This is a genomic window from Rhodospirillaceae bacterium, assembly GCA_028819475.1.
In the GTDB taxonomy this organism is placed as follows: Bacteria; Pseudomonadota; Alphaproteobacteria; order Bin65; family Bin65; genus Bin65.
This window is the reverse complement of sequence record JAPPLJ010000036.1, coordinates 56,971-114,641: the sequence shown is the minus strand read 5'-3', so window position 1 is coordinate 114,641 and position 57,671 is coordinate 56,971. Positions and strand designations below refer to the sequence as shown.

The following is a 57,671-nucleotide window of genomic DNA, read 5'->3' as shown; positions in this document are numbered from 1 at the left end:
CGGCGAACGGCAGCCCGGCCAGCGGCCCGGACGGGCCCGTGGCCCGAGGCGACGCGATCCTGTCGGTCCAGGGCCTGCGCGCCGGTTACGGCGACATCCCCGTGCTGCGCGGGGTCTCGATGGACCTCACCGAGAACGAGGTGCTCGGCCTGCTCGGCCACAACGGCATGGGCAAATCCACCCTGCTCAAGACCCTGATGGGCCTGCTGCCGGCGACCGGCGGCCAGATCACCTTCGAGGGGACGCCGATCACACGGCTGCCGACCTGGCGGCGCAGCCGGCTCGGCTTCGGCTACGTGCCCCAGGGCCGCGGCATCTTTCCCAATCTCACGGTGCGCGAGAACCTGCACTTCGCCTGGAGCGAGGAGACCGGCGATGCCAGCGCGGAGGCCGGCATCGACCGGATCGTCGCCGACTTTCCGCGCCTTGCCCCGCTGCTCGACCGCCAGGGCGGCGTGCTGAGCGGCGGCGAGCAGCAGATTCTCGCGGTCGCGCGCTGCCTGATCGCCGATCCGGTGCTGTTCCTGCTCGACGAGCCGACCGAGGGCATCCAGCCGTCGATCATCGAGGAGATGGCGGAGACCCTGGTGTCGATCCGGCAAAGCCGCGGCCTCACCCTCCTGCTGGTCGAACAGAATCTGGAATTCCTGACCCAACTGTCCGACCGGATCCTCGTGCTCGAACGCGGCGCGGTGAAGGCGGAGATCGCCCGCGACAGCTTCGGCGCCACCGGCCTGATCGAGGAATTCGCCGGCCTGGGCGGCGGGAGCGCCCGGACCGCCGCCGCGCCGGCCCCGGCGCCTGCCGCCATCCCCGCCGGCGTGGCTGCCGCCCCGCTTGCCCGGCCGCAACCGCAGGTGCACCTCCGGACCCCGGCTCCAAAACCGCCGCCACGCCCACCCGAAACGCCGCCTCCACCGCCGGCCCAGCCGATCGGAAATGCCATGACCGTCAGACGCCCCACCTTGGACCAGATGCGCGACATCGTCCGCTCCTTCGGCATGAGCATGAGCGACGGCGAAATCGAGTCATTCCTCGACCTGATGGAGCCGACGCTGGCGGCCTACGACCGTGTCGACGCGCTGCGCGATGCGCCGCCCACGGTCAAGTATCCGCGCACCCCTGGCACCCGGCCCGGCGACAGCGAAAACCCAATGAACGCCTGGTACATCAAATGCGAGATCCGCGGCGCGCCGGGCGGCAGGCTGGACGGCAAGACGGTGGCGCTGAAAGACAATGTCTGCCTCGCCGGCGTGCCGATGATGAACGGCGCCTCGACGCTGGAAGGCTATACGCCGGACCTCGACGCCACCATCGTCACGCGGATGCTCGACGAAGGCGCCACCATCGCCGGCAAGGCCCATTGCGAATATTTTTGCCTGTCCGGCGGCAGCCACACCAACGCCTCTGCGCCGGTGCACAATCCCTGGAAGATCGGCCACACGGCCGGCGGCTCGTCGTCTGGCTCCGGCGCGCTGGTCGGCGCCGGCGAGGTTGACATGGCGATCGGCGGCGACCAGGGCGGCTCGATCCGGATTCCGGCGTCGTTCAGCGGCTGCTACGGCATGAAGCCGACCCACGGCCTCGTGCCCTACACCGGCGTCATGCCGATCGAGCCGACCATCGACCATACCGGCCCGATGACCGGCAATGTTGCGGACAACGCCCTGCTGCTCGAAGTGATCGCCGGCGCGGACGGGCTGGACCCGCGCCAGTACAAGCCGCGGGTGGATGACTATACGAAAGCAATCGGCCGGGGCGCCGGCGGCATGCGCATCGGCGTCGTCCAGGAAGGCTTCGGCCTGGACAACAGCGAGCCCGGCGTCGACGCCAAGGTGCGCGCGGCGGCCGAGCGGTTCCGCGCCATGGGCGCGACCGTCGAGGACGTCTCGATCTCGATGCACAGCGACGGCCTGGCGATCTGGACGCCGGTCGCGCTGGAGGGCGCGACCAATACGATGATGAAGGGCAACGGCTTCGGCACGAGCTGGAAGGGCCTCTACGTCACCAGCCTGCTCGACGCCCACGCCAACTGGCGCGCGCGGGCCGACGAGCTGTCCCACAGCCTCAAGATCACCATGATGATCGGCGAATACATGCTGAAGCATCATCGCGGGCATTATTTCGCCAAGTCGCAGAACCTGGCGCGTCAGCTGACCGCCGCCTACGACGACGTGCTCGGCCGCTACGACCTGCTGTTGATGCCGACCCTGCCGATGGTCGCGCCGCCGATTCCCGGCCCCGATGCGCCGCTCTCGCTGTATATTCAGCGGGCGTTCGAGATGATTCCGAACACCGCGCCGTTCGACATTACCGGGCATCCGTCGATGAGCATACCCTGCGGCCTGAGCGACGGCCTTCCCGTCGGCCTGATGCTGACCGGGAAGCATTACGACGAATCGGCGATCTACCGGGCGGCGCACGCCTTCGAACAGGACGAAGACTGGCGGACCCTGTAGGCCGGAGCCTGGAACCCGGACACCAAGATCATGAGCACCGACTGGACCGTAGATCTCGCCAAGCCGATTACGTCGCTGGACAAGGCCTCCGAAGCCGGCGGAGCGGACGCCCCGCACGACCAGGGGCCGCGCGATGGCCTCTCCCACGTTATCGGCGCGAAGGCGCCCGCGCTGCTGGAAAAAACCATCGGCGCGCTGCTCGCCGATACGGCGGCCGCTTATCCCGAGGCCCTGGCCGCGGTGTTCTGCGACAGCGGCCTGCGCTGGACCTGGCGCGAACTGAAGGAAGAGGCGCGCCGCTTCGCCGCCGGCCTGGTGGCGCTCGGCTTCGGCAAGGGCGACCGGATCGGCATCTGGGCGCCGAACCGGCCGGAATGGGTGCTGACCCAGTTTGCGACCGCAGAGATCGGCGCGGTGATGGTCAACATCAATCCGGCCTACCGGCTGGCGGAGCTGGAATACGCCCTCAACAAGGTCGGCTGCAAAGGGGTGATCCTGGCCGAGTCCTTCAAGACCAGCCGTTACCTGGAAATGCTGCAATCGCTGGGGCCGGAGTTGGCGGACGCCGAGCCCGGCAGGCTGCAATCGGCAAAGCTGCCCCAGCTGCGCACCGTCATCCGCATGGGCGACGCCAAATCCCCCGGCATGGTCAATTTCGGCGACGTTGCCGGCATGGCCGGGCCGGCGGCCCTGAAGATGGTCGACGATATCGGCGCGACGCTGGAGCCCGGCGACCCGATCAACATCCAGTTCACCAGCGGCACCACCGGCGCACCCAAGGGCGCCACGCTGACCCACCGCAACATCGTCAACAACGCCCGCTTCACCACCGACGCGATGCGCTTCACCGCGGCCGACCGGCTGTGCATCCCGGTGCCACTCTACCACTGCTTCGGCATGGTCATGGGCACGCTGGGCTGCGTCACCAAGGGCGCCGCCATGACCTTCCCCGGCGAAGGCTTCGAGCCCGGCGACACGCTGAAGGCGCTGAACGACGAGAAATGCACGGCCCTCTACGGCGTGCCGACCATGTTCATCGCCATGTTGTCCCATCCCGATTTCGCGAAAGCGGACCTCTCGGCCCTGCGCACCGGCATCATGGCGGGCGCGCCCTGCCCGATCGAGACCATGAAGCAGGTGATCGGCGACATGAACATGTCGGACGTGACCATCGCCTACGGCATGACCGAAACCAGCCCGGTCTCGTTCCAGAGCGCGACCGACGACCCGATCGAGAAGCGCGTCTCGACGGTCGGCCGCATCCAGCCGCACGCCGAATGCAAGATCGTCGATCCCGATGACGGACGGACGCTGCCGGTCGGCGAACGGGGCGAACTGTGCACCCGCGGCTACCTGGTGATGCGCGGCTACTGGGGCGACCTGGAGCGCACGCGCGAGGCGGTCGACGCCGAAGGCTGGATGCACACCGGCGACCTGGCGACCATCGACGCCGAGGGCTATTGCGAGATCGTCGGCCGGGTCAAGGACATGCTGATCCGCGGCGGCGAGAACGTCTATCCGCGCGAGGTCGAGGAATTCCTGCTGCGCCATGACAACGTTCAGGACGTCCAGGTCTTCGGCGTACCGGACGAGCGCTATGGCGAGGAGGTCTGCGCCTGGATCGTACTGCAGCCGGGCGCGGCGGAGACCGAGGAGTCGATCCGCGACTTCTGCCGCGGCCAGATCGCTCACTACAAGATTCCGCGCTACGTCCGCTTCGTCGACGAATTGCCGATGACCGTGACCGGCAAGCCGCAAAAATTTGTCATGCGCGACAAGATGATCGAGATGCTCGCGGCCGGCGCCCGGTCCGCTTAGGGCGCCGTCGATGCGCTGTGTCAGTGTCGCCGGGCCAGTACCGTCGGGCGGCCCTAGCCGGCCCTGAATTCGTTGAAAATGTCGATCCAGGCTTTCGTCTTCTGCCGGACCGGGAGGTCGCGGGCGACGCTGCGGTCGATCAACGCCTCCACGCGCATCCGGCCGCGGTTTTCCGGATCAGGGTCGTAGCCCATGAGCCGGTTCTGCTCGGCAGTCCAATGGTCTGCGACCTTGAGGTTCGGGCCGCGGGCCTTGAACGCCTTGGCGAAACAGAGCTTCGCCTGGACATGGGCCTGACTGACATACCTGATCCACTCGAGAGCGAGATCCTTGTTCCGGCTTTGCTTGCACACGGTGGCCACTTCCTGCCAGCGGATGCCGCCCTGTTTCGGAATTGTCGCCTCGAAGTTGGGGTAACCGGCGAGCTTGAGATCGATATCGAGGTCTCCGACCATGGCGGCAACGATGTCGCCTTCGATCATGGCCTGCGCGATGGGCCGGCTGCTGGCGCCCAGCATGCCGACCTGTGGCCTCAGTCTGAGCAGCCACGCCCTGACCGCGCCTAGCTGCTCGTCGCTCAGGTCGTAGGGGTTTTCCTTGCCGGGATGAACCGCGAGGCTCGCAATGCCCATGTTCGGCAGATACCAGTCCAGAACGCCGATCCGGCCGGCAAGCCCGGGCAGAAACAGCGAATTCCAGTCCCCGCTCGCTGCCCGGCTCATGCGGTCGGCGTTGTAGGAGATGGCGTAGAAACCGAAGCGCGTGGCCGTGCCCCATATCCGGCCGCCGCCCGCCCTGACCTGGCGCATGGTCCTGAACCGGGGATGGTAGTTGGCGAGTTCCGGTATCTCTCCCGGACTGTAGGGTTCGATCGCGTCCATGGCGGCGAGCTTGCGAACGTACTCGGCGTCGACCAGCACAGTGTCGTAGGTCCCGCGCGGTGCCCGGTTGAACGACCGGAGCATCTGCTCGCCGCCGATATAGACCTTGAAATCCAGCTTGATGCCGTGCGTGTCCTCGAACTCCTCCGCGACCGCCTTTTCTTCGTAGCCCGGCCATGTCAGCACCCGCAGCCGGTCCGCGGCGCGGGCGCCGCGCGAAAAGACGGCGAGCGGGCCTGCCGCAACCGCGCCGGCCGCCGCGGCGCCGGCTTTCAGCACGGTCCGCCGGCCGACCTCGGAGCCGGTCCGGCCGGTCCGGCTCCGCTTACCGGTGTCGCTCATCGGCGCCTCCTTCTCATCGTCGATGCACGGCGCTATTGTAGACGGCCCCAAGCCGGGAGTCCCCGATGGACAGCTTTTCCGCCCACCGGCACAGCGACGACAGCATGACCCTGTCGCCGCCGCATACCGCGGTCCTCGTCGTGGACATGATGAACGATTTCTGCGCCGAGGGCGGCGCGATGGTCCTGCCCGGCTCGGAGCGGCTGGTGCCGCCGCAGAACGCGGTGATCGCGGCCGTTCGCGACACCGACGGGACCGTCGCCTTCATCAAGGATACCCACCGGCCGCAGGCAAGGCGCGAGCGCGAATTCCTCAAGCGGACGCCCCACTGCATCGAGGGCAGCTGGGGCGCCGGGGTGATCGACGCGCTTGACCGGCAGCCCGGCGACATCGAGATCGTCAAGCGGCGCTATTCCGGCTTCTTCAACACTGACCTCGACCTCAGCCTGAAGGACATGGAGGCCGATACGCTGATCGTCGTCGGCGTCGTCACCAACATCTGCGTGCGCTCGACGGTCCATGACGCCTTCTTCCACGGCTACCGGGTGATCGTGCCCGAGGACTGCGTTGCCGCGACCGGCCCGCGCGAACAGGAGTCGAGCCTCTACGATATCGGCACCCATTTCGGCCTGGTCTCGACCTCGGAGGCCGTGGTTCGCGCCCTGCGCGAGGGCGCGGCGGTGGAGAACCGGGTCGTAGCTTGAGCTCGCACCACGGGCATCGTTTTCCTCCCCCTCTTCAGAGGAGGAAGCCAGGTGGGGGTGCCGTCGCGCTTGTAGCGTTTGATTCAGATCAACGCTTCGGGCGGGGTGCCGGGATAGTCTGATTTCGCACCGGTTTTCTTTGCAGGAGGCGGTCATGGCGTTCCATCGGGTGGCGGTGAATGTGGACGGCGACAGGGCCTGTGCGAAACGGGTGGCCTTCGCGACAGCGATCGCCCGGCGGTACGGCGGCGAACTGGTCGGCGTCTTCGCCCGGCTGCCCAACCCCGCGGTCTCCGCATCGGTCTGGCCGGCCCTGCCGAACAACGAGGTGATGGACCGGCTCCGCGAGGTGCACGGCACGGAGATCGACGCCCATATCGGCAGGCTGCGCCCGGAGTTCGAGGCCGCGGCCGGCGAGGTGCCGACGGACTGGCTGGAAGCCGAAGGGGACCGCGCGGCGGCGATGATCCGGGCCGCGCAATCGTCGGCCTTGCTGGTGATCGCCCAGCCGGATGAGGGAGACCCGCTCAACTATCTGACCCGCGAGAGCGTGTCGGACATCGTGATGCGCAGCGGCCGGCCGGTCCTGTTCCATCCCTATATCGGCGCGGACCCGGAATTCCGGCGCATCCTGGTGGCGTGGGACGGCAGCCGCGAGGCCGTGCGCGCCTTCAACGACGCCGCGCCCTTCATGGACGGCGCCGATGTGCTGTTCCTGACGGTCGCGCCGGACAGCGAGCAGAAGGCATCGGCCGGCGACGCCGACCGCCTGACCGGCTTTGCCGGGCGCATGGGCGCGGCAGCGTCCGTCGCCGAGCACATCGCCCACGACATCCGGGTCGGCGACGTCGTGATGTCGCGCGCGGCGGACCACAGCGCCGACCTGGTCGTGATGGGCGGCTACAGCCATTCGCGCTTCCGCGAACTGGCCCTGGGCGGCGCGACCCGGGACATCCTCGACCAGATGCCGGTTCCGGTGCTGATGAGCCACTGAAGGCGGTGGGGCGATCGCCCTTCGATACGCCCCGGCCGGAGCCCGGGGCTACTCAGGATGAGGGAAAATTGGGGTAGCCAAAAACAACCCTCATCCGAGTAGGCGCGCCTGCGCGCCGTATCGAGGGACGCCCTGAGCCAAGTCGAAGGGGACGCCGGCGGCATCGGCAGTTCCGATAGAAGCGGACGAGGCCCCGGTCCGCCGGAAGCCGGGACCGCCGCTCAGCCGGGGTGCGCCGTTGCCGGCTTCAGGGCCCCGTCGCCCCCGGCCCGCTCGCGCAGTTCGTCGGCATCCAGCACGTCGACGGTCTGCTTTCCGACCGTCCGGATCGTGCCGTCGCGGCGCAGCCGGGTGATCGTGCGGCTCACCGTCTCCACGGTCAGCCCGAGATAGTCGGCAATTTCGCGCCGAGACATCGACAGTTCGAGCCGCGTGGCATCCGGGCTGCGCCGGCGCATCCGGTGCATCTGGAACCACAGGAAGGTTGCGATCTTCTCCATCGCGGTCTTGCGGCCGAGCAGGAACATCTGGTCGTGGGCCGAAGCCAGTTCGTCGGAGCAATGGCGCAACAGCCAGTGTTCCATGTCGGGAAATTCCCGGAACAGCCCGTTCATGGCCGCGATCGGATACTGGCAGACGATCGCCTCGCCGAGCGCCTCGGCGGAATAGGCATAGCGCTGGTGGTGATTGAGCCCCAGCATGTCGCCGGGATAGAGGAATCCGGTGATCTGCCGCCGCCCGTCATGGGCCTCTTTGAACACCATCATGGCGCCGTCGGTGACGATGAAATAATGCGCGGCCGGATCGCCCTCGTCGAACAGGCGGCGCCCGGCGTCGATCTGGCGGCGGACGACGATATCCTTCAGGCAGGCGATACGCTCGCCCTTCAGAACGCTGCAGACGGCGGACGACCGGGCCTGGCAGACCAGGCACGGCAGGTCTCCCGGAATGATTCTGCCGCCTGTGACGGAGATATCGGCGTCGCTCATGACCGCACTCTAGCGTCCGGACAGGGCCGCCGCCGGCCTGTCTCTCCGCCGCAGTCTCCAATCGGCGGCGGTTCAGGTCAATCGGCTTTCGGTTTCGGGACCGGTTCGGGACGCCGCCGCGCGGACTTTCACCGTATCAGCCAGATCAGGCCAAGGCCGACCGCCGCCGCGCCCAGCCCGGTCAGGCGGATCGCCGCTTCCGAAGCTTCAAGGAACACCTGCATCAGCCGGCGCATCCCGTTGGGGAAGAGCGCATAGATCATGCCTTCCAGCGCGATCGCCAGACAGAGCGCCAGCAGCAGTTCTTTCACCCGACGTTCATCCGTGTTCCCGGCACCATGTTCCGGCGACCGGAGCGCCTGCCTGTTCCGGGACGGCCCCCGGAACCGCCAAGCCGGCGGCTATTTCTTCTCGCCTCCGGCCTTCTTGCCGTCCATGTCGCCGAAAAACTTGAAGAACTCCCCTGCGGCCGGGCCGATATAGCGCGTGTTTTCCGCGCCGAGCGAATCGCGCAGCGCGTTCATGGAGATCCAGAACTCGAAGAACCCGCCGTCCCGGCCATAGGCCTTGTTGTAGATCTCCTGCGCCCTGCCCTCGCCCTCGCCGCGCAGTTCCTGGGACCGGCGCTCGGCCTTGGCGACGGTGATCCGCGAATCGCGGTCGGCATCCGCCCTGATGCGGGCCGATTCGCGCTCGCCGTTGGCCCGGATGCCGGTCGCTTCCTGGCGCCGCTGGGATTCCATCCGCTGCAGGATCCGTTCGCTGTTCTGCGGCGGCAGGTCGAGCCGTTTGACCCGGACGTCGATCAGGTCGACGCCATAGCGGTCTTCCACGGCGGCGCTCACGCGGTCGGCGATGTCGCGCATGATGTCGGCGCGCTTTGCCGTCAGCAGTTCCGCCAGCGGGACACGGGCAAACACCGCCCGCGTCGTCGAGCTCACGATGTCGCCGAGCTGCTGCTCGAAAACCTCCACGGCCCTCGCCGCCTGGAAGAATTTCAGCGGATTCTTGATCCGGTAGCGGGCGATGGTGTCGACAACCGTCTGTTTCTGGTCGGTGGTCGGCATTTCCGCCGGCGCCACGTCGAGGTCGAGAACGCGCCGGTCGAAATAGCGGATGTTCTGGATGAACGGCAGCTTGAAGTGCAGACCGGGATCGCTGTCCTGGCGCACGACCTTGCCGAACTGCAGCACGAGCACCTGGTCGCGCTCGTGAACCGTGTACACGGCCGAATAGCCGAGCACGCCGATGATGACCAGAAACGCGATCAGGGCGATACGGGTGCGGGTCATGCTACTGGCTCCTGCTGGCGTCGGCTTCCGGCTGGCGGAGCGTCGGGCCCGTTCCGGGTGCCACGTCGCCGTCCTCGTTGCTGGGCGTGCCGCGCTGCTTGATCAGTTCGTCGAGCGGCAGGTAGGGCACGACGCCCTGGCTGCCGGACTGGTCCACGATGATCTTCTCCATGCTCTTCAGGATATTCTGCATCGTGGAGATGTAGATGCGCTTGCGGGTGATGTCCTTCGCCGCCTCGTATTCGCGCAACAGCGCCAGGAAGCGGCTGGTCTCGCCCTGGGCGATCTGGATGCGCTCCTGTTTGAAGGCTTCCGCCGCCCGGGTGATCTGGTCGGCCCGGCCGTTCGCCCGTTCCAGGATCCGCTTCTGATAGGCGGTCGCCTCGTTGATCATCTTGTCCCGGTCGGCACGGGCGGCCTGCACGTCGCGGAAGGCGTCGAGCACCTTGTCCGGCGGATCGGCGCCGAGGAGCTGGACGCGGACCACCTCGATGCCGGCGCCGTAATCGCTGAGAATGCGCTGGATCAGCAGCTTGGCGTCGCCCTGGATTTTCTGCCGGCCTTTGGTCCGGATTTCCTCGAACGGCGTCTTGCCGACGATCTCGCGGATCGCGCTCTCGGTCGCGTCCTTGATGGTCTTTTCCGGGTTGCGGATGTTGAACAGGTAGTTGCGGATGCCGGGCTGGCTCGTAATCTCGGCGCCGTCGACTGTGCGGGTCACGGGCCGGGCGTCGATGCGCCAGTGCACCACGACCTTGATGTCGACGATATTCTCGTCGCCGGTCAGCATCAGGCTTTCCTGCTCTTCCGTGCGGCGCGAATCGCCGAGCTGGATGAAGCCGACGTTGGTCTTGGAGATCTCGGTGATCTTCGGCTTCTCGGTCTCGCCGATCGGCGACGGCCAGTTCCAGTGCAGGCCCTGGGCCGAGACATGGACCACCTCGCCGAACACCAGTTCGACGCCGGCTTCCTTCGGGTCGACGCGGTAGAACCCGGTCGCCATCCAGATCGCGACGACCAGCAGGGCGATCAGCGCGAGGCCCTTGGGCGAGCCGACGCCGCCCGGCATCACCCGGCGCACGCCATCCTGGCCGCGCCGGATCATGTCTTCGAAATTGGGTGGCTGGCCGCCCCGCCCGCCGCCGAAGCCGCCGGGCCGTCGACCGCCCCCGTTGCCGCCGCCGGCGCCCCACGGGCCCCTGCCGCCGCCATTGCCGCCCCACGGCCCACCGCCGCCCGAGCCGCCGCTCTGGTTTTTCCAAGGCATCTCTTCGCCGTCCCTGAATTGGCCCCTTATCGGGTCTATCGCACGCTGCGATGGTGCATTCCGTCCCGCTTCCCGCTGCGCATTCCTCGCGCATCGCAGGCGATTTACGGTATTCTGCCGGTCGCCGCTACATAGCGACGCCGATGTCCGGCGGCAATGCGCGCCGGCCTCCCGCGCCCGGACTGCTGCGAAGGGGCGCAGCCCGGCACGCCGCGCTGGATCGTCTCCGGCGTCGGGTCTAGTTGTGCGCCGGTCCCCGATGCCGTCGACCCGCATTTCGGGATATCGGGCGCAACGCGGAGAATTCAAGCATGGCGAAGATAACCGAAGAACAGGTTCTCGAGGCGCTGGCGCGGGTGCGCGATCCCGAACAGGGCAAGGACCTGGTATCCCTCGGCATGATCGGCGGGCTGACGATCAAGGACGGCAACGTCGGCTTCTCCATCGAGGTGGCGGCCGAGCGCGGCGCTTCTGCCGAGCCGTTGCGCAAGGCGGCCGAGCAGGCGGTCTTCGCGCTCGACGGCGTCACCTCGGTCACCGCGGTGCTGACCGCCCACAGTTCCGCACCTCGGGCAGGCGGGCCGGCCGACGGCGCGGGAGCCGGCCCCGCCGCAGGCGCCCCCGCCGGTGCAAACGCCCCGGCGCCCAAGGGCGGCGGCGCGGATCGGGTCGGCTCGATCATCGCCGTCGCGTCGGGCAAGGGCGGCGTCGGCAAGTCGACGACGGCCGCCAACCTGGCGCTCGCCCTGATGGCCGAAGGCGCCCGGACCGGCCTGCTCGACGCCGACATCTACGGCCCCTCGATGCCGCGCATGATGGGCGTCCGCGGCAAGCCGACCACCGCCGACGGCAAGGTGCTGGACCCGATGGTCGGCCACGGCGTCAAGCTGATGAGCATGGGATTCCTGGTCGATGAGGAAACGCCCATGATCTGGCGCGGCCCCATGGTCATGAGCGCGCTGCAGCAACTCCTGCAGGACGTCGACTGGGGGGCGCTCGACGTCATGGTCGTCGATATGCCGCCCGGCACCGGCGATGCGCAGCTCACGCTGGCCCAGACCGCACGGCTCGCCGGCGCCGTCATCGTCTCGACGCCCCAGGACATCGCCCTGCTCGATGCGCGCAAGGGGCTGAACATGTTCCGCAAGGTCGATGTCCCGGTGCTCGGCATCGTCGAGAATATGAGTTATTTCCAGTGCCCGCATTGCGGCGAGCGCAGCGATGTCTTCTCGCACGGCGGCGCACGGCGGGAGGCGGAGCGTCTCGGCGTCCCCTTCCTGGGCGAGATTCCCCTCGACATCGCGATCCGCGAAACGTCGGACGGCGGCCGGCCGATCGTGGCCGCGGAACCGGACGGCCCGCACGCAACGGCCTATCGCGAAATCGCCGTGCAGATCCTCGACCGGCTGGACGCCGGTGCGAACGACGCGAAACCGGCGCCGAAAATCGTCATCCGATGAGACCCGGCCGCCGGGACCGCCAGTCCGCCGCCCGGCGCGGGCATGCGGCCGCCATAGCGGTCTTCGCGTTTGCAACCGCGGTTTCGCTGAGTTTTGCGGCGCGTGTCCCGGCCGCCGCCGAGCCTGTGCCGGCGGCCGACAGGCAGGCGCCGGCCCGAAGCAAACTCGTATGGGCGAAACCGCGGCTGCGCAACGCAGCGCTGCGCCGGCAAGCGGCGCGCGGACAAGCGGGGCGGCCGGGACGCGACCGGCTGGAATGCAAGGCCTGGAAATATCACGGCGCCGACCGGATTCCGCGGCCCTACGACCCGGACCGCTTTGTCTATACCGAGGAATACAAGCGCGCTCCCGACCGTCCGGGCCGGGAGGAAGCGGCGCGGCGCGCCGATGCGGCCTTTCCGCAACTGATCGACGCCAAGGTCCTGCGCATGTTGCGCCTGATCAACCGGGTGCGCGAGCGCCGCGGCCACACCGCCATGAAGCTGGAACCCCGCCTGATGGTGGCGGCGAAGCGGCACAATCTCGATATCGCCCGCCACGCGCTGATGCAGCATACCGGCACGGACTGTTCCCAGCTCGTCGACCGGGTCTGGGACGAGGGCTACACCTGGAGGAGAATCGCCGAGAACCTGGCCGGCGGCCGCGCGACGGCGGAAGCCACGATGCAGCAGTGGACGGGCAGCGCCGTCCATCTGATGCAGATGACGCTGACCGGGATGACCGAGGTCGGGATCGCCTACGACCACAATCCGAACCCGCCGCGCCACGGCGTACCGATCAAGCATTTCTGGACCGTGATCATGGCTGAGCCCGACCCGTGGCGCGACCGGCACTGGCCGAAGAAGCCGGCGCCGTGCATCGGCAAGGACTGCCCGAAAACGCCCGCAGAGCCTGCCGAGCCCGCGGAATCCGTCGAAAAGACCGGGAAAAACGCCGGGCCGGACGGGCCCCGGAACCGCGAGACGGGCACGCAATGAAGCGTGCGAGGCGCGCCGCTGCGACGATGCGGCCTTGCGCAGACAGCCCGTCCCGCTAATTTAGGCGCGCCATGAAAAAACCGAATTCGCTTATCGCCTCTTTCCTCCTCTGCGCCCTGGCCCTCGGTGGATGCACCGGGACCAGAACGGCCGAATTCAACCGCAGCGATGCCCGGGTCGCCGATCCAGCGCCGGAACAGATGCGCCATGCCCAGATGGTCATCCGGATCGTCAACGAATTCCGCACGGCCAACGGCCTGCCGCCGGTCATACTCGAAGCGCATGTGATGAAGGCCGCCAACGACAAGGCGCTGGATTTCCGGAACAACTGGCGCTTCTACCACGCCGGCAGCGACGGCTCGTCGCCCAGCGGGCGGGTGGCGCGGACCGGCTACGACTGGGTCGAGGTCGGCGAGACCCTGTCGGCCGGGCAGATCACCGCCCGCGGCGCGGTCGCCAATCTGAAGGCGAGCCCCTGCCACCGTTACGCGCTGTTGCGGAAAGTCTATCTCCACGCCGGCGCCGCCTATCTCCACACGCCGGATTCGCCGCGCGGGCGCTACAAGCACTGGTGGGTCGTCAAGCTGGCGCAGCCGAGTTCCGCCATGACCTGGGAGCGGACCTACCCGACTGCGGGAGCGGAACTGACCGAACGCAGCAAGCGCACCAGGATGCGCCGGCCGCCCGGCTGCGTGATCCGCGAGGTGGTTTCCTGAGGCGGGGCGCGGGTCCCCATACAGGCCGGATGAAAAGGCGCAACGGAAAACCGGTCCGCAGACGGGGTCGGCAGACAGCCTCTCAGGCCGTTCGCCATATTCCGGTCCATCGTCCCGATCGCGCTGAAAGCGTGACGGAAATGCTCAACGCGGTTTACGGCGAAGACGAATCCGCTTCGGCGCTCGACCCAATCCTGGAGCGGGTTCAGTTATTGTCGCTGCGGACCGACGAAGAGTGGTGAGACGCTGAATCAGCCGAAAGCCGGCGTGCCGGCTTCGGCTTCCCTGATCGCCCGCCGGATCGCCGAGGGATCGGCCTGCTCCTTCATACCGATGCAGACGAGGCCGACGGGCGCTTCGGGCGGCGCTTCCGAGACCGTCCAGCGGCTGCCGACGACCTGGATGGCGGCCATTGCGCCGTCCGCCCGCCGGACGAAACCCTTGGCCCGCAACAGGCGGTGCGCCGGGTCGGCCAGCAGGCGGGCGAGCGCTTCCGGATCGGCGCCGGCCGGCGGATCGAGTTCGGCAGCGACATACCCGGCGGTGTGATCCCGGAACCGGCCGTCGGCACGGACTGCGGCATTGTCCGGCCGGGCTCCCAGCACGACGTCGATCGGCACATCGGCCCGCTCCGCCCGGACGATCCGGGCGACCGGCGCAGCTTCGCCCAGCCAGGCCTCGACGGCCTCGGGGTCGTCCGCCAGGTCGCACTTGTTGAGCAGGATCAGATCGGCTTGCGCAAGTTGTTGCCGGATCGTACTGCCGACATAGCGGTCCGCGGTGCGGCGGCGCACGGTTTCGGCGTCGGCCAGCACGACCGTGCCGTCCAGCGCGAAATCCGCAAGCAGCCCGACGGTCCCGGCGATCGCGCCCGGAAAGGCGACGCCGCTCGCCTCGAGCAGCACATGGTCCGGCCGGGGCTCGAGCGCCGCCAGCATGGCGAGCGAGGACACCATATCCTCGCCGTAGCTGCAGCAGACGCAGCCGCCGGTCAGGCTGACGATCCGGTCGTCCGCCGCCTCGACCAGGCTGCTGTCGATCGGCAGCGCACCGAACTCGTTGACCATGATGGCGAGCCGACGCCCGCCGGCCTGGCGCAGCATGGCGTTGACCAGGGTCGTCTTGCCGGCGCCGAGATAGCCGCCGATGACGGTCACGGGCAGCGGGCCGCCCCGTTTGCCGCCGGGCGCCATGGCTAGATGCCGGCCGCCGGAAAGATACGGCCGCCCTGCACCGTGCCCCAGACGCGCACGTCCTTCAGGGCCTCGCCGCCAACGGTCTCGGGATCGTCCTCAAGCACGGCGAAATCGGCGCGCTTGCCGGTTTCGATTGAGCCGATCTCGCCGTCGAGCTTGAAGGTGTAGGCCGCGCCCAGGGTGATCGTGCGCAGGGCGTCGGCGACGCCGATCCGCTCGTGCTCGCCAAGGGTCCGGCCGGTCGCCGTGCGCCGGTTGACCGCACACCAGGCGGTAAACAGCGGACCGAGCGGCGTGACCGGGGCGTCGGAATGGATGGCGAGCGGCACACCGGAGGCGAGCGCCGTCGCGCAGGCGTTCATCCGCTCGGCGCGCTCCGGCCCGACGGTGATGCCGTGATGCTGGTCGCCCCAGTAGAAATGGTGGTTCGGGAACAGGTTCACGCACATGCCGAGTTTCGCCATGCGGCGGAACTGGGCGGCGTCGGCAAGCTGGCAATGCTGCAGTGTGAAGCGATGGTCCGGCGACGGATGCCTGCGCAGCGCCGCCTCGACGCAATCGAGCGCCAGCGCCGTCGCTTCGTCGCCGTTGGTGTGGGTGTGGACCTGCACGCCCGCCGCCATGGCGCGCTCGTAGATTTCGAGCAGGTGTTCCGGCGGGATGTACCAAAGCCCTTCCGGCGCCCCGTTGTAGTAGCCCGGCCAGCGCAGCCGCGCCGAAAAGCCCTGGATCGAGCCGTCTGCCACCACCTTGATAATGCCGAGGCGCAGACTGTCCTGGCTGCGGTCGCGCAAGGCGAGCACCCGGTCGATCAACTCTTCTGGCGTCACGCCATAGAAGCGGCGCAGCGCGACGATGCGCGCCGGATAGTCCGGCTCGGCGGTCACCCGCAGCATCATGTCGACCGCATCGTCGGGCAGCGTGTTGGCGAGGTCGGCCGCCGTCGTCACGCCGGTGCGCACGCACAGCCTGGCGAAACGGCGCAGTCCGGGCTCGTCGCAAGCCAGCAAGTCGCGGTCGAACCCGGTATGGGGGCCGAGCGGCGCCATCGCGTCGGGGCCCTTCATCTCGCCGGTCGGCAGGCCGTCCTCGCCGAGCGGAATGCCGGGATGGTCGATTCCCGTCTTGAGCAGGCCGGCCAGCTCAAGCGCCATGCTGTTGACGTTGAGGATATGGCCCGAGGCGTTGAGCACGCCGATAGCGCGTTCGGTCGAGACCCGGTCCAGATCGTGCCGGCTGACGCGCCGGTCGCCGTAGTAGATCGCGTCGAGCGACCAGCCGGCGAGCGGCGCGGCCGGGTCCTCGAGCCGGGCGGCGGCTTCGCGCAGCCGCTCCACGACGGCGTCGATCGATTTGACGCCGGGCCAGACTGTGCCTTCCGGATCCATGCGGTCGAAGAAGCCGCAATAGACATAGGCCCAGAGGGTGCCTTCCATCGTATGGCTGTGGCCTTCCACCAGGCCGGGCATCAGCACCTTGTCGGCGAAGCGGTCGTCCAGCGTGTAAGCGCCCCACCCCGCCAGCTCGTCCAGCGTGCCGGCGCCGACGATGCGGCCGTCGCGCACCGCGACATGGCCGGCGTGCGGCCGGGCCGGGTTCATGGTGATGATCTTGCGCGCGGGGTAGATGGTGGTGGTCACGCCGCGAGGCCTTCGGAAATGTTGCGGATCGGGGCGCCGGTGCCGGCAGCGGCAAGCTTGTAGCGCGTGCGCCGCCGGCCGAACAGCCGGTTCAGGGGCCTTGTACCATGCCGGCCGGAAGCCGGAAGCCGGAAGCCGGAAGCCGGACAGGCCGTGGCGAAGAGACTTCGTGGTCGGCAACGCTTGAATCCGGAAATTGCGTTCTATAATGGGGGAGCCCGAAGTTCGAACGTCATTGGACTCCGCGATTTTCCGGTTGCAGCGGTCATGAAACCTTGCCTGCCAGTCCTCGTTGCCGCTCTGGTCGCGTACGCGGCTCCCGTCTCGGCCCAGGACATCCCGCGGCCCGTCAAGCTGATGACGGTCGAAGCCCCTTCGACGCGGGTCACGCGGCATTTTTTCGGCAAGGTGGCGGCAAAACAGACCGTCGACCTCGCTTTCCAGACAGCCGGCCAGATCGTGCGGTTTCCCGCGATCGAGGGTCGGATCGTTCCTGCCGGCGACATGATCGCCCAGCTCGATCTCGAACCGTTCGAGCTCGCCCTGCAGCAGGCGCGCCTGCAAAGAGACCGGGCACACAGGCGCGCGGCGCGTCTGAAAAAGCTGGAAGGAAAAACGGTCAGCCAGGTGAGCGTCGAGGACGCGGCGACCGAGGCCGGGCTGGCCGAAATCGCTCTGCGCAACGCGGAATATGCCCTGAAGCACGCCACCCTTGACGCACCGTTCGATGCCCTGGTGGCGCGCCGCAGCGTCGCCAGATTCACGACGGTCAATGCGGGGACGCCGGTCGTCCGCCTCCACGACATGTCGGAAATCCGGATCGAGATCGATGTTCCGGAGGTATTGTTCCAGCGTGCGGGCCGCGACCGGAATGTCACGATTGCCGCGCGCTTCCCTGCCAGCAAGACGCTGTTTCCGGTCGAGGTGCGCGAGTTCAACGCCGAAACGTCCCGGATCGGCCAGACCTTCCGGGTGACATTGGGTATGGCCCCGCCCGACGAACTCAACATTCTCCCCGGTTCCTCCGTCACGATCCTGGCAAGCCTGCATCTTCCCCGCTCGAGGATTGCCGTTCCGGCGTCGGCCGTGGCCGTCGCCGCCGATGGCGCCACCTCGGTGATGGTCTTCCGCAAGACCCAGGGCGACGAAGGCGTCGTCGCGGCGAGGCGGGTCACGCTCGCGGTCGGCAGGAACGGCGAATTCCAGGTGATCGAAGGCCTGAAAATCGGCGAAGAAATCGTTGCCGCCGGAATCAACGCCCTGAAAGACGGCGCCAGGGTGCGCCGGTTCCGGGGGCTGCCGAACTGAGGCCATGTCGTGAGGATTGCGCGCGGCAGTATCGAACGGCCTCTTCCGGTCTGGATCATCATTCTGATCTGCCTGGCGGGCGGGATCTGGGGATTCCTTTCCCTCGGGCGGCTGGAAGATCCGGCTTTCACGATCAAGCAGGCGGTTGTCGAGACCCGTTATCCCGGGGCGTCGGCGCAACAGGTTGCCGAGGAAGTCTCCGAACCTCTGGAATCGGCCCTTCAGAAGATGGGCGAGATCGACCGGATCGCCTCGATCAACCGGCCCGGCGTATCCCTGATCGAGGTGTATATCAAATCCGAGTTCGACGGTTCGGAACTTCCGGCGATCTGGACGCGGCTTCGGGCAAGGGTCGAAGATGCCGCCCGGCGTTTGCCGCCGGGAGTCGGCTCTCCCCGTGTGAACGACAGCTTCGGCGACGTGTTCGGCATTTACTACGCCGTCACCGCCGAGGGCTTTACCGATGCGGAGAAGCACCGGCTGGCCGCCTTTCTGCGGCGCGAACTGCTCGCGGTCGATGGCGTTGCCAACGTCGCCGTCAGCGGGCTCCCGGAAGAAGCGATCTTCGTCGAGCCGAACCTCGCCCTTGCCGTCAACCTGAACGTACCGCCGCAAGCCATCGCCGCAGCGATCGCCAACGCCAATTCCGTGGTCGATGCCGGATCGACCGATACGGCGCGCATCGTGGCGCCCGCCGGGTCGGACACCGTTTCGGAGATCGCGGGTCTCTCGGTCGGCGTTGGCGGCGAATCGATCAATCTTGCGGATATCGCCGAGGTCAGCCGCGCCCGGCAATCCGATCCCGCCCTGATCGTGCGGTTCGATGGGGTCGAGGCCTTCACGATCGGGATTGCAGGCCTTGCAACCGAGAATATCGTGGCCGTCGGCAGGCGCGTGGAGCAGCGTCTCGCCGCACTCGAGCGGGACATTCCCGTCGGCGTCGAACTGCACCCGATCTACCGCCAGCACCGGGTGGTCGATAAAGCGTCGAACGACTTTCTCGCGAACCTGGCGATGTCCGTCGCCATCGTGACGATCGTGCTCGCCCTGTTCATGGGATGGCGCGCCGGGGTGGTCGTCGGATCGACGCTTCTGCTGACGGTCCTCGGGACGCTGCTGTTCATGAAGTTCTTCTCTATCGAGATGGAACGCATCTCGCTCGGCGGCCTGATCATCGCCATGGGGATGCTGGTCGACAACGCCATCGTCGTCGCCGAAGGCATGCAGATCGCCATGCTGCGGGGCAAATCCTCGCGCGACGCGGCGGACGAGGCAGCCTCCAGGACGCAGATTCCGCTCCTCGGCGCAACCGTTATCGGCATCATGGCATTCGCAGGGATCGGCCTCAGCCCGGACTCGACCGGCGAATTCCTGTTTTCCCTGTTCGCGGTCATCGGCATTTCCCTGCTGCTGTCGTGGGTGCTTGCCGCAACCGTAACTCCCTTGATGGGACACTATTTTTTCAAGCGGGGCAGCGGCGCGGAAACGGCCGCCTACGGCGGTCTCCCCTTCCGGGTTTACGGCGCGCTCCTGCGCGGGGCGCTGAAGATACGCTGGCTGACAATCGCCGCCCTGGTCGCGCTGACGGCGGCTTCCCTATTCGGATTTACCCAGCTCAAGCAGCAGTTTTTTCCGGATTCCAACACGCCGATCTTCTTCGTTCACTACAAGCTGCCGCAGGGAACCGGCATCCATCGCGTGTCCGACGATCTTGCAAAGGTTGAGGCGTGGCTGGCCGAACGCGAGGATGTCGAATCGGTTTCGACCTTCGTCGGCCGGGGCGCATCGCGCTTCATCCTGACCTATGCAGCCGGGAAAGCGAATCCGAGCTACGGACATCTCATTATCCGCGCCCGCGGTCTCGACCGGATTCCGGCATTGCAGGCCGATCTGGAGGCCTTCGCCCGCAGCAGCCTGCCGGACGGCGAATTCCGCACCCGGCGCCTGGTCTTCGGCCCAGGCGGCGGCGATCCGATCCAGGTCCGCTTTTCCGGCAGCGATCCGAAAATTCTCCGGGACCTCGGACAGCAGGCGATCGCGCGGATGGCCGCCGCATCGGACGATCTGAAACATCTCAGGATGGACTGGCGCGAGCAGGAACTGGCGATCTCGCCGGTCTATGCCGGCGACCGGGCGCAAGCCGCAGGGATTGCGCGCGAGGATATCGCGGCGACGCTCAAATTCGCCACCGACGGCATCAACGCCGGCGTGTATCGGGAAGGCGAACGGCTGATCCCGATCGTGGTGCGTCTGCCCCCCGATTCCGGGCTCGGGCTGGGCGACCAGATGGTTTATTCGACCGCGGCTTCCGCCTTCGTACCCATCGAACAGATGACCGACGGTTTCTCCTACGAAGCCCAGAACACGCTGGTACACCGCCGGGACCGTCTGCCAACCCTGACGGTTTCGGCCGATATCCCGCCCGGCACGACCGCCGCCAAGGTTCACGCCGCGATCCGCCGGACGGTCGAGGACATACCGCTTCCCCTGGGCTATCGAATGGCGTGGGGCGGGGAGTTCGAGTCGTCGGGCAATGCGCAATCCAGCCTGGCAGGAAAGTTGCCGCTCAGCTTCATCGTCATGGTCCTGATCTCGATCCTCCTGTTCAACGCCCTGCGCCAGCCGCTCATCATCTGGCTGCTGGTTCCGATGGCGGTGAACGGGGTGGTGATCGGGCTGCTGGGGACCGGCCTGCCCTTCACCTTTACCGCCCTGCTCGGGCTGCTCAGCCTCTCCGGCATGCTGATCAAGAACGGCATCGTGCTGGTTGACGAAATCGACCGCGTCCGCCGCGGCGGCGAGGCGCTGAAGCAGGCCATCGAGACCGCCTGCACGTCGCGCCTGCGCCCGGTCGTCCTGGCGGCGGCGACGACGATCCTCGGCATGACGCCACTGCTGACCGACGCCTTCTTCGTTTCGATGGCGGTGACGATCATGAGCGGACTGGCCTTTGCGTCGCTCCTGACGCTGGTGGCGGCGCCGGTCCTCTATTATGTGCTGTTCGCGGGCGATGGGGGCCGCCGCGCCGCTGCCGGGCGGACGGCAGCCTGAGGAAAGCCGGCAGACGGCACCGGCCGCCGACGCCATCGTGCGGAGTTTCGCACAGGTTTTCCGCAAGACGCCCGAAAGTTTGCGGGCCGGCGCACAGGCCCCGCCTGCAGCCTCACCGGCTCAGCGACGACTCGCCCATCAGGAATTCGTCCACGGCGCGGGCGCATTGCCGGCCCTCGCGGATCGCCCAGACCACCAGCGACTGGCCGCGGCGCATGTCGCCCGCCGTGAACACCCTGGGATCGGACGTGACGTAACGCTCGGTATCGGCGAGGACGTTGCCGCGCGGGTCGAGATCGACCCCCAGCTCCTCGATCATGCCTTCGTGGACCGGATGGACGAAGCCCATCGCCAGCAGCACGAGTTCCGCCTTCAGCTCGAATTCGGTTCCGGGGACTTCCTTGAGATTTTCATCCAGCCGGACGCCGTGAAGGGTGGACACCGCCCCGCCGGCGCCGGAAAGACGCTTGGTCGCGACGCTCCAGTCGCGCTCCGCCCCTTCCGCCTGCGACGAGGAGGTGCGCAGGCGCAGCGGCCACAGCGGCCAGATGGTCGCCATGTCCGGGCTTTCCGGCGGCATGGGCAGAATTTCGAGCTGCGTCACCGAGACCGCGCCCTGGCGGAACGACGTGCCGATGCAGTCCGAGCCGGTATCGCCGCCGCCGATCACCACGACATGCTTGCCGCGCGCGAGAATCTCCTCTCCGTCGCCGAGGGGCTCTCCGCTGACGCGCCGGTTTTGCTGCGGCAGGAAATCCATCGCGAATTCGACGCCGTGCAGCTCCCGCCCCTCGACCGGCAGGTCGCGCGCCTCTTCCGCCCCGCCGGCCAGCACGACGGCGTCGTAATCCTCGGTGAGCTGCCGCGCCTCGATATCGACCCCGACGTTCACGCCGGTGCGGAAGGTCACGCCCTCCGCCTCCATCTGGGCGACGCGCCGGTCGATATAATGCTTTTCCATCTTGAAATCGGGAATGCCGTAGCGCAGCAACCCGCCCGCCCTGGCGTGCTTCTCGAACAGCGTCACGTCGTGGCCGGCGCGCGCCAACTGTTGCGCGCAGGCCATGCCGGCCGGGCCCGACCCGACGATGGCGACGCGCCTGCCGGTCCGGGTCTCGGGAATGTCCGGAACCACCCACCCTTCGTTCCAGGCATGATCGGCGATCGCGCATTCGATCGTCTTGATCGTCACCGGCGCGTCGCTGATGTTCAGCGTGCAGGCTTCCTCGCACGGCGCCGGGCAAATGCGGCCGGTGAATTCCGGGAAGTTGTTGGTCGAGTGCAGGACCTCGGAGGCTTCCCGCCACTGGTCGCGATAGACCAGGTCGTTCCAGTCGGGGATGATGTTGTTGACCGGGCAGCCGGTGTGGCAGAAAGGGATGCCGCAATCCATGCAACGCGCGCCCTGCTGCATCAGCGTGTTCTTGTCCAGCGGGACGAGGAACTCGCTGAAATGCCGGATGCGGTCGCCGACCGGCGTGTACCGCTGCTCGAGCCTGTCGATCTCGAGAAAGCCCGTGACCTTGCCCATGGGTCAGCGGCTTTCCGCGACGAGGTCGGCTGGATCGGCGGGATCGGCCGGCTGGGCGAGCTCCATTTCCCTGAGCGCGCGGTAATAGTCGACCGGCATCACCTTGACGAATTGCGGCAGGTAGGAGTCCCAGTTTTCGAGAATCAGCCTGCCGCGCGCCGAATCGGTGTAGTGGACGTGTTTCTCGATCAGCTGGTGCAGGCGTTCGGCATCGAAACGCGTCATGTCGCGCATGACGTCGACCAGCCCGTGAGCTTCGAGGTCGCCGCCCTGGTGCGCCAGGCGTTCGAGCGAATCGTCCTCGGCCTTGATCGGTTCGAGTTCGACCATCGCCAGGTTGCAGCGGCGTTCGAAATCGCCTTCCTCGTCCAGGACATAGGCGATGCCGCCGCTCATCCCGGCGGCGAAGTTGCGCCCGGTATGCCCGAGGCACACGACGACGCCCCCGGTCATGTACTCGCAGCCATGGTCGCCGACGCCCTCGATCACCGCGACGGCGCCGGAATTGCGCACCGCAAATCGCTCGCCCGCGACTCCCCGGAAATAGCATTCCCCGGCGATCGCGCCGTAGAGCACGGTATTGCCGATGACGATGCTTTCCTCGGCGACGACGCCGCTGTCGGCCGGCGGATAGACCACGAGGCGGCCGCCCGACAGGCCCTTGCCGGTATAGTCGTTGGCTTCGCCTATCAACTCGAACGAGATTCCGTGGGCGAGAAACGCGCCGAAGCTCTGGCCGGCGGTGCCCTGGAAGGTCGCGCTGATCGTGTCTTCCGGCAGGCCGTCATGGCCGTATTTCTTCGCGACCTCGCCCGACAGCATCGCGCCGACGGTGCGGTCGATGTTGCGGATCGGCATGTCGATGCGGACCGGCTGACGTTTGGCCAGCGCGGGCCGCGCCTGCTCGATCAACGTGCGATCGAGGACCTTTTCCAGATTGTGGTTCTGGCGCTCGCTGTTGTGGGTCGCGACGCCGGGCGTGGCATGGGGCTTGGCAAGGATCCGCGACAGGTCGATGCCCTTGGCCTTGTAGTGTTCGATCGCGCGGCGCTGGTCGAGCCGCTGCGACTCGCCGATCATTTCGGCGAAGGTACGGAAACCGAGCTGCGCCATCAACTCGCGCACTTCCTCGGCGACGAAGAAGAAATAGTTGATCACATGCTCGGGCGTGCCGGTGAACCGCCGGCGCAGTTCCGGGTCCTGGGTCGCGACGCCCACGGGGCAGGTGTTGAGGTGGCACTTGCGCATCATGATACAGCCGGCGGCGATCAGCGGCGCGGTGGAAAAGCCGAATTCGTCGGCGCCCAGGAGCGCGCCGACAACGACGTCGCGGCCCGTTCGGATGCCGCCGTCGACCTGGACGGCGATGCGGCCGCGCAGCCGGTTGAGCACGAGCGTCTGGTGCGTCTCGGCAAGCCCGATTTCCCACGGCGAACCGGCATGGGAGATCGATGTCAGCGGGCTGGCGCCCGTGCCGCCCTCGAATCCCGAAATCGTCACATGGTCCGACCGGGCCTTCGAGACCCCCGCCGCCACGGTTCCGACGCCAACCTCCGAGACCAGCTTCACGGAAACGTCGGCATCCGGGTTGGTGTTCTTCAGGTCGTAGATGAGCTGGGCGAGATCCTCGATCGAGTAGATGTCGTGATGCGGCGGCGGCGAGATCAGGCCGACGCCCGGCGTCGAATGGCGCACCTTGGCGATGACCGCATCGACCTTGTGGCCCGGCAGCTGGCCGCCCTCGCCGGGCTTCGCTCCCTGGGCCATCTTGATCTGCATCATGTCGGAATTGGCGAGATATTCGGCGGTCACGCCGAAGCGGCCCGAGGCGACCTGCTTGATGGCCGAGCGCATCGAATCGCCGTTGGGCATGGGCCGGAACCGGTCCGGCTCCTCGCCGCCCTCGCCGGTGTTCGACTTGCCGCCGATCCGGTTCATGGCGATCGCCAGGGTCGAATGGGCCTCGCGCGAGATCGACCCGAAGGACATCGCGCCCGTCGAGAACCGCTTGACGATCTCGCTCGCCGGCTCGACCTCTTCGAGAGGCACCGGCGTCTCGGCCGGGATAAGCTCGAACAGGCCCCGGACGGTCATCATCCGGTGGTCCTGATCGTTCACCTGCTCCGCGAAGGCGCGGTACTTTTCCGGCAGCTCGCCGCGCACGGCATGCTGCAGGTTCATCACCGTATCGGGCGTCCAGTAATGCTCCTCGCCGCGCAGGCGGTAGGCGTATTCGCCGCCGACGTCGAGCGCATTGCGATAGATCGGCGCGTCGCCGTAGGCGAGCCTGTGGCGCTCGACGGTCTCGCGCGCGATCTCCGCCAGCCCGACTCCGCCGATGGTGCTCGCCGTGCCGGTGAAATACTGCCCGACGAAGTCTTCGCCCAGGCCGACGGCGTCGAAAATCTGCGCGCCGCAGTAGGACTGGTAGGTCGAGATGCCCATCTTGGACATCACCTTCAGGATGCCCTTGTCGACCGCCTTGATGTAGCGCCGGGAAAGCTGACGGTCGGTCAGCTTCTCCGGCAGTTCGTCGCGCATTGCCGAAAGGGTCTCGAACGCGAGGTAGGGGTTGATCGCCTCGGCGCCGTAGCCGGCCAGGGTACAGAAATGATGGACTTCGCGCGCCTCGCCGGTCTCGACGACCAGCCCGAGCAGGGTCCGGAGGCCCTCGCGCACCAGATGATGGTGAACCGCCGACGTGCCCAGCAGCGCCGGTATGGCGATCCTGTCCTCGGAGATCGCACGGTCGCTCAATATCAGGATGTTGTAGCCTTCCTGACACGCCTTCTCGGCCTGGGCGCACACCGAATCGAGCGCCGGACGCATGCCTTCGGCGCCGTGCTCGGCGGGATAGGTCAGATCGAGGGTCAGGGTCCGGAACGCGTTGTCAGCGATCTCGCCGATCGAGCGGATCTTTTCCAGGTCCCGGTTGGTCAGGACGGGCTGCCGGACCTCGAGACGCTTTTGCGGCGTCGTATCGTCGATGCCCAGCAGGTTCGGCCGCGGGCCGATCAGCGACAGGAGCGACATCACCAGCTCCTCGCGGATCGGATCGATCGGCGGGTTGGTGACCTGGGCGAACACCTGTTTGAAATAGGTGTAGAGCAGCTTGGGGCGCGACGACAGCGCCGATATCGGGCGGTCGTTGCCCATCGAACCGACGGCTTCCTGCCCGGTCGACGCCATCGGCGACATCAGGAATTTCAGGTCCTCCTGCGTATAGCCGAAGGCCTGCTGGCGATCGAGCAGCGTAAAGCGGTTGGGCAGGGCGACCGGGGCGTTCGTCGCGGGCAGGTCCTCCAGCACGATCCGGGTGCGGTCGAGCCACGCCTGATAGGGCTGCACCGAAGACAGTTCGGCCTTGATGTTGTCGTCGTCCAGGATGCAGCCCTGTTCCAGGTCGATCAGCAGCATCTTGCCCGGCTGCAGGCGCCACTTCTTGACGATGCGGCTCTCGTCGATCGGCAGGACGCCGACTTCGGACCCCATCACCACCATATCGTCGTCGGTAATGACGTAGCGCGCGGGCCTCAGCCCGTTGCGGTCCAGGGTCGCGCCGATCTGGCGGCCGTCGGTAAACGCCACCGCCGCCGGACCGTCCCACGGCTCCATGATCGCCGCGTGATATTCGTAGAAGGCGCGGCGGCGCTCATCCATCAGCGGATTGCCGGTCCACGCCTCGGGAATGAGCATCATCATGGCGTGGGCCAGCGAATAGCCGGACTGCACCAGGAGTTCGAGCGCGTTGTCGAAGCTCGCCGAATCCGACTGGCCCTCCGTGATCAGCGGCCAGAGCTTTTCCAGATCGTCGCCCAGGAGCTTGGACTTCATCAGATGGCGGCGCGCCGCCATCCAGTTGATGTTGCCGCGCAGCGTGTTGATCTCGCCGTTGTGGCAGATCATCCGGTAGGGATGCGCCAGCCGCCAGGACGGGAACGTGTTGGTCGAAAACCGCTGGTGAACGAGGGCCAGCGCGGTGACCATCCGCTCGTCCCTGAGGTCGAGGTAGAATTCGCCGACCTGATGGGCGAGCAGCATTCCCTTGTAGACGACGGTGCGCGACGAGAAGGACGGCATATAGAAATCGTCGCAAGCCTCGCCCAGGCCGTCGACCAGATGCTCGGCCTGTTTGCGGATGACGAACAGCTTGCGTTCGAAGGCATCCTGGTCAGCGCAGTTGTCGCCCCGGCGCACGAAGACCTGGCGCACGAACGGTTCGGTCGGCAGCACGCTCTCGCCCAGTCCGGAATTGTCGACCGGCACGTCGCGCCAGCCGAGGACGTGCTGGCCTTCGGCCTCGACAAGTTCCTCGACCATCCGGACGCAATCCGCCCGCGGCCCCTCGGCCTGGGGCATGAACACCATGCCGACCGCGTACTCGCCCGGTTCCGGAAGCGCGATCCCGATGTCGCCGCAGACCGCGCGCAGATGGGCGTCGGGCATCTGGATGAGAATGCCCGCGCCGTCGCCGGCCAGCGGGTCGGCGCCGACCGCGCCGCGATGCGTCAGGTTTTTGAGAACCTGCAAACCCTGATCGATGATCCGGTGGCTTTTGCGGTTCTTGATGTTCACGACGCAGCCGATCCCGCACGCATCGTGTTCGTTGCGCGGGTCGTAAAGCCCCTGCTTTCTGGGCAATCCTTTGTATGTGCGGGGTACGGGATCGGTCATGTTCGTCTTTATCGGGCATCCTTTGTGCCGGTTTGGCCTTCCCGGATTTCATCCGTCGGGATCGTTGGGCCGGTCGGTTCGGGTTCGTCGTGCGGTCTCCGTCTCTGTCTGCCTGATTCTAAGGTCCGCAACGCCGGTGGGCCAGTCGCCTGCGGTCGAACGTCCAAGTCCCGATTTGCCTGTTTTCCGCCCATGACGGCCCTGCCCACATCGCCGCAGGTGCAGCGGCGGCAGCAACGGGAAGATCGATTGAAGGGGTTCCCGCAGCCTGGAAATCACCGGGCAATTTCCGCGACCCGGCCGCCGGGCCGGCCCGGGAACCGGTAGCATCTCCGACGATCCGGAATGCGGCTGACGGCAGGCGGCGCCGTCCGGTTGTCGGGCCCGGGCGGGCAACGCTATGGTGGCGAGGCCGGGCGAGCCGCCGGGCGGTATGGCGCCCCAAGCGGACAGGAAAGGACGTGCAATGGTTCGGCTCCTGGAGACCGATGTCCGCACGCGCGACGTGCTTGGATGGAAGGGCGTGCATCTGTTCCACTTCCACGGCTCGTCCTGTTCCCAGAAGGCCCGGATCGTCCTCAACCTGAAGGGCGTCGACTGGCAGGCGCATCCGATCGACCTGCCGGGGGGAGAGAATCTGAGCGAACGGTATCTCGGCATCAATCCGCGCGGGCTGGTCCCGACGCTGGTCATCGACGGCGAAGTCCATATCGAGAGCAACGACATCGTCTCGCTGATCGACCGGCGGTTCCCCGTGCCGCGGCTGATTCCCGAAGGCCGCGAGGCGGAAATGGCCGAACTGCTGCGTCACGAGGACGATCTGCATCTCGATTTGAGGACGATCACCTTTCGGTATACCCAGCCGCGGCCCCGCGCGCCGAAATCGGCGGACGCGCTGGCCGATTACCGCGCGCGCGGCAGCGGCACGGTCCAGGGAAGCCGCGACCCCAACAAGACCGTCGAGATCGCGTTCTGGGAGCGCATCGCGCGCGACGGGATCACCGACGAAGCCGTCCGGGCCTCGGCGGCGCGGTTCCGCCGCTCGTTCGAAGACCTGGACCGCCGGCTGAACGCCGCCCCCTACATTTTGGGCGGGCAACTGAGTCTGGCCGATATCGCCTGGTTCATCTACGTCAACCGGCTCACGCTCTGCGGCTATCCGGTGGAGCGGCTGCATCCCGATCTGTACGCGTGGTTCGGGCCGCTTCGCGAACGGCCGGAGTTTGCCGGCGAGATCGCGGTTCCGCACGGGATACGGAAGGCGATCGACGAAAACCACCGCAGGCAGCAGGCAGCCGGAGAAACGCTGATCGACGTGGCCGGGCTTTGAGCGCCGGACCGGCGGATAAGCCGGCAGGAGCGGCCGACCGATCCGGCGCCGGCGGTCCGGAACAGCGCCTCAGCCGCCGCCCGCCGCCGCGTCCAGCGCCTCGAGCAGGCCGTCGAACAGCGCGCCATCGTTAATCACCCGCGGCACCTTGTTCTGGCCGCCCAGCTTGCCGCGCCGCTTCATCCATGCGGTGAAGAAGCCGGGCGGCGCGGCCAGCAGTTCGGGCGCCCGCAGACCGAAGCCGCCGGAGCGGTGGGCGGCGTAATCCTCGTTGCCCGCCGAAAGCTCGGCATCGAGCGCTTCGGCAAACCGGCCGAGCGCCGCCGCAGACGGTATCCCGCCGGCAAATTCCACCACATAGCGATGGCCGCCCAGGGGCTGCTCCGCCGTTGGGAAGACCGCGCCCATGGCATAGTCCGCGACCGAGAGGCCGGCAGCGGCGGCGGCCCGGCTGACCGCCCGGTCGATCTCCTCGCCGGTCAGGTGCTCGCCGAAGGCCGACATGGTCGCGCCGGTCCGCCCGGTGACCAGCAGGCGCGGCGGATTGCGGCCGACGAAGCGCACCGTGTCGCCGAGCAGCCAGCCCCACAGGCCCGCGCAGGTCGACAGGACAATGGCGTAATTCACGCCGGTCTTGACCGTGCCAACCCAATGGCGCGTTGGCTGCGCGGCTTCCAGTTCCTCCAGCGGGATGAATTCGTAGAACAGCCCGGTATCCAGATTGAGCCTCAACCCCTCGCCGAACCCCCGGTCGCTGCCCGCGACGAAGCCTTCGCTGGCGGCGTAGGCCTCGCGGTAGTCAGCCGGACGGCCGCGCAGCCAGTGGTCGAATTGCGGCTTATAGGGATCGAAGCGGATGCCGCCGTGAATCACCAAGTCGAGATTGGGCCAGATGCGGGTCAGGTCGCGCTGCGCCGCAGGCCGCAGGTCGGCGAGACGCTCGAACAGCAGCAGCAGCCAGCTCGGCGTGCCGCTGATCGAGCGGACGTCGAGGTCGAGGCTGCCGCGCGCCAGAGTGTCGATCTTGCGCTCCCAGTCCGTTTCCAGGGCGAGATCCTCCGGCGGCCAGGTGAAGCGCTGCGCCCAGGCCGGCACCGTTGCCGCCGCGATGCCGGAGAGGTCGCCGGCCAGAATTCCGGGCGCCAGCGGCTTGAGATCGGTGCTGCCGCCGAGGATGAAGCTGCGCCCGCCGAGCACACGGCTTCGCGGCCGGGCGGCCAGATGGTGGGCCAGCATGTCGAGCGCCGCCCGCTTGTTGGACCGGACCATCGCCGGCGTGACGGGAATGTATTTGGTGACGTCGCGCGTCGTACCGCTGGTCAGCGCGAACCAGGGGACCGGGCCGGGCCAGCCGACTTCGGCAAGGTGCGGGAAGGCGCTGCCCCAGACTTCGTCGCGGAACGCGTCGTAATCGCGAAGCGGCACGGCGGACTGGAAGTCGGCGACGGAGCGGATATGCGCGAAGCCGTGGCTGCGCCCGAACCGGGTTCCCGCCGCCGCGCGCACCAGTTTCAGCAATTCCGCCTGCTGGACCGCCGCGGGGTCCATCGCCGACAGCCGCCGCAGCCGCCGCCGGGCCCACAGGCGCAGAAGGGGCGTCGCATCCATCATGGCCGGGATATAGGCCGGGCCCGGCTCAGCCGTAGAGCCGCTCCAGGATTTCGATGGTTTCCGCGTGGCGGCGGCACCGGTAGTCCGCACCGAAATCCGGGTCGGGATCGGCCGGCGTGTCCGGGGTGAGGTCCAGGGCCGGGCTCGGCGTTTCGGGGACGAACTGGATGGTGGCGCGCACGCCGGCCTCCCGCCCCGCCGCGATATCGCCCTCCCGGTCGCCGATCAGCACGCTCTGCGCCGGATCGACCCCGACGGCCCGGGCGGCGCGGTGCAGCATGCCGGCGCCCGGCTTGCGCCACCAGGAATCGCGCACCCATTCGGCCAACAGCGGGCGGCCGTCCGGCGGCGTCAGATCGGGCGGGAACCACGGACTGTGCTCGACATGGGCGACCGCCACGCCCTCGCCGGCGAACTGCGCCACCATCCAGGCCATGAGGTCGCGGAGCTGCTGCGTTGTGTAGAGGCCGCGGGCGATGCCGGCCTGGTTGGTGACGATCATGATCGGCAGGTTGAGCCGCATGGCAGTGCGGCCGAGGTCGAATACGCCGGGGACAAATTCGATCTGGTCCGGCCGATGGACGTAGCCCCGGTCGACGTTGACGACGCCGTCGCGATCCAGGAACAGGCCGCCGCGCGGAGGAAAGGATACGGGCACGCTTGCCTCGGATCGGGGAGCGGATTGCCGGGCGGGTCGACTACGCGCGCCGGGGGCAGGGGTTCAAGCCGGAATCCGGGCGCACTTCGCCTGCGTTACCGGACGTAGCTGGCGAGCAGGAGCGACAGGGTCGGCACGGCAACGATCAGCGTGAGCCGGAACAGGTCGGCGATCCAGTAGGCGGTGACGCCGCGGAAGATCGTCGTCGTGCGCACGTCCGGCAGCACGCCGCGCAGCACGAAAACGTTGAGGCCGACCGGCGGCGTAATCAAGCTGATCTCGGTGATGACCACCACGACGATGCCGAACCACACGGCGACCTCGGTCGCGTTCAGGCCGAGGCCGACATCGACGACCAGATCCCACATCGGCGGCATCTGGCCGGTGAACATGTGCCAGAAGGGCGGCACGAAACCGGGCCCGAGCTCCTTGATCAACGGGAAGAAGATCGGCACCGTCAGCAGGATCATCGACAGGCTTTCGAAGACGCAGCCGAGCAGCACATAGATCAGCAGGATGGCGGCCAGGACGAGCCAGGGGTTGTCCTCGAAATTGGCGGCGATATCGAGCAGCGTCTGCGGGAAGGTCGTGAAGTTGATGAAATTGGCGAACACCAGCGCGCCGATCAGCACGGTGAACAGCATGGCGGTCGTGGACGCGCTTTCCAGCAGCACGGCGTAGAAGCCGCGCAGGTCCATGGTGCGCCGGGCGACGGCGAAGACGAAGGCGCCGAAGGCGCCGATGCCGGCCGCCTCGGTCGGGCTGAACACGCCGCCGTAGATGCCGCCCATGACGAAGACGAACAGGGTGAGCACGCCCCAGACGTCGCGCAGCGCGAGCAGCCGGCCGCGCCAGTCCGTGCGGTCGCCGCGCGGGCCGAGGGCCGGCCAGATGGTAATCACGGCGCGCACCGCCATCAGGTAGAACACGATCCCGACGATGCCCGGTATGACGCCGGCGGCGAACAGCTTGCCAATATTGGTCTGGGTCAGGATGCCGTAGATCACCAGCAGCACGCTGGGCGGAATGAGAATCCCGAGGGTGCCGCCGGCGGCGATCGCTCCGGCCGCCAGGCCGTCGTCATAGCCGTAGCGGCGCATCGACGGCATGGCGACCTTCGACATGGTCGCCGCCGTGGCGAGGCTGGAGCCGCAGACGGCGCTGAAGCCGCCGCAGGCGACGATGGTCGCCATCGCGAGACCGCCCTTGCGGTGGCCAAGGAACGCGTTGGAGGCGGTGTACAGTTCCTCCGACAGGCGCGCCCGGGTCACGAAATTGCCCATCAGAACGAACAGCGGCACCACGGAAAGCTCGTAGTTGATCGCCGCGTCGAACGCCGTCTGGCCGACATTGGCCAGCGCGCCTTCCAGATTCATCGACCAGCTCATGCCGATGAAGCCGACGATGATCATCGAGAAGGCGATGGGCACGCGCAGGAAGGACAGCGTCAGCAGCGCCGCGAAACCCAGCAGCGCGACGGTCATGCGGTCTGCCCCGAGGCCTGGGCCGGGTCGGTGCGCGCGCCGGTCATATAGGCGACCGCCGCGGCGAACTGTGCGACGGCCGCCAGCACGCACAGGATCGCCGTCCCCATACTGAACGGCCAGATATCCATATAGAGTTCGTCGGTCGCGTCGCCGAATTCGAGATGGGTTTCGGCCTTGACCCACAGCCGCCAGGCGATGAACAGGACGGCGCCCGCGGCGACGAGGTTGATGAATACGCCCTGGGCCCGCTTGAGCCCGGGCGGCACCACGCCGTCCAGCAGGTCGATGGTGACATGGCCCTCGCGGAAGCACACCATCGGCAGGACGCAGAACACCAGCCCGGCCATCATGAAAGCGATGATTTCGGCGAGGGCCGGCAGCGGGCTGTTGAAGATGTAGCGCCCGCCGACATCGATGAAGGTCAGCGTCATCATCATGAACAGAACCGCACAGGAAATCACCGCCAGCGCCTGGAGCGGCAGGATGCCGATCCAGTAAGCCAGCGGCGAAACCCTGGTTTCTGCCGGTTGTTCGGACCCGTCGGTCAAGCGCTGCGCCTCTGGAGTTCGGGGGACTCGACCGCAACCGGGATGGCCGCCGGCAGTGCGCCGCCGGCAGCTGGAATTCCGCTCATCTGCAGCCCTCCCCGAAAACAAGGGTGCGCCGGCCGCCGGCGCAACGGCCGGGAAAATACGGGAACGGAACGCAACCGTAAAGCGTGCGCCCGGCCGGAACGCCGCCCCCCTTGCCCGGACCGGGCCCGGGCGAGGGGGCAGAAGCGCCCCGAACCCGGCCTCAGAGACGGATCGGCAGGGCCTCGACCGGTTTGCCGGTCAGGGCGAAGATCGCATTGGCCATCGCCGGGGCCAGCGGCGGCACGCCCGGCTCGCCGACGCCGGTCGGCGGATCGTTCGACGGCACGATATGCACATCGACCGGCGGCATGTCGGGCATCCTCGGCATGGTGTAGCTGTCGAAATTGCTCTGCTCGACCACGCCGTCCCGCAGGGTGATCTCGGCGCCGTCGAGCGTCGTGCCGATCGCCATCAATACCGAACCCTCGATCTGGGCTTCGACCGAGCGGGGATTGACTGCGAGATTGCAGTGGATCGCGCTGGTGACCCGATGCAGCTTCGGCGCATCGTCCTCGATCGAAAGTTCCACGACGTGGGCGACGACCGAGCGGAACGACTCGTGCACTGCGATCCCCCAGGCGCGGCCGGCCGGCAGCGTTTTTTTGCCATAGCCGGATTTTTGGACCGCGAGGTCCAGCGCCGCCAGGTGCCGCGGATGCTTCTTCAGCAGGTCGCGGCGCAGGGCGGCCGGGTCACGGCCGGCCTCGCTGGCGACCCGGTCGATGAGCGTCTCCATCACGAACGCGGAGTGGGTATGCCCGACCGAGCGCCACCAGAGCATCGGCACATTGACTGCGGGATGATGCACCGAGACCGCAATCGGCAGATCGTAGGCCGTGTCGGCGACGCCTTCCACCGCCGTCCCGTCCACGCCGTCCTTGACCAGAAAGGCTTCGAACGGCGTCCCTTTGAGGATCGAAGGACTGACGATCGTATGTTTCCAGGCCGCGATCCGGCCGTCTTCCCCGAGGCCGATCTCCGCCCGGTGCAGGGTGAGCGGGCGGTAATATCCGCCCCGGATATCGTCCTCCCGCGTCCAGACCACCTTGAGCGGCTCGGTCCGGCCGGCCGCGAGCCACGCGCTCATCACCCGCGCCGCGTCGGCCAGATAGTCGGACGTCGGGGTGGCGCGGCGCCCGAAGCCGCCGCCGGCGAACATGGTGTGGATGCGTACCTGCTGGGGTTTCAGTTTCAGGACTTTCGCGACCGTCAACTGGTCGATCGTCTGGAACTGGGTGCCGGTCCAGATGTCGCAACGCCGGCCCTCACCGGTTCCGGACATCTCGATCACCGCGTTCAGCGGCTCCATAGGCGCGTGGGCGAGGAACGGAAAACGGAAATCCGCCGTGATCGTCTTTTTCGCGCCGGCCATGCCGGAAAGGTCGCCGGGCCGGGCGGGCAGGCCGTCGCGGCCAAGCAGCGCCGCAAACTGCGTATCGAGCTTGCGGCTGTCGGGCAGTTCGGCCGGCGCCTTCCATTGGATCTCGAGTTTGTCCCGGCCCTTATGCGCGGGCCAGTATCCGTCGGCCACCACGGCTACGCCCGTCGCGCCGCGATCCAGATCGACCTGCATCACGCGGTCGACACCCTTGACCGCCTGCGCTTGCGCGGCGTCGAAGCCGGCGACGGTCCCGCCGAAATGCGGCGGCCGGGCGATCAGCACGGTCTTCATGCCCGGCCGGCGCATATCCATGCCGAAAATCTGCCGGCCATTGGATTTATCGGCTGAATCGAGCCGGTTGGCCGGTTTGCCGATCAGGCGGAATTCGCTGCTTTTCTTGAGCGTGACCGCGGCGGGCACCGGCAGGGCCATGGCGGCCTCGCTCATCTCGCCATAGCCCGCACTCCGGCCGTCGGCGGCAATCAGCCGCCCGGCGCGGGTCCGCACCGTCGCCGCATCGACCTTCCACTTGCGGGCGGCGGCCTCGACGAGCATCGCGCGCGCCCGGGCGCCGAGCTCCCGGTACTGCATAAAGCTGTTCTGGATGGAGTTGGAACCGCCCGTCATCTGAAGGCCGAAAGCCGGATCCTTGTACGCCTCGCCCGCCGGCGCGAGTTCCGCGCGGACGCTGTTCCAGTCGGCGTCGAGTTCGTCGGCCAGGATTCTGGCCAGCCCGGTATGCGAGCCCTGTCCGAACTCCAGGCGGTTGATCTGGATCGTGACAACGCCCTTCGGGTCGATGTGCAGGAAGGCGCCGGGCTGCTGGCCCGGTTTCAGCTTGCCGGCAGAGGCCTTCGGCGTCGCGGCGCCGGCGGCGCCGGCGGAAACCAGCCCGATGGCGAGCCCGGAGGCGCCGGTCAGTTTGATGAAGCGGCGCCGGCTCATATCCGTTCCGGTGGCGGCCTGCCAGGCGGGCCCGATCCGGTCCATGATCGAATGATTGGTCATGATGCGCGCGCCCCTAGTTCAGGTTGGCCGCGGCGGCCTTGATGGCCGCCCGGATGCGTCCGTAGGTGCCGCACCGGCAGATGTTGCCTTCCATCGCCTCGTCGATGTCGGCGTCGCCGGGCGCGGCGTTGTCGCGCAACAGGGCGACCGCGCTCATCACCTGTCCGCTCTGGCAATAGCCGCATTGCGGCACGTCCTTCTCGACCCAGGCCCTTTGGACGGCCTGGCCGATGCGGTCGCTGCCGACCTGCTCGATGGTCGCCACCGAAGCGCCTTCGACATCGGCGACCGGCGTGACGCAGCTGCGCACCGGCTCGCCGTCGAGGTGGACCGTGCACGCGCCGCACTGGGCGAGGCCGCAGCCGTATTTCGTGCCGGTCAAATTCAGCGAATCGCGCAGCACCCAGAGCAGCGGTGTCGAATCGTCGACATCCGCGGTCACGCTCTGGCCGTTGACCTTGAAGCTGGCCATTGAAATTCCTCTCCTGTTCGGGCGCCGCCCCGTCGAACGGATTCTTCGGGGTACGGGCGGGCAGTTCGGACCGGTCGTTGGGCGAAAAATCAGGCGAAATCAAGGCACGCGCGACGGCGGTCCGACCGCGTTGCCGAACGGCCTCGCCGGCGGCAAGGGCGCCGGCCGGGAACTGCGCCGCGGGGCGCCGCTCCCGGCCGGCCGCCGCTGTGCCGGCGACTACTTCTGAAGTTTCGCGACTTCGCCGTAGAAGAATTTGAGCACGGCCGAACCGTTGATGCCCTGCTTCTTCATGTCAGCGATGTAGCGCGCTTCCAGGTTGGCCTTGATCTTCTTGACCGACGCCAGCATCCCGGCGGATGCCTTGCCGAACTTGTGGCCGCCCTTCTTGGCCGCTTCCAGTCCGTCGGCGTCGTTCTGGTTCCACACCTTGCCTGCGACGAAGGCGAAGTTTTCATCGGACACGCTGGCGATGACCTGCTTGTCGGCTGCCGACAGGCCGTCATACTTCTTCTTGCCGATAAACGTGTAGAAGCCGGAATTGTAGAGCCCGCCCGGCAGCTCCGTGTGGAACTTCACCAGGTTGACGATCTTGAAGCCGGTCAGCGCCTCGTAGGGGAAGGTAACGCCGTCGACCACGCCGGTCGACAGAACCTCGTAGGATTTCGGCGCCGGCAGCCGGATCGACGTGCCGCCCCAGGCCGTGACGATGGCGAGCGGCGCGGGCCCGCCGGTGCGGATCTTCTGGCCCTTCATGTCGGCGATCGACTTGATGAGCTTCTTGGAATGGTGGATCACGCCCGGGCCGTGGGTGTTCAGGCCGATCAGGTGAACGCCCTTGTAGAAGCCCTTGCCCTTGAAGAACTTGTCGTGGGTGCGCTGGAACGCGACCGACGTCGCCACCGCGTCCTCCCCGGTCAGCGGAAACTCGCTGAACGCATAGGCGCGCAGCCGCTTCGGCGAATAGCCGTGGACGCCGAAAGCGGCCCCGGCCTGTCCGGTGCGGACGATATCCATATGGGCGCGCGGATGACCGAGCGGCTTGGGCAGCTTGCGGAACTTCACCCGGCCTTCGGTCCTTGACTCGATGACATCCATCAACGGGATCAGAAGGCGCGTGGACAATTTGTGGGTCCACGGAATCCAGTTGGAAAAGGCGAATTCGGTGGCGGCCTGCGACGCCGGCGCGAACGCCGTCAGCGCAACGGCCACGCCTGCCGCGGCGAGCACAGGTTTCATGGCGGTTTCCTCCCTTGAACCTTGGTCTGAAGGCGGCGCATCGATCCGGCGAACCGCCTGAAGGATGCGGACATTACAAATCTTTCCGGTCCGGGTAAACTTACCAGTGCGTCGCGATTTCGTAGGTCGCGATTTCGCCGGCCGAAATCCGGACGCCGGACCAGGGAGGCGGTTATGCCCGACGATATTCGCACCCACGTCGACAGCACGATCGGCAGCAGCCTCCGGACCGTCGGGCGGACGGACAAGGCGAAACTCGCGCTCGCGGCGCGCATCCTGGCGGCGAACGGCCACGCCGCGGGCCTCGCCGGCCAGCTCACCGTCCGCGCCGAGCCGGACGGCTGGTGGACCCTGCCGCTCGGTTCCGGTTTCGAGGAAGCGTCGGAAGACACCCTGCTGCGCGTCGACGAAAACGTCCGGACGGTCGAAGGCGCTGGCATCCCCAACCCCGCCGTCCGCTTCCATGTCTGGATTTACCGCGCCCGTCCGGACGCGCACTGCATCGTGCACACCCACCCGCCGGCGGCCTCGGCCCTGTCGACGATCGGCCGGCCGCTGGTCTGCGCCCATATGGACGCGATGCCGCTCTACGACGATTGCGCCTGGCTGCCCGAATGGCCCGGCGTGCCGGTCGCCGACGAGGAAGGCCGGATCATCTCCGAAGCGCTGGGCGGCAAGAGCGCCATCCTGCTGGCCCATCACGGCCTGCTGACCGTCGGCAAATCGGTCGAGGAGGCGACCTACCTCGCCTACTGGTTCGAACTGGCGGCGCGCATGCAGCTCGATGCCGAGGCCGCCGGAACCCTGCGCAGCGTCGAGCCGGCCCACGGCCTGGAGGCCCGCCGCTTCCTGCGCCAGGACGCCGTCGTCGGGGCCAGCTTCGACCATCTGGCGCGGCGGGACGGATAGGGAGCGGGCTTTACGCCCCCGCTATCGTCATGCCGTCGATGCGCAGCGTCGGGGCGTCGATGCCGTAGCGCAGCTCCAGGTCGTCGGCCGGCGTTATCGCCTTGAACATGTCTTTGAGATTGCCGGCGATCGTCATTTCGGTCACCGGATAGGCGCGTTCGCCCCTGTCGATCCAGTAGCCGCCGGCGCCGCGGCTGTAGTCGCCGGTCACATAGTCGACGCCCATGCCGATCATCTCGGTGACGTAGAGGCCGCTGTCGATGCCGGCGAGCAGGTCGCGCCGCGACACGGTCCCGGCCTCGAGCCGGACATTGGTCGCCGACGGCGCGGGCGGGCCGGAGGTGCCTCGGCTGGCATGACCGGTCGGGGCCAGGTCGAGCTGGCGCGCCGAGCGCAGGTCGAGCAGCCAGGTCGTCAGCACGCCATCGTCTATCAGCGCGGTGCGCCGGTTGGCGATGCCTTCGCCGTCGAAGGGCTTGGAGCGCAGGCCGCGCGGCCGGTGCGGGTCCTCGACCACGCTCAGGCCCGGCGCCATCACCGCTTCGCCGAGCCTGTCCTTGAGAAAGCTCGTGCCGCGGGCGACCGATGCGCCGTTGATCGCGCCGAGCAGGTGGCGCAGCAGGCCGCCGGCGACCCGCGGGTCGAACACCACAGGCGCCTTCACCGTCTTGACCGGCCGGGCGCCGAGCCGGGCGACCGCCCGTTCGCCGGCGCTCCGCCCGATCTCCGCCGGCGCCATGAGGTCCGCCGCGAAGACGGCGGTGTGGTGGTCGTAGTCGGTCTGCATGTCGCCGCCCGAGCCGGCGACGACCGAGACGCCGACGCTGTGCGAGCTGCGCGCGTAGCTGCCGGCGAAGCCGTTGGTCGCGGCGAGGTATACCCCTGTCCGGCTCCACGAGGCTTCCGCGCCCTCGGAGTTGGTCACGCCCTCGACGGCGCGGGCAGCGTCCTCGGCCTCGCGGGCCCGGGAAATCAGCAGGTCGGCCGGCGGTTCTTCAACATCCGCCGTTTCCAGTTGCGGCGGCTGCGCGGCGAACTGGTCGGGACCGGCGATGCCGCAAAACGGGTCTTCCGGCACGGCGCGCGCCATCGCCATGGCCCGTTCGGCCAGCCCGGCGAAGGTCTCCGGCTCGATCTCCGAGGCGGAGACGCTGGCCTGGCGATGGCCGACGAAAACCCGCAGGCCCAGATCGCGCCCCTCGGCGCGCTCGATCATCTCGACATTGCCGAGCCGCTGGCTGTGCGAAAGGCTGTCGCCCTCGATATAGACGGCGTCGGCCGCGTCGGCGCCGGCGGCCCGGGCGGCCTTCAGCAGGTCTTCCAGTCGGTTCAGATGATCGGTCATCGGTTCGGGCAGCCCCATCGGGTTCCGGTTGCAGGTAATCGGTCGGCGCGAACGGCCGAAGGTCGGTTCAGTCCTTCAGGACGCCGGCCCGCTTCATCCAGTCGTAGCAGTCCCGCACCATGAATTCGAGATCGGGCGAGCGGTAGCCCAGTTCCTTCTCCGCGCGGTCCGACGCCACCCGGCCGTGGGCGAGCACGATATGGGCGGCCTGCGGAGTCAGGTCGGGCTCCCTGCCGCGCAGGTTGCCCACGGCATTCTGGACATGGGCGACCGTCCGGAACAGCCAGCCAGGAATGGCGCGCTTCGGCACTCGGCGGCCGGCGATGCGGCCGACGAGGCCGATGACCTCGACATAGCTCGCCGCCGGGCCGGGCAGCAGATAGTTGCCGGCGGCATCCCCGGTCTCTGCCGCCGCGATATGGGCCGCCGCGACCGCCCCGGCGTGGCAGAACACGCCGGAGCCCGGCGGGATGCCGGGCAGCCGGCGCTCGTGCACCATGCGGATCATGCGGCCCCAGTTGCGGCTGTCGTAGCGGCCCACGATGTGGCAGGGGTTGAGGATCGCGGCCGGCATGCCGTCCAGTGCGGCCTGCCTGACGATGGTCTCGGCGGCGAGCTTGGTCCGGTCGTAGAGCACGGGAGACGTATTGCCCCGCTGCGGCGTATCCTCAGTGAGCGGCGGATCGCCGGTCCGGTAGCCCCAGGAATTCCAGCTCGACGTGAAAACGAACTTGCGGGCGCCGGTGCGCTCGGCCGCGGCGACGGCATTGCGGGTGCCGTCGACGTTGGTGCGCAGCTGGCGCGAACCGTGGCGCGCCCACATGGTGAGATCGGCGGCCATGTGAAACACGGCGTCCGCGCCTTCGGGCATCGCCGCGGTCAGGCCGCCGAGATCGAGCAGGTCGCATTCGACGCCGGCGACATCCCACTGCCGGAGCGCCTCGAAGCGCGCCTTGTCGCGATAGGCCGCGGTGATCGTCCAGCCCCGTTCCGCAAGCTGCTCGACAAGGTTGCGACCGAGAAAACCCGTGGCGCCGGTGACGAAGGCATGTTTGGCGGCGGATGGCATGGATGGCAGGCGGTCGGGCAACCGGAGAACGGGCTGGGCTGGGATCGGTCATATAGGGGATTTTGCTTCGCGGCGAAATCGGCACCCGCCTTCTTCATTTCCCGGCCCTCAGTCAACGACCCGGCACCCTTCGTAGACGAAGGCGTGAGCGTCCTGCTGGAGGACAGCCTCGCGGGCGAGGCGCAGGAACCGGTCGGCGGCGTTTTCGCGGATGAAATCCTCTACCGTTCCGTCGTGGCCAAGGCGGCGATGGACCGCGGCGATCGCCCGGGGCTGCGGCCATGACGGCCGGGACCGTCCCCGCGCCGCCGCCTCGGCCAGGCCGACCGTGCCGCCGTCCGCGTTGAGCGCGCCGCCGCGGTGAATGTAGGCGAACACCTCGTCCAGCGCGCCGCCGCCGTCGAGCGCAAGGTCGAGGCGGGACAGCACCGCGTAATCGTAGGAATGCCCCCGCCCCTCGGTGGCGTGCATGCGCGCCATCAGGTCGTCCGAAAGCCAGGTGACCGAGACTTCCACCCGCACGCCCGGCGCCGGCATCGGGCAGGCGGAAATCGCGCCGTAGCCGGTGATATGGGCGGCGTAGACGACGTCGAAATCCCCGAGCCAGGCGCGCTGGACCGGGATCGTCGCCGCTTCGAAATCGAAATATTTGCGCGCAAGCTGGTCGGGCGACCGGTTCGAGCCGCAGGCGAGGACGGGGTGCCGCCCGTCGGTCAGCGCGCCGCCGATCTCCGCCGGCCGCCAGCCCGCCTTGTCCCGGCCCGCCTTGTCAAAGACGAAGCTGCAATCCGGAATGGCGTAGGGATAGCCCATCGCCCGCTCGACCGGATCGATCTGCGAGGGCGGAACGAACATGGGCGCATCGGTCGTCATGGCGCGGAATTTACTTTACACGGCTCCGGCTGCCCACGACTCTGGAGCAGGCGCAGGCAGCGGAGGCGCCCGGCCCATGCGGAACAAGGTCGTTTGCACAGGCGCAGCGGCTGTTGCGACGGCGCTTTGCGCCACCGCAAGCCAGGCGGCGGACTTCAACAGCGTGACCGCGCCGACGGTCGTGGAGATGCTGGAGTCCCAGGGCCTGCCGGTCGTCACCGGCTACCGGAAGCCGTCGGGCGATCCCTATGTCAGGACCCGGGCGAGCGGGATCGACTACACGATCCTCTTCTACAAGTGCAAGAAGGCGCGGCGCCCGCGGCCGTGCCAGCACATCATGTACATGGCGCGCTACAAGCTGGAGCGGCCGATGTCCTTCCGCCTGATGAATGCATGGAACCGGCGCATTCACTTTCAGCGCGGCTATCTTGTGCGGGACAAGGCGACAGGGCTGTGGACCCGTGCGCGGCTCGAGATGGACGTCATTCTCGCCGAACGGGGCTGGGTCCGGGCCAAGACGCTGCTGCCGTCCTTCATCGTGTTTCACCGGACGAACCGGCGGTTCTACAACCTCATCCGGTCCCGCAAGGGCGAGGGCCGGGAACGGATTCCGGGCGCAAAGGAGCTGTAGCGCCGCACCCGGACCGGACGGGCGCGGGGCCTCTTGCGGGCTTCCGCCCGCTTGTCCTTGCGCGGCGATTGGGCCATGTGTCCGGCATGTTTTCCGGTTCCGGACCCGCCGCGTTGCCTGAAACGACTCCGAACGGGCCGGCATGAGCGCCGGCGGCACGCCCTATGCCTCCCTGCGCGATTTTCTCGCGCAGCTGGAGCGCGACGGCCAGCTGCGCCGCGAGGCCGGACCGGTTTCGCCGGCGCTGGAGATGACGCGCATCCACCGGGCGGCGCTGCTGGAAGGCGGGCCGGCGATCCTGTTCGAGCAACCGCAGGACGGCGACCGCGCATGGGACATGCCGGTGCTGGTCAACCTGTTCGGCACCGTCGAGCGGGTTGCGCAGGCGATCGGCCGGACGCCGGAACAGTTGCGCGAAGTCGGCGAGATGCTCGCCTTCCTGCGCCAGCCCGAACCGCCCGGCGGCTTCCGCGAGGCGCTGGAGCTGATCCCGCTGGCGCGCAAGGTGCTGGCGATGAAGCCCAAGACCGTGCGCAGCGCGCCCTGCCAGGAGGTCGTGCTCGACGGCGACGCCGTCGATCTCGGCCGCCTGCCGGTCCAGACCTGCTGGCCGGGCGAGCCGGCGCCGCTCATCACCTGGCCGCTTGTCGTCACCCGCGGCCCGGCGCCGGAGACCGAACGCACCGACGGCTTCAACCTCGGCATCTACCGGATGCAGGTGACGGGCCGGGACACGACGCTGATGCGCTGGCTGCACCATCGCGGCGGCGCCCAGCAATTCGCGCGCTGGAAGGCCCAGGCCTCGCCCGAAGAACGGCGCAAAGGTTTCCCGGCCGCCGCCGTGATCGGCGCCGATCCCGCGACCATGATCGCCGCGGTGACGCCGGTGCCGGATACGCTCTCGGAATACCAGTTCGCCGGCCTGCTGCGGGAGAAGAAGGTCGAGCTCGCCGACTGCCGCACCGTGCCGCTCAAGGTGCCGGCCCAGGCCGAGATCGTCATCGAAGGCCGGGTCATGGCCGACGAGGAGGGCGACGAAGGCCCCTTCGGCGACCATACCGGCTATTACAACAGCGTCGAGCGCTTCCCGGTGTTCCGGGTCAGCGCAATCACCATGCGCCGGGAGCCGATCTACCTCTCGACCTTCACCGGCCGGCCGCCCGACGAGCCGTCGGTTCTCGGCGAGGCGCTGAACGAAGTGTTCATCCCCCTGCTGCAACAGCAGTTCCCGGAGATCGTCGATTTCTGGCTGCCGCCGGAGGGCTGCTCCTACCGCATTGCCGTGGTCTCGATCCGCAAGGCCTACGCCGGCCACGCGAAGCGCATCATGATGGGCGTGTGGAGCTACCTGCGCCAGTTCATGTACACGAAGTGGGTCATCGTCGTGGACGACGATATCGACTGCCGCGACTGGAAGGACGTCATGTGGGCGATTTCGACCCGCATGGACCCGGCGCGCGATACGGTGACGATCGAGAATACGCCGATCGACTATCTCGATTTCGCCAGCCCGGTGAGCGGCCTCGGCTCGAAGGCCGGCCTCGACGCCACCAACAAGTGGCCCGGCGAAACCGCCCGCGAATGGGGCCGCAAGATCGATGCCCAGGACCGATGAATGACGCGCCGAACGATGCGTCATCCGGGCGGGCGCTGACCCTCGACCGGATCGAGGCGACGCGCGCCGCCATCGCGCCGTGGGTCGTCGAAACGCCGGTGCTGGAATGGTCGGGTGTCGCGAAGGATGCCCTGCTCGGCGCCGGCACGCGGGCAATCCTGAAACTGGAGTTGCTGCAACGGACCGGCAGCTTCAAGCCGCGTGGCGCGCTGGCCAACATCCTGGCCCTCGACGCGGCACGGCGCGCGGCCGGCGTCACCGCGGTCAGCGCCGGCAACCACGCCATCGCGGTCGCCTATGCCGGCCGGTCGCTCGGCGTCGATGCGAAGGTCGTCATGCACAGGGCGGCCAACCCGTTCCGCATCGCCCAATGCCGGGAACTGGGCGCCGGAGTGGTGCTGGCCGACGATATCCGCGCCGCCTTCGCCGAGATGGCGCGCATCCGCGACGAGGAGGGCCGCGCCGTCATCCATCCCTTCGAAGGGCCGGACACGATCTCGGGGACGGCGACGCTTGGCCTGGAATTCGCCCGTCAGGCGCCGGACCTGGACGCCGTGATCGTGCCGGTCGGCGGCGGCGGCCTGATCGCCGGCGTGGCGACCGGCTTCCGCCTCGCCGGTTCGACGGCGGCGATCTACGGCGTCGAGCCGGACGGCGCCTGCGGCATGCGCGACAGCCTCGCCCGGGGCGCGCCGCTCGACAGCGTCGCCGTATCGACCATCGCCGACAGCCTGGGCGCACCGCTCCACCTGCCCTACTCATTCGGCATCGTCCGGCAACTGGTCGAAGAGATCGTCACGGTGTCCGACGACGTCTTGCAGGACGCCATGCTGACCACATTCAGCCGGCTCAAGCTGGCGGTCGAACCGGCCGGCGCGGCAGCCCTCGCGGCGCTGGCCGGGCCGTTGCACGAGCGGCTGCGCGGCAAGGCGGTCGGCCTGATCGTCTGCGGGGCCAATATCGACCCGGCCGGGTTCGCCGGCCATCTCGCCGCCGCGCAGACGCGCCTGGACGCCGCGGCATGACGGCGCCGGAGACCGAAGCGCCCGGCAGCCCCGCCATCCGCCTTTATGTCGAGGCGCCGCTGGCGGCCGGCGCAACCGTCGCGCCGAGCGCAGAGCAGCACCACTATCTGAGAAACGTGATGCGCACGCCGGCCGGCGCCGCGGTCAGGCTGTTCAACGGCCGCGACGGCGAATGGCTGGCGACCGTCGAAGCGCTCGGCAGAAGGGGCGCCGCGCTGGCGGTCACCGTGCAGACCCGCCGCCAGCAACCGGAGCCCGACCTCTGGCTGTGCTTCGCCCCGGTCAAGAAGGCGCGGATCGATTTCGTCGCCCAGAAGGCGTCGGAGCTCGGGGTTTCCGCCCTCCAGCCGGTCCTCACCCGCCATACGCAAGTCGCGCGGGTCAACGAGGCGCGGCTCCGTGCCAACGCCGTCGAAGCCGCCGAGCAATGCGCGCGGCTCACCGTCCCGGCCGTGTTTCCGGCCGTGAAGCTGGATGCCCTGATGACCGGATGGCCGGCCGATCGCCAGATCCTGCTGCTCGACGAGACGCAGACCGGCATCCCGATCGTCGACACGCTGCGCCGGCGCGGCGATACACGCGGCCGGCCTTGGGCCGTCTTCGTCGGGCCGGAGGGCGGCTATGCGCCGGAGGAGCTTGACCTTCTGCGCCGTTTCCCCAATGTCACGCCGGTCGGGCTCGGCGGGCGCCTGCTCCGCGCCGATACCGCCGCGATTGCGGCGCTGGCGTGCTGGCAGGCCGTGCTGGGCGACTGGACCGCTCCGTTGGACTGACATGGCGGACTGATCGTCCGTTCGCCGCCCCTGCCGCCGAAATCCGGATCGCTGCGCATGTCCATCCCTGCCGCTGCAAATGCCGAGCCGGTGCAGTCCGGAGCGCAACTTGTCGAGAGCGTCGAACAGGGGTGCAAACCGCCGGCGGACTGGCGCATCGGCACCGAGCACGAGAAATTCGCCTTCCGCTGGGACGATTACCGCCGCCTGCCCTATGACGGCGATTGCGGCATCCGGGCGCTGCTAGAAGGGCTGGAGCGCTTCGGCTGGGACCCGGTGCGCGAAGGCGAGACCGTCATCGGCCTGAAGCGCGACGGCGCGTCCGTCAGCCTCGAACCGGGCGGGCAGCTCGAACTGTCGGGCGCGCCGCTGGAGACCATCCACCAGACCTGCGACGAGGTTCACACCCATCTCGCCGAAGCCGAAGAGGTGACCAAGGAACTGGGCGCCGGGCTGATCGGCCTCGGCTTCGATCCGAAGTGGCGGCGCGAGGACATGCCCTGGATGCCCAAGGGCCGCTACCGCATCATGCGCGACTACATGCCGAAGAAGGGCAGTCTCGGTCTCGACATGATGGTCCGGACCTGCACGGTGCAGGTCAACCTGGACTACGCCTCCGAAGCCGACATGGTGAAGAAGTTCCGCGTCGGCCTGGCGCTCCAGCCGGTCGCGACGGCCCTGTTCGCCAACTCGCCCTTCACCGAGGGCCGGCCCAACGGCTTCCGGAGCTGGCGCGCCCATATCTGGACCGATACCGACCCGGACCGCACCGGCATGCTGCCCTTCGTGTTCGAGGACGGCTTCGGCTTCGAGCGCTGGGTCGACTACATCCTCGATGTGCCGATGTATTTCGTCTATCGCGGCGGCCGCTACCTCGACGCCAGCGGCCAGTCCTTCCGCGATTTCATGGCCGGCCGGCTGCCGGCGCTGCCCGGCGAGACGCCGACGCTCTCCGACTGGGCCGACCATATGACGACCGCCTTCCCCGAGGTGCGCGCCAAGACCTTCCTGGAGATGCGCGGCGCCGACGGCGGGCCGTGGAAGAGCCTGTGCGGCCTGCCGGCTTTCTGGGTCGGCCTGCTGTATGACGGAACGGCGCTCGACGCCGCCTGGGACATGGTGAAGGACTGGTCCGCCGAAGAGCGCCAGGCCCTGTGCGCCGACGTAGCGAAGCACGGCTTCCAGGCCCGGTTCCGCTCCGGCACGGTGCAGGACCTCGCCCTGCGCGCGCTGGAGATCGCCCAGGCCGGCCTGTCGGCGCGCCGGGCGCTCGACAAGGCCGGCAACGACGAAACCGGCTTCCTCCAGGTGCTGCACGACCGCGCCGCCGCCGGCACGAGCCCGGCCGACCTCCTGCTCGAAGACTATGCCGGCGCCTGGGCCGGCGACATCGACCGCATCTGGAGCGCCTGCGCGTATTAGCGGGGATTCCCCGGCGCGGCACAGTCATCGTCGCGTCCCGAGAATCACTCGATTTCGTAGGGCGGTTTCTCCGCGGCGCCGGCCTGCGCCGCGCAGCAAATCCCGGCCGGGGCGGCGCATAGGCGATTGCGCCGGATGCGGGCTTCGGCCAATCTGCGCGGCATGATCCGGGCAGTCATACTCATGCTGATGCTCCTCGCGGCTGCGGCGCCGGCGCAGTCCCAGGAGAAGGCGCGCGACGGGCTCACCATCGGCATTACCCAGTTCCCGTCGACCTTCAACCCGATGATCGATTCGATGCTGGCCAAGAGCTACATCCTGGCCATGGCGCGGCGGCCCTTCGTCACCTTCGACCGGGAATGGAAGCTGGTCTGCCTGCTGTGCGAGACCCTGCCCACGGTCGAGAACGGCGGCGCGCAGGTCGTGACCTTCGACGAGGGCGAACTCAAGGGCAAGCAGGGCCTGCGCATCACCTGGCGCATCCGCAGGGGCGCGAAATGGGGCGACGGCCGGCCGGTCAGCGTGGACGACGTCGTCTTCGCCTGGAAGGTCGGCCGCCATCCGCAGAGCGGCGTCGCCGGCCGCGAGCCGTTCCTGCGCACCGTCGCCATCGAGCGCATCGACGACCGGACCTTCGTCCAGGTGCTGGACAAGCTGCGCTACGACTACAACCAGCTCGTGCCCGACCCGATGCCCGCGCATCTCGAAACCGACGCGTTCCGGGAGCCGAAGGAATACCGGCAGCGCACGACCTACGACCGCGACCCGGCCAATCCCGGCCTCTATTACGGGCCGTACCGGATTGCGCGCATCGTCTCCGGCTCCCATGTCGAGCTGGTGCCGAACGAGACCTGGTGGGGCAAGGCGCCGTCATTCAGGCGCATCGTCGTCCGGGTCATCGGCAACACCGCGGCGCTGGAAGCCAACCTGCGCGCCGGCGGCATCGACTATGCGGCCGGCGAACTCGGCCTGTCGCTCGACCAGGCGAACGCGCTGCAACGCCGGGCGGCGAACCGCTACCGCTTCATCTTCAAGGCCGGGCTGATCTACGAGCATATCGATTTCAACCTCGACAACCCGATCCTGAAGGACCGGCGGGTCCGCCGGGCGCTGGCCTACGGCATGGACCGCAAGCGCATGAGTGCGCAGCTGTTCCGCGGCCTCCAGCCGGTCGCCGATACCAACATCAGCCCGCTTGACCGGGTGGCGTCGAAGGAGGTGACGACCTATCCGTTCGACCCGAAGAAAGCGGCGGCGCTGCTCGACGCCGCCGGCTGGAAGCGGCGTGGCGACGGCTGGCGCTACAACGCCAAGGGCGAGCGGCTGAGCCTGTCCCTGATGACCACATCGGGGCACCGGGTGCGCGAGCAGGTCATGGAAATCCTGCAAGCATACTGGCGGCGCATCGGAGTCGAAATCCGGCTCAAGACCCAGCCGGCCCGGGTCTATTTCGGCCGCACCGTGACCCAGCGCCAGTTCCCGGCGATGGCAATGTATGCCTGGATCTCGGCGCCGGAATCGAACCCGCGCGGCACGTTGCATTCGTCGGAAATTCCGACGGCGAAGAACAACTGGTCGGGCCAGAACTTCCCCGGTTTCCGCAATGCCGAGATGGACCGGCTGATCGAAACGCTCGAAGTGACCCTGACGCTGAAGGACCGCCTGCCGATCTGGCGGCGCATCCAGCAGATCTACGCCGAGGAACTGCCGGTCCTGCCGCTCTATTTCCGCGCCAATCCCTATGTGATCCCGCGCTGGCTGGCGGGCATCCGGCCGACCGGGCATCAATTTTCCACGACCCTGTGGGTGGAGGACTGGCGCGCCGGCGCTGACGCGAAGCAGCAATGAGCGCCTTCCTGATCCGCCGGCTGATGCAGTCGCTGGCGGTGATCGCGATCATGTCCTTCCTGGTCTACGCCCTGATCGGGCTGATGCCGGGCGATCCGATCGACATCATGATCGCCTCCGATCCGAAGCTGACGCCGGACGACGCCGCCCGCCTGCGCGCGCTCTACGGCCTCGACCTGCCGATCGGCGAGCGCTACTGGAACTGGCTGAGCGCGGCGCTGGGCGGCGATTTCGGCTTCTCGCGCACCCACAGCCGGCCGGTCCTGGACGTCATGGGCCCGCATCTCGAGCGCACGCTGCTGCTGATGGGAATCAGCTTCGTGCTCTCCGCGGCCATCGCCATTCCGCTCGGCGTCTGGGCGGCGGCCCGGCCCTATTCGCTGCACGATTACGCGATCAACCTGTTCAGCTTCGCCGGCCGCTCGGCGCCGCCCTTCTGGCTGGCGCTGATCCTGATCTTCGTCTTCGCGGTCTGGCTCGGCTGGTTTCCGGCCGGCGGGCTGGAGACCATCGGCAAGGGCGGCTTCTGGGACCGGCTGCAATATCTCGTCCTGCCGGTGCTGTCGCTGACATTGCTCAACGTCGCCGGCTTCACCCGCTTCGTGCGCGCCGAGACCATGGCGGTGATGCGCCAGGATTTCATCCGCACCGCGCGCGCCAAGGGCGTGAGCGAACGCGGGGTGCTGACCGGCCACGCCCTGCGCAACGCCATGATCCCGATCGTCACCATCATCGCGCTGGATTTCGGCACGCTGTTCTCCGGCGCGCTGATCACCGAGACGGTGTTCGCCTATCCGGGCATGGGCAAGATGATCTACGATTCGATCCTGGCCAACGATTTCAACCTCGCGCTGGTCGGCCTGCTGTTCGCCACCTTCGTGACGCTTGCCGCCAATATCGGCGCAGACGTGGCCTACGCCGTGCTCGATCCCAGGATCGCCCTGACATGAGAACGGAAACATGACGGCCGCCGCGATTACCGTCGCCGGCCGGCACGAGCTGCGGCTGCGGGTCCTGCGCCGCTTCCTGCGCCACCGGCTCGCCGTGGCCTCGGCCGTCGTCCTGGCGGTGCTTATCCTTGCGTCCGTCTTCGCGCCGGCGGTCGAGCGGCTGCTGGGCGCCGATATCCGCGATGTCGACCTGAGCGCGATCCTCCAGGGGCCGAGCCTGGCCCATCCGCTGGGCACCGACGAACTCGGCCGCGACCTGCTGGTGCGCCTGCTCTACGGCGGCCGGATTTCCCTGCTGGTCGGGCTGGTCGCCGCCGTGTTCTCGGCGATCATCGGCGCCGCCATCGGCATCGTCGCCGGCTATTTCGGCGGCCGGCTCGACGATCTGCTGATGCGCGTCACCGACGGCGTCATCGCCCTGCCGATCCTGCCATTGCTGATCGTGCTCGCCGCGGTCGACCTGACCAAGCTCGGCCTGCCGGCCTCGGTCGCCAACAGCGGCGATATCAGCCTTTACCGCATCATCGTCATCACCGCGCTGTTCGGCTGGACCGGCGTCGCCCGGCTGGTGCGCGGCGCGACCCTGTCGCTCAAGGAGCGCGAATTCGTCCGCGCGGCCATCGCCATGGGCGCCAGCCCGTGGCGGGTCATGCGCGTCCATATCCTGCCCAACGCGATCTCGCCGATCGTCGTCGCGACGACGCTCTCGGTCGGCGGCATCATCCTGTTCGAATCGGTCCTGAGCTTCCTCGGCCTCGGCATCCAGCCGCCGATCCCGAGCTGGGGCAACATGCTGACCGGGGCCCAGGAGCAGCTTTCCAGCGCCCCGCAGCTGATGATCTGGCCGGGCCTGATGATCTTCGTCACCGTGATCGCCTTCAACTTCCTCGGCGACGGCCTGCAGGACTCCCTCGACCCGCGGGCGCTCAGCGACTGACGGCGGCGATGGCCAGGGCCGGTACGAAAAGACTGATCGCGCAGGCCCGGCGGGCGCTCGCCGGGGGCAACCGGAGCTACGCGCTGATGCTGCTGCGCGAGGCGCATGACGGCGCGCCGAAGGACGCCGCTGCCGCCGTACTGCTCGCCCGGGTGCTGCTGGCCCATTCAGGTTCCGGGGGCCATGCGATGGCGGCGATCGAGATGCTGGCCGCCCATCTCGCCCTCAACCCGCGCTCGGCGGAATCGGCGCGCAAGCTGTCGGATATCCTGGCTTCGGTCACGCCGGTGAACTTCTCGCGGGTCGACGCCGCCGGCCTGGCCGCGGCGCTGCGGCTCGACCGGGTGGCTGCCGACCCGCTCGCCCGGGCGGCCGGCCTGCTGCTGGCCGAACGCGGCGAAGCGCCGGCCTTCTCCCGCGGGACGGACGAGGCGGCCCTGCTGACCGCCCTGCTGGAGGCGGCGCCGGTCCGGGAACCGGGCCTGGAAGCCTGGCTCGTCGCGCGCCGCCGCACGGTGCTGGAATCGATGGCCGAACCGGCGGCGGAACGGGACCCGGCGGAACAGGACGAAGCCCTGCTCGCTGCGATGGCCCGGCAGACCTGGCTGAACGAAGGGGTGTGGCCGGTTACGGACGCGGAGCGCAAGGCCGTGGACCGGCTGGACCCGGCCGATCCGGCCCACTGCTTCGCCGCGGCGCTGTACCTGCCGGCGGAACGCTGGTGTCCGGCCGACGACCGCGGCGACGGCGACCGGCTGCCGAAAGCGCTGGCCGGGCTGGCCGGTAACATCCGGCGCGAGCGGCACGAGATGGCGCGGGTCGATGCGGATCTCGGCCCGGACGTCTCCGCCGCGGACCGGACCGGCGATGCCGTAGCGGCGCAATACGAGGCCAACCCCTACCCGCGCTGGGGCTGGGTGCAGCCGCCGCTGGCCGGCGCCGTGCGGGCGTTTCTCGACCGGATTGCCGGCGGGTCCGGGGGGCCGCAACCGGACGGCGGCTGGACCGGCGGCCCGCTGCGCATCCTGATCGCGGGCTGCGGCACGGGCCGGCAGGCGGTCGAGGCCGCTCTGGCCTACGCGCCGAACGCCAGGCTGCTGGCGTTCGATTTCAGCCGGGCCAGCCTGCGCTACGCGGCCATGAAGGCGCGCCGGCACCGCCTCGACGCGATCCGGTTCCGGCAGGCGGATATCCTCGACCTGCCGGACTTCGAGCCGCCGTTCGACCGGCCGGCGGACCTGATCGAATGTATCGGCGTCCTGCACCACATGGCCGATCCGTTCGCCGGCTGGCGCATCCTGCTCGACCGGCTGCGGCCCGGCGGGCTGATGTATGTCGGCCTCTACAGCGCGACCGCCCGGCGCGGGCTGACTGCACTGCGCGAACGACTGGCCGCCGAAGGCATCGACCGAGCCGACCCGGATGCGGTCCGCGCGGTCCGCGCCCGCATTCTCGCCCAGACTCCCGACGGGCCGGAGGACGATTTCGAACGCGGGCTCGCGGATTCGGCGGATTTCTACACCCTCAGCGAGGTGCGCGACCTGCTGTTCCACGCCCATGAAACGCCGCTGACGCTGGAGGCCATCGGCGAATTTCTGGAGGGGGAAGGACTCGAGTTCCTCCACATGGACGTGCGCCCGCACATCGCCGAAGCCTTCGCGGCCAGTGTCAATGACGGGCACGGCGAGTCGGCGGCGCTCGACCTCCAGGCCTGGGCGGCGTTCGAGCGCGACAATCCCGATACCTTCGACGGCATGTACCTGTTCTGGGTCCGCAAGCCCGGATAGCCGGGAAGCCTGGTTCCGGCGGCCCGCCCTCCGTTCCCTGCTCCGTCATATCGACCGGAGCCCCGGCCCGGAGCCTGCCCTGAGCGAATTCGAAGGGGCCGGGGCGGAGCGGAGATATCGTTCCGGCGCGGTGCAACGTCCGAAGCGCTGAACCGGAAAGATTTCTCCACTCACTTCGTTCGGTCGAAATGACGGGGGAGAGGACAGTGCGGGTGTCATGAATTGTCATGAAACGTAATGATTCGTCATGGGGCTTCGGGCTCGCACCGAACGCAACACAGTGCCGCCCCGGACCCCGATCCGGGGCCCAGAGTCGCCCGGCACGGCCTCGACTTGTGGCCCCTTCGACATGCTCAGGGCAGGCCCTGGGCCCCGGATCGTCGCTGCGCTCCGTCCGGGGTGGCAATCGAGGGTGGATCGCGGTCCGGGGCAAGTCGCTCCGTCCGGGGCGGCAAGGGACGGTTGGGCAACAATGCGACCATTGGGAATTGTCAGGATATGTCAGGATTCGCCGTGGTCCGGCTCCTCTCCGCGGCTGGGGCGCACTTCCTTGAATTCGGCGAGATACATCCCGGCGTTCCGGTTTTCCACCCGCGGGCGGGTGCGGGCGAGGCCCTTGAGAAAGTCCTGCTCCTCTTCGGCGGCGCGCCGCTCGATGGGGCAGGGCTCCCCGGCGGGCGGCAAGACGGGTTCGGCGTCCTCCGAGCGGCACCTGAGATACGCCCGGTCAGCCCGGATCCTGTACTCTCTGAACTCCTCGGCGGCCCGTTCCGCGGCGGCGCTCTTGCGGTTGTCCTCCGCGGCCGCCGGCCGCAGGCCGGCCCGGTGCAAGGAAATGTCATGTTCCGTCGGGACCGACGCGTTCGCCGGGCTGTCGGTCGCCGGCGCGTCCGCGGCGGTATGTGAGGGCCCGTGTAAGGAAATGTCAGGATTCGTCATGGCGGGCGCGGGCCTGCGGTCCATCCGAACCGGACGGCGGGGCCGGCGCTCCTCGACGGTGGCGTGCAGGCGCTGGGCCGTCGCCAGCCAGGCCGCCTCGTCGAAATCCGTGTGCCGCTCCAGCGCCCTGCGGCTCGCCCGGTGGGCGGCGAGGGCCCGCTCGGTCCGGTGCCGGCCCCGGCGCACCGCCTCGGCGATGGGGCCGGCCACACCGGAGTCATCTGCATCGGGCACTGCATCCTCTCCGGGCAGGGGCCACAGGCCGGCGCGCCGGTGGGCATTGCGCGGGTCGAGGCCGGACAGGTCGGCCTGCAACCTGATGACCCGGAGCATGAGCGACGCCGAGCCCTTTTCCACCGCGGCGTCCCAGGCCTGTTCGAGCCGGCCGAGCAGGATCTGCGCCTCCTCGCGCTCGACCGCCCGCCACGCCGCCCGGATGGCGCGCACCCGTGCGGCGACGGCCGGCCGCTCCAGCAGCTCGTGGCCGGTCTGGCGCGCCGAGCCTGCGGCATAGCCGGCGTCCCGCGCCGCCCCTGCGGCGTTGCCGGTCGCGGCATTATGGCGGCAGAACTCCTCCTGGCGCAGGGTGAGGGGCGGGTGCGCGGGCGGCGCATCCGGGGTCGGCGCATGGGGCGGCGACTCCGGCCGGGATTCGGCCGGGTCGGCGGACAAGGGCTGGGACATGGCGGCTTCCTTTTGTTCGATTTATGTTCCTTTTGCGAATATAGGAATATAGACGAGAATTGCAAGCATAATGTTCATTAATTCCAATCAATCCGACCGGTCATATCGACCGGAGCGGCCCGCAGGGCCGTGGAGCGGAGATATCTTTCACGCGCGGTGCCGGGACCGGAGCGCCGTGCCGGAAAGATTTCTCCGCTCGCGGTGCTCGGTCGAAATGACGGGTTGGGAAGAGCAGCGACGGCCGCTCCGGCCGGAATCACGGCGAGAGACCGTTGCCGCGCGGCGCACCCGTTCAGCCTTTCGCCAGTTCCCGCTCGACGAAATCCATCCGGTCCTTGCCCCAGAAGATTTCGCCGCCGACGATCATGGTCGGCGCGCCGAATACGCCGCGGGCCAGTGCGCCGTCGGTCGCTGCGATCAGGGCGGCGCGGATCTCGTCGCTTTCCGCGGCGGCCTCGAAGTCGTCCGGGTCGACGCCGAGCGATGCCGCGATCGGACGCAGGCCGGCATAGTGCTGGATCGAGGCGTCGTCGCGCTCCCAGTAGGCGGCGAAGATCGCGTCGATGTACTCGACCTCCCGGCCCCACCTGCGCATGGCGATGGCGCCGCGCAGGGCCCGGCTGGTCTTGATCGGAAAGACGGTCGGGAAGCGGAACGGCAGCCGGTAGTGCTCGGCCCAGCGCTCCAGATCGCGGATGCGGTTGGCGATCTTGGCCTCCGGCTCGTCCATCAGGACGTAGTTGTGATGCCGGAAGACGTGGCCGAGATTGATCGGGATGTAGCGGATCGCCGCCCCGTGGCGTTCGGCGATGGGCCGGAGCAGGTGGAGCGCGAAATAGCTGTTGGTGCTGCCGACCTCCCAGTAGAACTCGATCGTCTTGCCCAAAGCCCTGCCCCGCCGCCCTACTCCGCCACCGCGCGCCAGCCGATGTCGCGGCGGCAGAAGCCTTCGGGCCAGTCGATGGCGTCGACGGCGGCATAGGCCCTGGCCTGCGCTTCGGCGACGGTCGGCGCCATCGCGGTCACGCCCAGCACCCGCCCGCCCGTCGCCAGGATGCGGTCGCCGTCGGCCGTCGTGCCGGCGTGGAAGACGACCGTGTCCGGATCGCCGGTCAGCGCGTCGAGGCCGCGGATTTCCGAGCCCTTCCCATAGGCGCCCGGATAGCCCTCGGCCGCCAGCACGACCGTCAGCGCCGGCTCGTCGTACCAGCGCAGGTCGAAATCCTTCAGCTCGCCGTCCCGCGCCGCGATCAGGGCGGGCAGCAGGTCCGACATCAGGCGCATCATCAGCGGCTGGCATTCCGGATCGCCGAAGCGGGTGTTGAACTCCAGCACCTTCGGCCCGTCCGGCCCGATCATCAGGCCGGCGTAGAGCACGCCCTTGAAGGGCCGGCCTTCCGCCGCCATCGCGGCGACCGTGGGTGCGACGATCTCCGCGCGGATGCGTTCGGCCAGTTCCTCGGTCACGACGGGCGCCGGCGAATAGGCGCCCATGCCGCCGGTGTTCGGCCCGGTGTCGCCCTCGCCGACCGCCTTGTGGTCCTGCGCCGAGGGCAGCAGCACGAAATGCGCGCCGTCCACCAGGGCGAGAATGCTCGCTTCCTCGCCTTCGAGGCAGTCCTCCACGACGATCTCGGCGCCGGCCGCGCCGAAGGCGCCCTCGTCCAGCATGGCGCCGGCCGCCGCCTGGGCCTCGGCGACGGTCTGCGCGACGATCACCCCCTTGCCGGCGGCGAGGCCGGATGCCTTGACGACGATGGGCGCGCCCCGTTCGGCGATCCAGGCCCGCGCTTCGGCGGCGTCGGTGAACCGGCGGTAGGCCGCGGTCGGGATGCCGTAGCGGGCGCACAGGTCCTTCATGAAGGCCTTGGAGCCTTCGAGGATGGCGGCGTCGGCGGTCGGGCCGAAGGCGGCGATGCCGGCGGCCTCCAGCCGGTCGACCAGCCCGGCGCACAGCGGCGCTTCGGGTCCGACGACGACGAAGTCGATGGCGTTTTCCTGCGCCGCGGCGACGATGCCGTCGACGTCCTCCGCGCCGACATCGAGGCAGGCCGCCTCCTGCGCGATCCCGGCGTTGCCCGGCGCGCAATAGAGTCGGGAACACAGGGGCGAAGCGGCGAGCTTCCAGCACAGCGCATGCTCGCGCCCGCCCCCGCCGACGACGAGGACGTTCATCGGGCGCCTGCCCCGGAACGGCGGGCGGGGCGGTCAGAAACCGGCATCGGGATCGTTCAAATACTCTTCCTCCTCCGGCGTGTTCGGCCGGCCGAGGATGGCGTTGCGGTGGGGGAAGCGGCCGAACCGGTCGATGACCTCCTTGTGGGCGACGGCCCATTGCAGGAAATCCGTGTCGGGGCAGCGCTCGCGCACCAGATCGACGCAGCGCTGCTGGTCGGCGGCGTCTTCCGAATGTTCGAGCGGCAGGTAGAAGAACATCCGGTGCTCTTGGTCCGCCACGGCCAGATCGAAGCCGCGGGCGAGCACCGCTGCCGTCACATCGCGCGCTTTCGGGTCGGCGGCGAAGGCGCGCGGCGTGTCGCGGTACATGTTGCGCGGGAACTGGTCGAGCAGGATGACCAGCGCCAGCGCGCCGTCGGCGGTCTCCTGCCAGCGGTCCAGCCGGCCGGCCAGGGCTTCCTTGTGGGCCGCTTCGAAGCTGCGCCGGATTTCGGCGTCGAAATCGGCATCCTTGTCGAACCAGCGCTCGCGGGTCGCCGGCGCGAGCCAGAAATCGAGCACATCCTGCGGTTTTGTCATTCCGGAAGAACCTTCGGTCTCATGTTCGCCTGCCGGCGGATCGACAACGACTCAGTTTGAAATTCATTGCGCCGTCAATCCCCTGCCGTCATTTCGACCGGAGCGCCGCCAGGCGCGAAGTGGAGAAATCTTTCCGGCACACCGCAATGGGACCTGCATCGCGGGTGAAAGATATCTCCACTCCGCCCCGGATGAAATCCGGGGCTTCGGTCGATATGACGGGTGGGTATAGCGCTGCCGATACCGAACCGGCCGGGAAGCCGCGGCGGGCAGAGACTCCTCAAACCGAGTTATAATCCGCGGCTTCGCCGCACCGATAACAGCATGGACACCCGATCCATAGCTATGGTGTAACCGGAGCGCCATTCCTAAATTCAGAGTGCCGGAACCGCCGCGCCGCCGACGGCCCTTCTGCCGCTGCACCCGGAGCCCGAACCATGCCCCTGACCGGAACGCAGAACAGCTTCGACGCCCGCCGGACACTGAAGGCCGGGGGCAAATCTTATGCCTATTTCAGCCTGCCCGCCGCCGCCGGGAACGGGTTGGGTGAAATCGCCCGGCTGCCCTTCTCGCTCAAGGTGCTGCTGGAGAACATGCTGCGCCACGAGGACGGCGGCACCGTCACCGCCGACGACATCCGCGCTTTCGGCGCGTGGCTCGACCGCCGGAAATCGAGCCGCGAGATCGCCTACCGGCCGGCGCGCGTGCTGATGCAGGACTTCACCGGCGTCCCCGCGGTCGTCGACCTGGCGGCGATGCGCGACGCGATCGGCGCGCTCGGCGGCGATCCGGAGCGGATCAATCCGCTGGTGCCGGTCGACCTGGTGATCGACCATTCGGTGTCGATCGACCATTTCGGCACGCCCGACGCCTTCCGGCAGAATGTCGAGCGCGAGTTCGAGCGCAACCGGGAGCGTTACGAGTTCCTGCGCTGGGGCGCCACGGCCTTCGACAATTTCCGCGTTGTGCCGCCGGGCACCGGCATCT

Annotated in this window: 45 protein-coding genes (2 of these 45 only partly in view); 22 read left to right on the top strand and 23 right to left on the bottom strand. The window is 68.3% G+C overall.

Annotated features, from left to right (window positions below):
• Together OXM58_11580 and OXM58_11575 are read left to right on the top strand one after the other, a co-directional pair.
• Positions 1–2,459, top strand: the 3' portion of a protein-coding gene (locus OXM58_11580) for an amidase (GenBank protein ID MDE0149002.1). The gene continues 31 nt to the left of window position 1, outside the view; only the last 2,459 of its 2,490 coding nucleotides appear in the window; the start codon falls outside the window, past its left edge; its stop codon occupies positions 2,457–2,459.
• 30 nt (positions 2,460–2,489) lie between these two features.
• Positions 2,490–4,277, top strand: a complete 1,788-nt coding sequence (locus tag OXM58_11575) for an AMP-binding protein (protein ID MDE0149001.1) — start codon at positions 2,490–2,492, stop codon at positions 4,275–4,277.
• A gap of 53 nt (positions 4,278–4,330) precedes the next feature.
• On the opposite strand, the gene OXM58_11570 is transcribed toward OXM58_11575, so the two are convergent.
• A complete protein-coding gene (locus OXM58_11570) occupies positions 4,331–5,500 on the bottom strand; it encodes an extracellular solute-binding protein (GenBank protein ID MDE0149000.1) in 1,170 nt (389 codons plus the stop codon).
• 65 nt (positions 5,501–5,565) lie between these two features.
• Here OXM58_11570 and OXM58_11565 point away from each other — a divergent pair, with 65 nt between their 5' ends.
• Together OXM58_11565 and OXM58_11560 are read left to right on the top strand one after the other, a co-directional pair.
• Positions 5,566–6,204, top strand: coding sequence for a cysteine hydrolase (locus tag OXM58_11565; protein ID MDE0148999.1), 639 nt, complete (start codon positions 5,566–5,568; stop codon positions 6,202–6,204).
• A 154-nt stretch (positions 6,205–6,358) separates the two neighbouring features.
• A complete protein-coding gene (locus OXM58_11560; protein MDE0148998.1) occupies positions 6,359–7,198 on the top strand; it encodes a universal stress protein in 840 nt (279 codons plus the stop codon).
• 221 nt (positions 7,199–7,419) lie between these two features.
• Here OXM58_11560 and OXM58_11555 read toward each other — a convergent pair whose 3' ends face one another.
• From OXM58_11555 to hflK, 4 genes are all read right to left on the bottom strand, one after another.
• Positions 7,420–8,187 carry a helix-turn-helix domain-containing protein gene (locus tag OXM58_11555; GenBank protein ID MDE0148997.1) on the bottom strand — a complete coding sequence of 256 codons (768 nt, stop codon included), beginning with the start codon at positions 8,185–8,187 and terminating at the stop codon, positions 7,420–7,422.
• A gap of 128 nt (positions 8,188–8,315) precedes the next feature.
• Positions 8,316–8,498: a DUF2065 domain-containing protein gene (locus tag OXM58_11550; protein MDE0148996.1), complete on the bottom strand. Its 183-nt coding sequence runs from the start codon at positions 8,496–8,498 to the stop codon at positions 8,316–8,318.
• 90 nt (positions 8,499–8,588) lie between these two features.
• Positions 8,589–9,479, bottom strand: a complete 891-nt coding sequence (locus OXM58_11545; GenBank protein MDE0148995.1) for a protease modulator HflC — start codon at positions 9,477–9,479, stop codon at positions 8,589–8,591.
• A gap of 1 nt (position 9,480) precedes the next feature.
• Positions 9,481–10,746, bottom strand: coding sequence for an FtsH protease activity modulator HflK (hflK, locus tag OXM58_11540; GenBank protein MDE0148994.1), 1,266 nt, complete (start codon positions 10,744–10,746; stop codon positions 9,481–9,483).
• Positions 10,747–11,057: 311 nt separating this feature from the next.
• On the opposite strand from hflK, the gene OXM58_11535 reads away from it, so the two are divergent.
• The 3 genes from OXM58_11535 (at position 11,058) to OXM58_11525 (ending at position 13,899) form a co-directional block, all read left to right on the top strand.
• Positions 11,058–12,206 carry an Mrp/NBP35 family ATP-binding protein gene (locus OXM58_11535; protein MDE0148993.1) on the top strand — a complete coding sequence of 383 codons (1,149 nt, stop codon included), beginning with the start codon at positions 11,058–11,060 and terminating at the stop codon, positions 12,204–12,206.
• Positions 12,203–13,183 carry a CAP domain-containing protein gene (locus OXM58_11530; protein MDE0148992.1) on the top strand — a complete coding sequence of 327 codons (981 nt, stop codon included), beginning with the start codon at positions 12,203–12,205 and terminating at the stop codon, positions 13,181–13,183. Before OXM58_11535 ends, OXM58_11530 begins: the two co-directional genes overlap by 4 nt.
• Before the next feature lie 71 nt (positions 13,184–13,254).
• Positions 13,255–13,899 carry a CAP domain-containing protein gene (locus tag OXM58_11525; protein ID MDE0148991.1) on the top strand — a complete coding sequence of 215 codons (645 nt, stop codon included), beginning with the start codon at positions 13,255–13,257 and terminating at the stop codon, positions 13,897–13,899.
• Between the two features lie 251 nt (positions 13,900–14,150).
• Here OXM58_11525 and OXM58_11520 read toward each other — a convergent pair whose 3' ends face one another.
• Complete coding sequence (locus tag OXM58_11520) at positions 14,151–15,092, bottom strand: GTP-binding protein (protein MDE0148990.1); 942 nt, start codon at positions 15,090–15,092, stop codon at positions 14,151–14,153.
• A gap of 2 nt (positions 15,093–15,094) precedes the next feature.
• A complete protein-coding gene (locus tag OXM58_11515; GenBank protein ID MDE0148989.1) occupies positions 15,095–16,735 on the bottom strand; it encodes an amidohydrolase in 1,641 nt (546 codons plus the stop codon).
• A gap of 267 nt (positions 16,736–17,002) precedes the next feature.
• Between OXM58_11515 and OXM58_11510 the strand changes: the two genes are divergently transcribed.
• Entirely contained in the window at positions 17,003–18,043 is a 1,041-nt protein-coding gene (locus OXM58_11510; GenBank protein ID MDE0148988.1) for an efflux RND transporter periplasmic adaptor subunit, read from the top strand.
• A gap of 9 nt (positions 18,044–18,052) precedes the next feature.
• A complete protein-coding gene (locus OXM58_11505; GenBank protein MDE0148987.1) occupies positions 18,053–21,094 on the top strand; it encodes an efflux RND transporter permease subunit in 3,042 nt (1,013 codons plus the stop codon).
• Positions 21,095–21,206: 112 nt separating this feature from the next.
• On the opposite strand, the gene OXM58_11500 is transcribed toward OXM58_11505, so the two are convergent.
• Positions 21,207–22,625 carry a glutamate synthase subunit beta gene (locus OXM58_11500; protein MDE0148986.1) on the bottom strand — a complete coding sequence of 473 codons (1,419 nt, stop codon included), beginning with the start codon at positions 22,623–22,625 and terminating at the stop codon, positions 21,207–21,209.
• A 3-nt stretch (positions 22,626–22,628) separates the two neighbouring features.
• On the bottom strand, positions 22,629–27,299 hold the full coding sequence (gltB, locus tag OXM58_11495; GenBank protein MDE0148985.1) for a glutamate synthase large subunit: 4,671 nt from the start codon (positions 27,297–27,299) through the stop codon (positions 22,629–22,631).
• A 466-nt stretch (positions 27,300–27,765) separates the two neighbouring features.
• Between gltB and OXM58_11490 the strand changes: the two genes are divergently transcribed.
• Positions 27,766–28,629, top strand: a complete 864-nt coding sequence (locus OXM58_11490) for a glutathione S-transferase family protein (protein MDE0148984.1) — start codon at positions 27,766–27,768, stop codon at positions 28,627–28,629.
• Positions 28,630–28,698: 69 nt separating this feature from the next.
• Here OXM58_11490 and OXM58_11485 read toward each other — a convergent pair whose 3' ends face one another.
• From OXM58_11485 to OXM58_11460, 6 genes are all read right to left on the bottom strand, one after another.
• Positions 28,699–30,240, bottom strand: a complete 1,542-nt coding sequence (locus OXM58_11485) for a GH3 auxin-responsive promoter family protein (protein ID MDE0148983.1) — start codon at positions 30,238–30,240, stop codon at positions 28,699–28,701.
• A 25-nt stretch (positions 30,241–30,265) separates the two neighbouring features.
• The gene (locus tag OXM58_11480; GenBank protein MDE0148982.1) at positions 30,266–30,898 is read right to left on the bottom strand and encodes an HAD-IIIA family hydrolase; all 633 of its coding nucleotides are present in this window, start codon (positions 30,896–30,898) and stop codon (positions 30,266–30,268) included.
• A gap of 95 nt (positions 30,899–30,993) precedes the next feature.
• Positions 30,994–32,382 carry a TRAP transporter large permease gene (locus OXM58_11475; GenBank protein MDE0148981.1) on the bottom strand — a complete coding sequence of 463 codons (1,389 nt, stop codon included), beginning with the start codon at positions 32,380–32,382 and terminating at the stop codon, positions 30,994–30,996.
• A complete protein-coding gene (locus OXM58_11470) occupies positions 32,379–32,933 on the bottom strand; it encodes a TRAP transporter small permease (GenBank protein ID MDE0148980.1) in 555 nt (184 codons plus the stop codon). Before OXM58_11470 ends, OXM58_11475 begins: the two co-directional genes overlap by 4 nt.
• 247 nt (positions 32,934–33,180) lie before the next feature.
• Positions 33,181–35,409 carry a xanthine dehydrogenase family protein molybdopterin-binding subunit gene (locus tag OXM58_11465; GenBank protein MDE0148979.1) on the bottom strand — a complete coding sequence of 743 codons (2,229 nt, stop codon included), beginning with the start codon at positions 35,407–35,409 and terminating at the stop codon, positions 33,181–33,183.
• Between the two features lie 13 nt (positions 35,410–35,422).
• Positions 35,423–35,881 (bottom strand): (2Fe-2S)-binding protein, encoded by a 459-nt coding sequence (locus tag OXM58_11460; protein ID MDE0148978.1) that lies wholly within the window; start codon positions 35,879–35,881, stop codon positions 35,423–35,425.
• On the opposite strand from OXM58_11460, the gene OXM58_11455 reads away from it, so the two are divergent.
• The gene (locus tag OXM58_11455; GenBank protein ID MDE0148977.1) at positions 35,862–36,110 is read left to right on the top strand and encodes a hypothetical protein; all 249 of its coding nucleotides are present in this window, start codon (positions 35,862–35,864) and stop codon (positions 36,108–36,110) included. The genes OXM58_11460 and OXM58_11455 overlap by 20 nt on opposite strands.
• On the opposite strand, the gene OXM58_11450 is transcribed toward OXM58_11455, so the two are convergent.
• A complete protein-coding gene (locus OXM58_11450) occupies positions 36,101–37,120 on the bottom strand; it encodes a TRAP transporter substrate-binding protein (protein ID MDE0148976.1) in 1,020 nt (339 codons plus the stop codon). The two genes, OXM58_11455 and OXM58_11450, sit on opposite strands and share 10 nt — an antisense overlap.
• 174 nt (positions 37,121–37,294) lie before the next feature.
• On the opposite strand from OXM58_11450, the gene OXM58_11445 reads away from it, so the two are divergent.
• Positions 37,295–38,029 (top strand): aldolase, encoded by a 735-nt coding sequence (locus OXM58_11445; protein ID MDE0148975.1) that lies wholly within the window; start codon positions 37,295–37,297, stop codon positions 38,027–38,029.
• A 10-nt stretch (positions 38,030–38,039) separates the two neighbouring features.
• On the opposite strand, the gene OXM58_11440 is transcribed toward OXM58_11445, so the two are convergent.
• From OXM58_11440 to OXM58_11430, 3 genes are all read right to left on the bottom strand, one after another.
• Positions 38,040–39,374, bottom strand: a complete 1,335-nt coding sequence (locus tag OXM58_11440; GenBank protein ID MDE0148974.1) for a metallopeptidase TldD-related protein — start codon at positions 39,372–39,374, stop codon at positions 38,040–38,042.
• Between the two features lie 67 nt (positions 39,375–39,441).
• Positions 39,442–40,443, bottom strand: coding sequence for an NAD-dependent epimerase/dehydratase family protein (locus OXM58_11435; protein ID MDE0148973.1), 1,002 nt, complete (start codon positions 40,441–40,443; stop codon positions 39,442–39,444).
• 108 nt (positions 40,444–40,551) lie between these two features.
• Positions 40,552–41,316 carry a hypothetical protein gene (locus OXM58_11430; protein ID MDE0148972.1) on the bottom strand — a complete coding sequence of 255 codons (765 nt, stop codon included), beginning with the start codon at positions 41,314–41,316 and terminating at the stop codon, positions 40,552–40,554.
• Positions 41,317–41,392: 76 nt separating this feature from the next.
• Between OXM58_11430 and OXM58_11425 the strand changes: the two genes are divergently transcribed.
• The 9 genes from OXM58_11425 to OXM58_11385 all read left to right on the top strand — a co-directional run bounded on the left by OXM58_11425 (position 41,393) and on the right by OXM58_11385 (position 52,304).
• Complete coding sequence (locus OXM58_11425) at positions 41,393–41,947, top strand: hypothetical protein (GenBank protein ID MDE0148971.1); 555 nt, start codon at positions 41,393–41,395, stop codon at positions 41,945–41,947.
• Positions 41,948–42,089: 142 nt separating this feature from the next.
• Positions 42,090–43,562 (top strand): UbiD family decarboxylase, encoded by a 1,473-nt coding sequence (locus tag OXM58_11420; protein MDE0148970.1) that lies wholly within the window; start codon positions 42,090–42,092, stop codon positions 43,560–43,562.
• On the top strand, positions 43,559–44,587 hold the full coding sequence (locus OXM58_11415) for a pyridoxal-phosphate dependent enzyme (GenBank protein MDE0148969.1): 1,029 nt from the start codon (positions 43,559–43,561) through the stop codon (positions 44,585–44,587). The genes OXM58_11420 and OXM58_11415 overlap by 4 nt, the downstream gene beginning before the upstream one ends.
• The gene (locus OXM58_11410) at positions 44,584–45,360 is read left to right on the top strand and encodes a 16S rRNA (uracil(1498)-N(3))-methyltransferase (protein ID MDE0148968.1); all 777 of its coding nucleotides are present in this window, start codon (positions 44,584–44,586) and stop codon (positions 45,358–45,360) included. Before OXM58_11415 ends, OXM58_11410 begins: the two co-directional genes overlap by 4 nt.
• Positions 45,361–45,417: 57 nt before the next feature.
• The gene (locus OXM58_11405) at positions 45,418–46,782 is read left to right on the top strand and encodes a glutamate--cysteine ligase (protein ID MDE0148967.1); all 1,365 of its coding nucleotides are present in this window, start codon (positions 45,418–45,420) and stop codon (positions 46,780–46,782) included.
• 135 nt (positions 46,783–46,917) lie between these two features.
• A complete protein-coding gene (locus tag OXM58_11400; GenBank protein ID MDE0148966.1) occupies positions 46,918–48,630 on the top strand; it encodes a peptide ABC transporter substrate-binding protein in 1,713 nt (570 codons plus the stop codon).
• The gene (locus OXM58_11395; GenBank protein MDE0148965.1) at positions 48,627–49,580 is read left to right on the top strand and encodes an ABC transporter permease; all 954 of its coding nucleotides are present in this window, start codon (positions 48,627–48,629) and stop codon (positions 49,578–49,580) included. Before OXM58_11400 ends, OXM58_11395 begins: the two co-directional genes overlap by 4 nt.
• A gap of 10 nt (positions 49,581–49,590) precedes the next feature.
• Positions 49,591–50,517, top strand: a complete 927-nt coding sequence (locus OXM58_11390) for an ABC transporter permease (protein MDE0148964.1) — start codon at positions 49,591–49,593, stop codon at positions 50,515–50,517.
• Positions 50,518–50,525: 8 nt separating this feature from the next.
• The gene (locus OXM58_11385) at positions 50,526–52,304 is read left to right on the top strand and encodes a class I SAM-dependent methyltransferase (GenBank protein ID MDE0148963.1); all 1,779 of its coding nucleotides are present in this window, start codon (positions 50,526–50,528) and stop codon (positions 52,302–52,304) included.
• A 501-nt stretch (positions 52,305–52,805) separates the two neighbouring features.
• Here the strand turns inward: OXM58_11385 and OXM58_11380 are convergent.
• The 4 genes from OXM58_11380 to OXM58_11365 all read right to left on the bottom strand — a co-directional run bounded on the left by OXM58_11380 (position 52,806) and on the right by OXM58_11365 (position 56,684).
• A complete protein-coding gene (locus OXM58_11380; GenBank protein MDE0148962.1) occupies positions 52,806–53,927 on the bottom strand; it encodes a terminase small subunit in 1,122 nt (373 codons plus the stop codon).
• Between the two features lie 292 nt (positions 53,928–54,219).
• The gene (locus OXM58_11375; GenBank protein MDE0148961.1) at positions 54,220–54,813 is read right to left on the bottom strand and encodes a 2-hydroxychromene-2-carboxylate isomerase; all 594 of its coding nucleotides are present in this window, start codon (positions 54,811–54,813) and stop codon (positions 54,220–54,222) included.
• A gap of 17 nt (positions 54,814–54,830) precedes the next feature.
• Positions 54,831–56,102 carry a phosphoribosylamine--glycine ligase gene (gene purD / locus OXM58_11370; GenBank protein ID MDE0148960.1) on the bottom strand — a complete coding sequence of 424 codons (1,272 nt, stop codon included), beginning with the start codon at positions 56,100–56,102 and terminating at the stop codon, positions 54,831–54,833.
• A gap of 33 nt (positions 56,103–56,135) precedes the next feature.
• Complete coding sequence (locus OXM58_11365) at positions 56,136–56,684, bottom strand: DUF924 domain-containing protein (protein MDE0148959.1); 549 nt, start codon at positions 56,682–56,684, stop codon at positions 56,136–56,138.
• Between the two features lie 437 nt (positions 56,685–57,121).
• On the opposite strand from OXM58_11365, the gene acnA reads away from it, so the two are divergent.
• On the top strand, positions 57,122–57,671 hold the 5' end (the start) of the coding sequence (gene acnA, locus OXM58_11360) for an aconitate hydratase AcnA (protein ID MDE0148958.1). It continues 2,123 nt past the right edge of the window; only the first 550 of its 2,673 coding nucleotides appear in the window; it begins with the start codon at positions 57,122–57,124; its stop codon lies beyond the right edge, outside the window.

Bases quoted from the DNA above. Each gene is read 5' to 3' on its own strand.
- OXM58_11570 (MDE0149000.1), bottom strand. From the start codon at position 5,500: ATGAGCGACACCGGTAAGCGGAGCCGGACCGGCCGGACCGGCTCCGAG.
- OXM58_11500 (MDE0148986.1), bottom strand. From the start codon at position 22,625: ATGGGCAAGGTCACGGGCTTTCTCGAGATCGACAGGCTCGAGCAGCGG.
- OXM58_11415 (MDE0148969.1), top strand. From the start codon at position 43,559: ATGAATGACGCGCCGAACGATGCGTCATCCGGGCGGGCGCTGACCCTC.
- OXM58_11520 (MDE0148990.1), bottom strand. From the start codon at position 15,092: ATGGCGCCCGGCGGCAAACGGGGCGGCCCGCTGCCCGTGACCGTCATC.
- hflK (MDE0148994.1), bottom strand. From the start codon at position 10,746: ATGCCTTGGAAAAACCAGAGCGGCGGCTCGGGCGGCGGTGGGCCGTGG.
- purD (MDE0148960.1), bottom strand. From the start codon at position 56,102: ATGAACGTCCTCGTCGTCGGCGGGGGCGGGCGCGAGCATGCGCTGTGC.
- OXM58_11390 (MDE0148964.1), top strand. From the start codon at position 49,591: ATGACGGCCGCCGCGATTACCGTCGCCGGCCGGCACGAGCTGCGGCTG.
- OXM58_11445 (MDE0148975.1), top strand. From the start codon at position 37,295: ATGCCCGACGATATTCGCACCCACGTCGACAGCACGATCGGCAGCAGC.
- OXM58_11525 (MDE0148991.1), top strand. From the start codon at position 13,255: ATGAAAAAACCGAATTCGCTTATCGCCTCTTTCCTCCTCTGCGCCCTG.
- OXM58_11460 (MDE0148978.1), bottom strand. From the start codon at position 35,881: ATGGCCAGCTTCAAGGTCAACGGCCAGAGCGTGACCGCGGATGTCGAC.
- OXM58_11435 (MDE0148973.1), bottom strand. From the start codon at position 40,443: ATGCCATCCGCCGCCAAACATGCCTTCGTCACCGGCGCCACGGGTTTT.
- OXM58_11465 (MDE0148979.1), bottom strand. From the start codon at position 35,409: ATGACCAATCATTCGATCATGGACCGGATCGGGCCCGCCTGGCAGGCC.
- OXM58_11400 (MDE0148966.1), top strand. From the start codon at position 46,918: ATGCGGGCTTCGGCCAATCTGCGCGGCATGATCCGGGCAGTCATACTC.
- OXM58_11485 (MDE0148983.1), bottom strand. From the start codon at position 30,240: ATGATGGATGCGACGCCCCTTCTGCGCCTGTGGGCCCGGCGGCGGCTG.
- OXM58_11490 (MDE0148984.1), top strand. From the start codon at position 27,766: ATGGTTCGGCTCCTGGAGACCGATGTCCGCACGCGCGACGTGCTTGGA.
- OXM58_11405 (MDE0148967.1), top strand. From the start codon at position 45,418: ATGTCCATCCCTGCCGCTGCAAATGCCGAGCCGGTGCAGTCCGGAGCG.
- gltB (MDE0148985.1), bottom strand. From the start codon at position 27,299: ATGACCGATCCCGTACCCCGCACATACAAAGGATTGCCCAGAAAGCAG.
- OXM58_11380 (MDE0148962.1), bottom strand. From the start codon at position 53,927: ATGTCCCAGCCCTTGTCCGCCGACCCGGCCGAATCCCGGCCGGAGTCG.
- OXM58_11545 (MDE0148995.1), bottom strand. From the start codon at position 9,479: ATGACCCGCACCCGTATCGCCCTGATCGCGTTTCTGGTCATCATCGGC.
- OXM58_11555 (MDE0148997.1), bottom strand. From the start codon at position 8,187: ATGAGCGACGCCGATATCTCCGTCACAGGCGGCAGAATCATTCCGGGA.
- OXM58_11440 (MDE0148974.1), bottom strand. From the start codon at position 39,374: ATGACCGATCATCTGAACCGACTGGAAGACCTGCTGAAGGCCGCCCGG.
- OXM58_11535 (MDE0148993.1), top strand. From the start codon at position 11,058: ATGGCGAAGATAACCGAAGAACAGGTTCTCGAGGCGCTGGCGCGGGTG.
- OXM58_11365 (MDE0148959.1), bottom strand. From the start codon at position 56,684: ATGACAAAACCGCAGGATGTGCTCGATTTCTGGCTCGCGCCGGCGACC.
- OXM58_11430 (MDE0148972.1), bottom strand. From the start codon at position 41,316: ATGACGACCGATGCGCCCATGTTCGTTCCGCCCTCGCAGATCGATCCG.
- OXM58_11475 (MDE0148981.1), bottom strand. From the start codon at position 32,382: ATGACCGTCGCGCTGCTGGGTTTCGCGGCGCTGCTGACGCTGTCCTTC.
- OXM58_11385 (MDE0148963.1), top strand. From the start codon at position 50,526: ATGGCCAGGGCCGGTACGAAAAGACTGATCGCGCAGGCCCGGCGGGCG.
- OXM58_11425 (MDE0148971.1), top strand. From the start codon at position 41,393: ATGCGGAACAAGGTCGTTTGCACAGGCGCAGCGGCTGTTGCGACGGCG.
- OXM58_11575 (MDE0149001.1), top strand. From the start codon at position 2,490: ATGAGCACCGACTGGACCGTAGATCTCGCCAAGCCGATTACGTCGCTG.
- OXM58_11410 (MDE0148968.1), top strand. From the start codon at position 44,584: ATGACGGCGCCGGAGACCGAAGCGCCCGGCAGCCCCGCCATCCGCCTT.
- OXM58_11530 (MDE0148992.1), top strand. From the start codon at position 12,203: ATGAGACCCGGCCGCCGGGACCGCCAGTCCGCCGCCCGGCGCGGGCAT.
- OXM58_11510 (MDE0148988.1), top strand. From the start codon at position 17,003: ATGAAACCTTGCCTGCCAGTCCTCGTTGCCGCTCTGGTCGCGTACGCG.
- OXM58_11450 (MDE0148976.1), bottom strand. From the start codon at position 37,120: ATGAAACCTGTGCTCGCCGCGGCAGGCGTGGCCGTTGCGCTGACGGCG.
- OXM58_11565 (MDE0148999.1), top strand. From the start codon at position 5,566: ATGGACAGCTTTTCCGCCCACCGGCACAGCGACGACAGCATGACCCTG.
- OXM58_11395 (MDE0148965.1), top strand. From the start codon at position 48,627: ATGAGCGCCTTCCTGATCCGCCGGCTGATGCAGTCGCTGGCGGTGATC.
- OXM58_11560 (MDE0148998.1), top strand. From the start codon at position 6,359: ATGGCGTTCCATCGGGTGGCGGTGAATGTGGACGGCGACAGGGCCTGT.
- OXM58_11420 (MDE0148970.1), top strand. From the start codon at position 42,090: ATGAGCGCCGGCGGCACGCCCTATGCCTCCCTGCGCGATTTTCTCGCG.